Source organism: Rhodococcoides kyotonense (assembly GCF_900188125.1).
In the GTDB taxonomy this organism is placed as follows: domain Bacteria; phylum Actinomycetota; class Actinomycetes; order Mycobacteriales; family Mycobacteriaceae; genus Rhodococcoides; species Rhodococcoides kyotonense.
In genome coordinates, this window is sequence record NZ_FZOW01000010.1 from 57,672 (window position 1) to 115,342 (window position 57,671).

Here is a 57,671-nt window from a genome sequence, read left to right on the forward strand (position 1 = left end):
CCGCCCTGGCAGATCTCAAAGAGGTCGATGCAGACTTCGTACTCATCGACTGCCCCCCTTCTCTCGGGCTGCTGACGGTCAACGCATTGGTAGCGGCCAGCGAAGTGCTGATCCCGATCCAGTGCGAGTACTACGCGCTCGAGGGTGTCGGTCAATTGCTGCGCAATATCGAACTCGTCCAAGCACACCTCAATCCGGTGCTGCACGTCTCGACGGTCATTCTGACGATGTACGACGGCCGCACCAAGCTCGCAGATCAGGTCGCAGAGGAAGTACGCAAACACTTCGGTGACGCGGTTCTGCGGGCTGTCATACCGCGGAGCGTGAAGGTATCGGAGGCTCCTGGGTACGGTATGACCGTCCTGGACTACGACCCAGGTTCGCGTGGAGCAATGAGCTACCTCGACGCAGGCAGAGAATTGGCAGCCCGATCCGCGGTCGCGGCAACAGACGGAACGCAGGAGCGCTAGAAATATGAGTCAAGCACGCAAGGGTGGATTGGGCCGCGGGCTCGCGGCTCTCATCCCCACGGGCCCGGATGCGGGACCTCGGCTCGGCAATGCCGCTGCGGATGTCGTCATCGGCAAGGAACGGTCGGTCATCGCTGCAGAGAAGGCTGCTGCAGCACCGGTGAAGAAAGCCGATCCGGAAGAAACTGCGTCGGCGCCCACCCCCACTCCCCCGGTCCGCAGCACAGACGAGGATCTGGAACCGGCCGGTGCCGTCTACCGCGAGATCGCGCCGTCACTGATTCGGCCGAACCCCAAGCAGCCTCGGTCGGTCTTCGACGACGAAGCTCTCGCGGAACTCGTGCATTCGATCCGTGAATTCGGACTGATGCAGCCGATCGTCGTACGTGCGCTCGGCGACGACAAGTACGAACTCGTGATGGGTGAGCGGCGCTGGCGCGCCAGCCAGGAAGCCGGCCTCGAGTCGATCCCGGCGATCGTGCGGGAAACCACCGACGACGCGATGCTTCGCGATGCGCTCCTCGAGAACATTCATCGTGTTCAGCTGAACCCCCTCGAGGAAGCCGCCGCCTACCAACAGCTCCTCGAGGAGTTCGAGGTGACTCACGAGGAATTGGCGGCGAAGATCGGTCGCTCACGTCCGGTCGTCACCAACATGATTCGTCTTCTGAAGCTGCCCATTCCGGTGCAGCGTCGCGTCGCTGCGGGTGTTCTGTCCGCTGGGCACGCTCGAGCGTTGCTGTCGCTGGACGCGGGATCGGACGCTCAGGAAGCGTTGGCTGCGCGCATCGTCGCCGAGGGACTGTCGGTCCGTGCGACCGAAGAAGCCGTCACTTTGGCCAACCGGAACGACGACGGTACCCCGTCGCCGGCACCGAAACGTAAGCCGATTCAGATGCCGGGTCTTCAGGATGTTGCCGATCGGCTCTCCGACTCCTTCGATACCCGCGTGACGGTCAGCCTCGGTAAGAGAAAAGGCAAGATCGTCGTCGAATTCGGTTCGGTCGACGACCTTCAGCGCATCGTCGACATGATGGAAAGTCAGAAGGGAAAGTAGCTCGGGATTTTCAGGACCTGGCGTACGCGGTAGATACGTCACTGTGACGAAGGTGTGTTTGCGAGTACGGCCGATCGACGGAGGGGACCCGAAATATGTTGGCTTGTAATAGCTTTCGCTTCGCACCGATTCGACACGTCCGAAACGGAACCGATCGCCTATCCTTGGCGAGGGTAGCCGGCACTCGACGCACACGATTGCCTGGATTCGGTGCTTGGAGGCTGAGGTAAGTAGTGTCGTCGTTCGTCACCGGAGTCACCCTGGACTCGTTCGATCAATTGCCGGCTCACACGAGACGGTGTCGCTTCTGGGTGCTCGATCCGAAGTCCGTCGCTCCCGGTTCCGAGTCCCTCGATCTCGAATTCGAGAACGAGGCATGGCTGTCGATGATCATGCTCGAGTGGGGTTCGTGCGGTCAGATGCTCTCGAGCGGTGGAGAGACCGTCGGCTGCGCTCTGTACTCACCACCCGGAGCCGTTCCCCGCGCATCGACGTTCCCGACGTCACCCGTCAGTGCAGACGCAGTCCTGTTGACGACGCTGCGAGTCGAATCGGAAGTCGATCGCGAAGACCACTCTGCGTCGCTGATTCAGGCCGTCGTCGCCGATCTGGTCAATCGTGGTGTGCGGGCCCTCGAGGCCTTCGGTATTCGGAGGACCGCCGACGACGCGAAGACCGGACCCAACGCGACGGCGCAGCTCGTCTGTTCGGATACCGCGTGCATGATCGATGCCGACTTCCTCGAGAAGATGGGGTTCGACGTCGTTGCTCCCCATCACCGCTACCCGCGGCTGCGACTCGAGTTGGATCGTGATCACGGATGGAAGCAGGACGTCGAGTCGGCGCTCGAGCGGCTACTGATCGCGGCCAGTCTGACGATGGTCGATATCGAGCACAAGGACCCCGTCGGCGTCGGATAACCGACGGGGGAGCTAGCTACGTTCCGAAGCAGCCAGTTCTTCGGCCAACAGTTCGGCGAAAGTGAATGTGCCAGTGGGCTGATCGTCCTGGCCGAGGAGGTACAGGCGCTTCACCGCGATCAGAATTGCCTCGGCGATGATGTCGCGTGAGCGAGGGTCGCTGAGTACTTCGATGTCGGAAGCATTGGTGAGGTAGCCGATGTCCAGTTGGACGGTCGGCATGTTGGTGAGCCGCAACAGATCCCAAGTGCGACCGTGACTACGGCAATCGAGAAGCGGTGTGCGAGCCACGATTTCGCGTTGGATGTAGCCGGTCAGCACCTGACCGATGAGCGATGTCGATCCGTGTGAATTGCCGAAATGGAAACTTGCGACGCCATTGGCGGCGGGACTGGAACTCGAGGCGCACCGCAACGAGATCATCAGATCGGCATTGAAGGCGTTGGACGTTTCCGCGCGTTCGGCGACACTCGGATTGGTGCCGCGGGCACGAGAGAGGAACGTTTCCATCCCCGTCGCGGCCATTCTGCCTTCGAGGCGGCTGGCGACGTCCCACAGAATCTCGGCTTCGCTGATGCGGCCGAAGATGCCGTCGACGATGAGTCCGGTGTCGGCACCGCCGAGATCCGGGTCGATCACGATGCGTTTGCCGGTCAGTTGCGGACCGGACTGACGAACCAGTTCTTCCTCGCTGATGGCGTGCGGCGACCCACCGGTGACGCGGGCGCCGAGCAGGTCCAGTGAGCGCAGTGTCGCGGGACCGCAGATGCCGTCGGGTGACAGGCCGATCTCACGCTGGAAGGACGACAAGCCGTCGTGCGTCTTGGGTCCGAAGTAGCCGTCGACACGTTCGCTGTAGAAGCCGAGGTCCTGAAGACGCGTCTGCAAGGTGGCGACGTCGTCACCGTAGAGAGGGGCCGACAGTTGGTAGATCAGCGTACGAGCACCGAGGCGGTACGACGCCTCCTTGAGGAATCGATAGGTGGCTTGGCCGACGACACCGTCGACGAGCAGGCCACGATGCTGCTGGAATGCGCGGACTGCGCTGTCGAGCGCACTGTCGAACTCCGACACCGGTGCTGTCCAGTGCAGTGGGTCCGCCGAGTGCGCCGCAGCGTCTTCCTGCAGAAAACCCAGGGAGACGAGAGTGCTCCGTACCTCCGCAACGGCGGGTCCTGAATCGCCGCGACTGAGTCGGTGCATACCTGATTACCTCTCGTCGAAAATAGGTCGACTTCCCTGTGGACAGTATCCACTTCCGGACTGATTCTCGAGGACGTCCGGAAGTGCACGTTGCCCACGCCTTGGGAGCCGATGTGCCGACGAGCGCGTCGGCACATCAGATGATTGTCGCAGAAAGTGTTCGCCGGACTGCAATCCACGCCGTCCGGCGACGGATCACAACACCGAGTCGAGGTCCTTGAGCAGGGCTGCTTTACCCTTTGCTCCGACGATCTGCTTGACGGGCTTGCCACCCTGGAACAGGATCAACGTCGGAATCGACATGACCTTGAAGTCACGCGCCGCCTGGGGGTTGGCGTCGATGTCCAACTTGGCGATGGTGAGTTTGTCGGCGTGCTCGGCTGCGATCTCTTCGAGGACCGGAGCGACCATCTTGCACGGACCGCACCACGTGGCCCAGAAGTCGACGAGTACAGGCTTCTCGCTGGTCAGGACATCATCGGCGAACGATGCGTCGGTGATGGTGACGGTCTTCTTGTCGTCGGACATCGGGGTGTATCTCCTTCGGTGATCGAGCGGTGAGATGGTGGGATCAGGCTGTGACTGCGTCGACCGGCTGATCGGCGTGTTCGAGAGTATTGCTCGTGATGTCGCCCTGCTCGGCGAGCCAACGCTCGGCGTCGATCGACGCGGTGCAACCGGTGCCTGCTGCGGTGATGGCCTGCTGGTACACGTGGTCCACCAGGTCGCCGGCCGCGAACACGCCCTCGATGGACGTGGCCGAGGATGGCGACGCGACCTTCACGTATCCGGCGTCGTCGAGCTCGACCTGGCCTTTGACGAGTTCGCTACGCGGATCGTGACCGATAGCGACGAACATGCCGGTGATATCCAAGGTCGAGGTCTCTCCGGCAGCGTTCTCCAAGGTGAGACCCGTCACCGACGTGTCGCCCAACACCTCGAGCACCTTGGTGTCGGTCAGGAAACGGATCTTGTCGTTGTTCTTCGCGCGTTCGAGCATGATGCGCGATGCTCGGAATTCGCTGCGACGGTGAACGATCGTGACGCTGCGAGCGAAACGGGTCAGGAACGTGGCCTCTTCCATCGCGGAATCGCCACCGCCGATGACGGCGATGTCCTGGTCGCGGAAGAAGAATCCGTCACACGTCGCACAAGCGCTGACGCCGCGACCGAGCAGCTTCTCCTCACCGGGAATGTTCAGGTATCGCGCAGCTGCGCCCATCGCGAGGATGACGGCGCGCGCCTGATACGTTTCGCCACCGGCAGAGACGGTCTTGATCTCGCCACTGAGGTTCAACTCTTCGACGTCTTCGGTGCGGATGTCGGCTCCGAAGCGCTTCGCCTGCTCACGCATCTGTTCCATCAGATCCGGACCCATGATGCCGTCGCGGAATCCGGGGAAGTTCTCGACGTCGGTCGTGGTCATGAGAGCACCACCGAACTGTGTTCCTTCGAACAGAATCGGCTCCAGCTCAGCCCTGGCTGCGTACACACCTGCGGTGTATCCGGCCGGTCCCGAGCCGACGATGATGAGATCGTGAACCTTGGGCGTAGTCATGCGGGCCTTCCGATAGATGTTCTGTGCCGACGAGGGTGCTGCCGACGGATATGACAACACCAGGGTAGAGGGTGTTGTTCCCAGCGGGCTCGAGGCGCAAACGACAGCGGTGACTTCAGCCCACGACGGTGCTGCCGAAGGGACGACGAGGTTCAGCTCAGGTCACGGCGAAACAGCGGATTCGGGTCGCCCGTCCCGCAGCCGGAGCCGACGGCCAGAACAGTGAGGCCGGCCTCGGGGCTGCGAGACAGGACCAACATGGTGCCCGCATGGCCGTCGATGTCGACGGGCGCCGCGCCGAGAACCGTGCTGGATCGGTCGATTCCGTTGGCCTGCAGACAATCCGGGAGATCCCCGGAATCGATGAGCTGCACCGGATCTCGCTGTGCCATCACCGAATTGACGACCGAATCGTCGATGTCGGACGATTCGAGGGTCAGAACGGGCTTCTCGGCGACGACGTCGGGCTCGGATGTGTCGGAGCTGTGAACGAAAATGCTTGTGGCAGTGGCGATCACAACGAGCACTGCGGCAGCGATCCCGAGCAACCGAACGGAACGACGGCGGGAACGCGCACGTCCGATCGTGGGAATACCGGCGCCGGCAAGGGTGCGATCGATACGTTCGGCGATGTCCGGAGGCATCGGCTCCCCGGCGTCGAGGTCCGCTCCGAGATCTCCGAGACGGGCGGACACCGCGTCGAGCGCAGCGAGGACCCGCCTGGCGTCTGCGTCCGCTTCGACGATCGGCCACAGTTGGTCGCTGACGGATCGCGGCAGAACGCCTGCATGCAAGTCGGCCAACAACTCGAGTGAGTACGGCGCGACGGGTAGTGGCTCGGTACCGCGTGACGTCACTGCGGTCTCCTCTCCCCTGCGCACATATGCCTACACAGGGTAAGACGTGATGAAACGGCTATCGGTTCCCGTCGTCGCGCAAGTCCTGCAGCTGCACCGCCAACTTCTGTCTGGCTCTGGCGCAGCGACTCTTGATCGTCCCGGTCGGGACGCCGAGCAGCGCGGCCGCGTCGGCGACCGAGTAACCCTCCATGTCGACGGCGACGACAGCGGCGCGTTGTTCCGGAGGAAGCGCCATGAGCGCGGTGCGCACCTCGATGGACGTCTCGACGTCGGACATACGGTCTCTGGCATCTGCCGGTTCCTGCACGTCGGCGTCGGTGAGCGGCGTCGTCGGCCTCGACCGATTGCGTCGGATTCGGTCCAGGCATGCGTTGACGACGATCTTGTGCAACCAACTTCGTACCGCCGCGTCGGCTCGAAAGGACCCGGCCGTGCGGTGGGCCGACAACAGCGCCTCCTGCAGGGCGTCGGCGGCGTCCTCCGAGGTGTAGCTGGTCCGACGAGCCGTCATCCACAAGTGTTCGTGATGACGATGCACCAGTGCTGAGAACGCGTCGGGGTCCCCCCGAACGTGAGCGGTCAGCAGTTCGACATCGGACCGCCCGCTGAGAAGCCCCCCGGCCTCTCTGTTGATCCCGAAAATCCCCATACGAAAACGGCTCCCCCCGTGTTACCGCATTGGGGAGAGCCTAGGCCATCGAGACCGAAGAGTACGAAACGTTCGGATTCACCTACGTCGCGCAGGTGAATCCGAGCGTTTTTCGGTACTTCGTCAGGATCGAGCAGTGAAACCGAAGTCCGCGATCGCCGACTGGTTGCGTCCGCCATCGGTGCTCAAACCGGTGATCCACAGCAGCACGTGGTCCGTGGGTTCGGTGGCGTTCAGTGGAATGTCGGTGACACCTTCGCCGAGTGTCGCCTGTCCGATCACCGTTGTGTCGGCCAAGCTGGGCGAGTCACTCGGCGCCGACCGAATCTCGACGACGGTTCCGGGCGACGGCGAGTTCACGAACGCACTCGTCAGCACTTGTGACGACGGCAGTGTGGCGAGCAGGCCGACACCGTTCTTCAGCGCCGGGAACGGCTGGAAGTAGGCATCCGTCTGCCAGACCGTCGACGGGTCACCGTCGATGGCGTTGCCCGACGTCGCGGCGCTGTCCGCACTGCCCTGTGGTGAGAACACCTCGACCGAGTCGATGGTGACGGGAGCGGCGGCGGGTGCAGGTGCGCCCTCGGGCGCCCCGGGTACTGCAGGAGCGGTGGCACTCGTCGTCAGTCCGAAGTCCTGTTCGGTCAACGGCTCGTCGGAGCTGCCGCCTGCGAGGAACGTGAACAGCCAGTATCCGGCGAAGCCGAGCACCACGACCGTGAGGACACCGAGAACGACCAAGGCGATGTTGGTGCGCTTGGACCGGAGCTGTTGTGCTGCAGCCTCTTCCGGGTCGGCAAGTGAATGTCCCGACGCACCGGCCGGGCGCTGTCCGAGCCGGAGCGCGGGCATCAGGTCGGTCTTGTCGTTGACGACGGCGGCCTGGTCGAGAACGTGCTGAACCGTTGCGGCAGTGCGGATTCCGCTGTTCTGCTCGAGCGCGCGAACCGCGACGGCCGAGATCTCGAACGGCACGTCCGACCGAATGCGACGCGGCTCGACCGCACTTCCGTTCGCATCGCGATCGGCGGGCTTCATTCCACCCACGGCGCGCGGGGGCGCTCCGGGACGGTCGGAGGCGTCGGCGATGGGCCATCGAGCGGTGATCAGCGCGTAGAGCATCGCGCCGAGCCCACGCACGTCGGACGACGGATCTGCGTCGGCCAGGGTCGCCGGGAAGGCAAGGACGGCGTTGCCGCTCGTGCTGATGCGGACACGATCGGGGTGGTCGATCGACAGCGCGCCACCGCTGCGGTGTGCTGCCTCGGCTGCCGCGGCAAGTGCCTTGATGGCACGAGCTGCACCCGTCGGCGACGGGACGGTGTCGGCCATCTCGCGGAGCGAGCGTCCTGGCGTCCATTCGGCGACGACGATGCCGCCCGAGCTGCCGCGGACGACGTCGAGCACGCGGGCGAGGCCGGGTGAGTTGATGCGTCCGAGACGCAGGGTCCTGGACAGGATCGCCTGCGGTCCTTCGGGACGATCAGGCGACACCGAGGTCGCTTGCTGATCGGCATCGACGAACGTCAGGGCGACTTCCCGGTCCAGCTTGACGTCGTGGGCCTGCCAGAACTTGAGTCCGCGTGCACCTCCGTGCGGAGCGAGCAGGCGGTAGCGTCCACCGGCCACCGATGCGCCGGGGATGAGCTTCGGCCCGCGCAGCGAGCGCGCCGGTTCGGACGGCGCTGCGACGGACGGCGTCTGTGCCGTGCGTGCGTCGGCACCCGCAGCAGGGGCGTCGGGCTTCTCGGCCGGTTCGGCTTCGGGCTTCTCGGGGGCCTTGTCCGCGGCAGCCTTCTCGACTACAGGCTTCTCGGCCGCCGACTTCTCGGCCGCAGCCTTCGTCGGGGCAGTCTCCTCGGTCGGTGCCTGTGCGACGTCCTCGTCCTTCGGCGGCGTCACGGCATCGCTCTTCTTCTCGGACGTCGACGACGGCTCGACCTGGGCGGATGTGGCCTTTGATCGCTCGTCGACCTCGACCCCTCCGGTCGCTCGGTCGGTGCCACCGGCAGTGGAATCGGCCGTCCCCCCAGCCACATCGTCGTCCGTCACTCTCTCTCCTTCGCGCGCGTGTTCCCCGAGTTGTACCGCATGCCTGCTCTCGCGGGGCTGACCTGCAGAAGATGACGTCCCGGTCCGCCGGGGTCCAGGGTACGGGAGTCGTTGCTCCGCAGTCTCCCATGCAGTGGCTGAGCCGACGACCGGTATCGAATCGGTAATTTCGGGCGTAGCGGTCACGGATTCGGGTGTCCGTCCGCGAACCTTCCGCACCAGACGGCTGATCGCGACCGTCACGGCAAGTACCTCGGGAATCCGGCCGAACCACAGGATGCCGAACGTGATGCCGAGCATCAGTACCGCGCAGATTCCGACGCGCAACATCGCCCCGATCATGCCCAGGGGTTCGGTGAGTCCGCCCAGGTCGACGATGCGGTCGATGGCGAGCATGGCCGTTCCGCCTGCAGCGGACGCGAGAAGAACCATCCAGATGGTCTTGCCTACGTTGATCATGCGCAGGTCTCCGAGGCTGCGATGCAGCAGGAATCCGCCGATGCAGGCCCCGACCACGAATCCGAGACCGTTCGCGACACCCAGCCACAACACGACCTGCTGGTCGTCGGACGCGACGACCGGTGCGAGAGCGGAGAGTGCGATCTTCACGCCGGTGATGCCGAGAATGATCCACGTCGGTGTCCATGCCTGTTCCCTGGCGTAGAACACGCGCAAATGGATGAGGACGAGCGCGTACGGGATCAGCGTGAATGCCGACCAGCTGACTGCTTCACCGAGGCGAGGTGCGTCGTCGGCGAAGTTGCCGAAGCCGAAGAGCGCCTCGCCGACCCACGGCCCGGCGAACGTCAGGAACACGACGATCGGCACGAGGGCGACGAGCGTGAGCCTGGTCGCAACGGACAGGTCGTCGACGACGGCAGGGGTGTCACCGTTCGCGGCGTTGCGGCTCAGTCTCGGCATGATCGCGGTCAACACGGTGACGCCGAGGATGCCGTACGGCAACTGCAGCAGGATCCATGCCTGCGAGTAGATGGCCGGGCCTGCGGCGTCGGCACCCGCGGAGATGCGCGTCGCGAAGACGAGGCCCGCCTGGCTGATGACGACGTAGAGAATGATCGCGGCGGCCATCCCGCCGAATGCTTTGAGGCGGGCGTCGAATCCCCACAGTGGCCTCAGGTCGATCTTCTCGCGGCGCAGGGCCGGAATCAGTGCGGTTACCTGCGTGATCACACCGGCCGTGACGCCGAGGCCCAGGATGAGGATGTGCGGATCGCTCATCTTCACCGGATCGAGCGTGATCTCACCGGGGACGAAGAAGTAGAGCGAGAAAATACCGAGAACGACGAGGTTGTTCCACACCGGCGCCCAGGCACCGGGCCGGAAGTTCTGGCGCGTGTTCAGTATGGCCGTCAGCAGGCCGGACAACCCGTAGAACAGAATCGCGGGCAGCAGCAGATAGGACAGAGCCGTGGTCAGATCACTGCTCACCTTTGCCGTGTCGTCGATCAGCATCCTGCTCAGGAGCGGCGCGCTGATCGTGGCGATGACCGCGACCACGAACAGCATCGTGAACGCGACGGTGAACAGTCTTCGGACGAAGGACGTGCCGCCGTCGGCATCCTCCATCTCGGCGCGCACGAGCACGGGAACGACGATGGCCGTCAGAACCGCTCCGAGGACGAGCTCGGAGATCATGTTCGGCAGGATCGTCGCCGACGTGAACGAACTGGCGATCGCACCGCCGAGGATCGCCAGCATGACGACCTGTTTGAAGAACCCGGTGATCCGGCTGACGAGCGTCGCGACAGCGATGGACCCGGTCGACGCCAGCAGACTCTTCTGCGGCTTCGGCGCGGGCTTCTCCGGTTCGGGCGTTGCTACCGGCGGATAGTCCTCGTCGCGGAAGCGAGGAATGAGCTGCGTGACGGAGTTGTCCGGGGCCGGGCCGCCGTCAGGCGACGGCGGGGCCGGGTAGCTGCGCATCTCGCGGACCGGTTCGCGCTCCCACGGCGCCTGCCGGGGAGGCGTCGTGCGGCGAAAGACCTGTGCAGCGGGCAGCCGACCACGTGGGACGTCCCCTTCGTACGGGATGTTCCCGGTCATGGTCGTTCGTACCCTTCGTCGGCCGGGTCGGGTTGCCCCCTGAACCTGTGCCACAGTCGGCGCCCTGCGAGCAACAGCAGAAGGACTCCAGCGCAGGCGGTGATGATCGCCAGAGCCTGTCCGTACGCATTCGACCGTACGGACACTGTTGTCGCTTCGCCCAATTGTTGCCCGTCGAGGGTCGTCAACGCGAAATCGACAGAGAGATTACGGGTGTCGTCGACCTGCGCGGGAACGGTGATCGTCCGGCTTCCGCGGGCGGGAAGAGCCGTCGTACCGACGTCGGAGATGGTCATTTCCGCTGGTGCGTCGACCTCGAGCCGCACGTTGACCGGAACCGGAAGGTCGTTTCGCGCGACGAGCAGCAACGGACTCTGCTCCGACGCCAGCGTGTAGACGCCGCCGGGAGCGACGACCGTCACTGCGTCGAACATCGAATCCACCGAGGATTCCGACGCGTCGAGCCGCGCGCGTGCCATGTCCGACGCGTATGCCGGATTCGTGTCGCGTCCTGCGGTCGTGAGTGCGCGCAGCAGGTCCTCACGCAGCGGCGCGGTGTAGAGCCGCGGCGTCAGCGCCGATTGAGGATCCTCGACGAGCGACGCACGAAGGGACTCGATTCGCGCAGACTGCGCGCGGACGCGGTCTTCGAGGTAGACGTCGCGATCCGCCTGAGACACCGTCCGTGCCTCGACGGGCATTCCCGTCGGCGCTTCGGCGATCAGAGTCGTCAGTGGCCGCGGTGTCGCGAGACCGGACCTAAGCATCGACGAGATCGACGACAGAATGGTCGTCGGTTCGTCGCCCCCTGCGGTCCAGTACTGCGGCGGCGCGATCGTCACGGCACGCGGCGACCCGGTCGGAGCCTCGAGTGCGTGATAGAACATGGCGCCGACGGCATCCTGCAGTCGTGCGGTCCGGGAGTCCTGCGTCAGATCGAATCGTTGATCCTCGGGCGTGAACTCGGGCGTCGACGGCACCTCGCCGACGCCTGCCAACGCCGTTGCCGACGCCGAGTCGAACACCGTCGTGTTCAGCGGCGCGTCGACCGTGCTGCCACCCGCTACAGCGGCGACGCCACCCGCAGCCGCCGGGGCGACGCTGTTGTCGGCGAGCAGCGCAGTGCTCGAGCCTGTCGACCGCACGGCCGCAGCCGCAGGCGCACCCAGTTGTCCCGACGCGCTCCACACGATGTCGCGAACCGACGTCACGCCGAGCAGTGAATCCACGATGTCCGACGGCGAATCCAGCGCGCTCGCCGCGAGCGTGGCGTCACCGACGTGGCCGATCGCATCGAGATCGACCTGCGCGAACGGTACGGCGGTGACACACATCGACCCGGCCACTGCCTGCAGCCGCGACAGCCACGCTGCGGCCGCGTCGCTGCCCGTGCCCTCTCGCGTCGGTCCGTCCGGGTCCGCTGGATCTTCGACGACGAGATAGCCGCGCTGCATGTTGGCGACGGTGACGAGCAGATCGGGGTCGATCGCCAGACACATGCTGTCGGCCAGTCGATTCTCCGGATCGAGTTGATCCGTCGTCGTGAATTCGACGGCTTGAAGCAGTTCGTCGAGTCGGCCGCCCGTGGCGAGTTCACCGGCGAGTTCGTCGTCGACGAGCTTGACCTTGTCCTCGAGCGTTCCTGGATTGCCTGCCGCGAGTCGAGGCTTGTCGGCGAGCGGCCACAGAACCGTCGTCGCGACGGGTTCGGCGGTGCTCGGCGGGAGGGGTACCGACGTCGGGTCGGTCGGGTCGCGCGGCACGCCGGTGACGGGGAGCAGGAATCGGGCGTCGTCGAGTCGCGCGGTTCCACCGTATTCGGGAGTGCCGTTGACGTTGAGAAGCAGTGGATAGACACCGGGTGTGTCGATGTTCAACGACGGGGCTGTGGTGCTGCGGAGGGGCATCGAGACGACGAATTGTGTGCTTGCTCCGCGCTCGAGGCTGTCGGCGACGTTCTGGAACTCGCCCGTGTAGGGGTATTCCTGCTGGTCCAGGGACAGAGTCGTGCGTAGCTCGGACGGCTGGGCGACGGCGTCGGCCCCTTGCATGCGAACGCTGATGTCGTCGACGCGTCGGTCGCCGGTATTGGTGACGGTCGCGCGAACGGTCACGAACGGTTCGCTGCTGGTGGTCACCGTTCCGGGTGCCACGGTGTCGATCGACAGTTCGAGGAACTGATTTCCTCGGGTGGTCTCGGGGAGATCGCTGTCACTCGATTGATAGGTGACCTCGGTGCTCGACGACGGGTCGGAGGCGTCGGGCTCCTGCGCGAGTGCCACCGATGGCGTCAGCGCAAGAAGAACTGCGGTCAATGCGGCCGCAGTGACCCGTGGGAGCTGCACTTCTCACTCCCTGCCGACGGGCGTCTCGGGGTCCGGCTTGCTCATGCCCTCGATCAGTTGGCTGGCGATCGCAGCGAGCTTCCGTTCGTCTGCATAGGCGAGTTTGGAGTTCAGCTCACTCAGCGGCACCCATGCCACCTCGGTGACCTCGACGTCCTCGTCGGACAGTTCTCCGCCGAGGAAACGAAGAAGATAGTGGTGAACGGTCTTGTGCACACGTCGACCCTCGGTGACGAACCAGTAGTCGATGCTGCCCAACGACGCGAGAACGGAACCGCGGATGCCGGTCTCCTCGGCAACCTCACGCATCGCCGTCTGTTCTGCGGTCTCACCTTGCTCGATATGGCCCTTGGGCAGCGACCAGAGCAGCCGTCCGCGGCGGTCCGTGCGGCCGATGAGAGCGGCGCAACGCTGGGAAGGGGGGCCGTCCAGACCGTCGACCACCAGACCACCGGCCGACGTTTCGCGCACCGTCCTGAGCCTCGGCTTCTCGGTATCGGCACGTGCGTTTCGCCGCCGCGGGTTGCGGCGGCTCCTGTTCGCACGCTCGCCAGAAGACACCCAATCAATACTAGAGGGAAAGACCGACCGATCAGACGATGCCGCACCGGGGTCGTTCCGCGGGCTCCACTCCTATCCGTATCGACACGGCCGTATCCAGCACACAGGCTCTCGCCTAGGCTCTATCCACGTGGCCGAACAGTCTCCATCCCCCCGAGTGTCCGACGCGTCCGACGACCGCCGGGAGAGACTGCTGGCGTCCGCGACCGAGACGCTGTCCGAGCTGTCCGGCCTGCTGACACCCCTGGCCGAGCGGTTCTCCGCGCACGGTCACGAACTGTTCCTCGTCGGCGGCAGTGTTCGTGACGCGGTTCTCGGTCGACTGTCCGGTGACCTCGACTTCACGACCGACGCGAGGCCCGAGGTCGTGCAGAAGTTGCTGCACGGGTGGGTCGACAATCAATGGGACACCGGCATCGCGTTCGGCACGATCAGCGCGGCCAAGAACGACCAGCTGATCGAGATCACCACGTTCCGCACCGACTCGTACGACCAGGTGTCGCGGAACCCGGAGGTCCAGTACGGCACCAGTCTCGAAGAAGATCTCGTTCGACGCGATTTCACCGTCAACGCCATGGCAGTTCGCCTCGGGGCCGACGGCTCGCAGGAGTTCGTCGACCCGCTCGGCGGGATGGACGCGCTGCTCGAAGGTTTGTTGGATACGCCGTCGTCGCCCGAGAAGTCGTTCGGGGACGATCCACTACGCATGCTCCGCGGCGCGCGGTTCGTCTCGCAGCTCGGTTTCTCGCTGATGCCTCGGGTTCATACCGCGATCGCCGGGATGGCAGGACAGATCGAGCGAATCACGGCCGAGCGCGTTCAGGTGGAGCTCGACAAACTGATCCTGGGTGAATACCCCGTCGAGGGAATCGATGTCATGTGCGAGACCGGGCTCGCGGGTTACGTTCTGCCGGAGGTGCCCGCGATGAAGCTCGAGATCGACGAGCATCACCAACACAAGGACGTGTACTGGCACTCGCTGACGGTGCTCAAGCAGGCGATCGACCTCGAGGACGGTGACCCCGACCTCGTATTGCGTTGGGCTGCACTGCTTCACGACATCGGAAAGCCCGACACACGGAGGCACGAGGACGGTGGCGGCGTGAGCTTCCATCATCACGAGGTCGTCGGCGCGAAGATGGTCAAGAAGCGCATGCGTGCGCTCAAGTACTCGAAGAAGATGGTCGACGACGTCTCGCAGCTCGTGTTCCTGCATCTGCGGTTCCACGGCTACGGCAAGGGGCAGTGGACGGACTCTGCGGTGCGGCGCTACGTCACCGACGCCGGCGAGCTACTTCCCAAGTTGCACAAGCTCGTTCGCGCCGACAGCACGACCCGGAACAAGCGTCGGGCAGCGGCTCTTCAAGCTACGTACGACGACCTCGAAGTGCGGATCGCGAAGATCGCCGAGCAGGAGGATCTCGCTCGTGTGCGCCCGGATCTCGACGGCAACGCGATCATGGAGTTGCTCGGCATTCCGGCGGGTCCCGAGGTAGGCAAGGCGTGGAAGTTCCTCAAGGAGTTGCGACTCGACCGCGGTCCGCTCCCCCGGGACGAAGCGGAGAAGGCGTTGTTGGAGTGGTGGCAGAGCGCTCCGAGGTGAGCTGGGCCTTCACCAGATACACGTTGTAACTGTCCCATTCGGAGACCGTGAAGTAGAGCTCGCCGTCCTTCGACCACGGGTGCATGAAGCCGCCGTAGATCTTCGGATACTCGTCGGTGCCGATCAGCGTCGACGGCGCGGTCCACTGTCCCTGCGGTGAATTCGATTCGCGTAGAACGATATTGCCCGACACGGGATCGAAGTAGGTCATCTGCCACCGACCGTCGTGGAACCGGATCGACAGTTCGCTGGCGATGCCGTCGGCGATCGGGGTCGCATCGTTGGCGTCCGTAGGTGCCCAGGTCCCGTCGACCCAGTACTGGTAGGCCGTCTTGTTCAGAAGGTCGTCCTTGGGTACGCGCGCCAGACCGACCGAACCGATCCGTCCGTTGACCGTGCCGAACATGTAGACGTAGTCACCCTGTGGCACCATCGTCGACACCTGGAACTTCGACGCCCCGAACACGTTGTCCCACCGCGCATGTGGATCTTTCGTCCAGGTGGATCCGTTGTCGTCGGAGTAGGCGATGCCGCCGTAGTTGGTCCACCACATGCCGGGCACCGTGCTCCAGCGTCGCACCGACATGTACGACATGTACTGGCGATCGCCGAGCGCGAACCCAGATGTGGGAATGACCGTGGTCTCCCAGTTCTTCACCTTGCGGCTGCTCAGCAATTCTGCTGCGTGACAACGGGAATCCTGAACCATGCTGTCGATGGTCATACCGTCGGACAGGTCGGTGTCGGTGCTGTAGCCGATCGCGTTGCTGCGCCAATCGGGTCCACCGACGACGCCGTACTCCCAGCCCTTTCCGAAGGAGTCACCGAACGCGACGGCGATCTCACCGGGCTTGCTCTCCCACATGATGCCGAGGTCGGTTCCGTCGAGCTGCCACCGCTTGTCCGTGCGGTTCTCCGAACCGGGGCCGGTGACCTGCGAGACGACGGAGACATCGCCGACGACGGGTTGTGCCGGCGCCGCGGTCACCGGTCCTGGCTCGGCAGGGTTGACGACGAAAGGGGGCACAGGGGCGACGTCTTCACCGGGCGGGCCGGGGATCGGGATCGGGATGGTCTCGGGCTGCGGGTCGATCTCGATGCGCGGGAACGGAAGTCGCGCCGAGCCGGTGGCTTCGGCCAGTTCTTCCTCGGTGTCGTCGGTCAGATCGGGGCAGGGGTCCATGCATGGGTCGACAAGAGGTTCGGCATCGACGCGGGTGGTATCGGGCTGTGGATCCGGCAGCGGCACGAGTTCGACGGACGGATACGGCACCGGCACGACGACTCGGTCCGGGAGCGGAGGCAGGACCGGAACGGAGTGTGGCCCCAGCGGCTCGGGTGGATAGTCCTTGGGATCGAATCCGCTTTCACCGCAATGGTTCACCGGCGCGGGTGGTGCCGCTGACGCAGGCGCGGCGAGGACGGTGCTCCCGGCGATCAGGGCCACCGTGCAGCCCAGTACGGCCGATCGTCCGCGCATCGTGTCCTCCTGTGCCGAGTTTCGTACCGTACGGTCCGCGGAGATACTACGTGCGGCGAGCGTTCACCACCACCGCGACCAGCCCGAGCAGATAGATGACACCGCCGCCGAGCACGACGGCATGCGCCGACGCCTCACCCGCCAGATCCGTCGTCATCGGGCCGACAGCGAATGCTGCGACGGCGAGCGCCGCTACGAAGAAGATGTTGAAAACGGTGTCCTGCAACGCGAATACGCGGCCACGATGGTCGTCGTCGATCTTGGTCTGCATCGACGCGTCCCCGGTCAGTTTGATGGTCTGGCCGGCGATGCCGAGTAGGAATGCCCCGACGAGCAGGCTCGTCTGCGTCAGTCCGTTGATGAACGTGACCTGCACGACGGCGGCCAATGCGAGGGCGCCGATGATCGACCGGACACGACCGAATGTCGGTAGGAGGAACGGAGTCAGCACCGCGGCGATCAGCATGCCCGCAGCGGTTGCGCCGACGGCGATGCCGAAGCCGGCCAGACCGCCGGGCAGGGAACTCGACGGAGTCTGACGCAGGATCAGCACCATGACGAGAGTGTCGATGCCGAACACGATGCGGTGCGCACCGATTCCCGTCATCGCGGCGGTCACCGTCGGCGATCTCCATACCGCGACGGCGCCGGACTTCAACCCGGCTGCGATGTCGGCGAATGCACGGGATGCACCGTCGTCGGGCAGGGTCGCTGGACCCAATGATTGTCGCGGGAACCGCGCTGCAGCAACGGTTCCGACGACGGATCCGACGGCGGACACCGCGACGGCGATTCCCGACCCTGTGTCCCCGGCGCCGACGTATCCGATGATCCCGACGGCGGCTCCTGCTCCCGCGGCAGCGAACCCGGAGCCGACGGTGGCGAGGAGGGAGTTCATCGGCACCAGCCAGGATGTCCGGACGACGTGAGGCAGGGACGCCGAGACCCCGGCGAGAACGAATCGGCTGAGGCCGACTGTGGTCAGTGCGAGAAGGAGGAGTGGTGTCTCGCCGCCCCCGGTGCACAGCACGGTCGCCGTGACGGCGATGAGCACCATGCGAAGGACGTTCGCCCACAGTACGACTGCGCGCCGATCCCATCGATCGAGCATCGCCCCGGCGAACGGTCCGATCACCGAGTACGGCACCAGCAGGACTGCGAACCCTGCAGCGATGGCCGCTGGATTGGATTCACGTTCGGGGTTGAACAGGATCGCACCGCTGAGCGCTGCCTGGAACAGTCCGTCGCCGAATTGACCTGCGAAGCGGATTGCGGTGAGCTTGCCCGCGCCGGGCGAGTTGCGCAGTCGCGCCAGGAAGGTCTCGTCGCTCACTTACAGGACTGTAGCCCCAGTTACCTACGACGCCCGAGCCAGCTCCTTCGCCTTCCACCATGCGACGGTGGCTGCGGCGCCGTCGGACAGTGGCGTCGGATGCAGGCCGAGGAGTGTCTCGCTCGCCGAGCTGTCGAGGACGTACGGGTGCGTGAACTGATACAGCGTGTCGCCGAGTTCCTTGATCGGACCGGGTACGACGGCGAGTGCTTTCATCATCCACGCCGGAATGGTGCCGATCTTCGGCGTCGGGGCGTGGGCTGCGCGGCTGAACATTTCGATCATCTCGCGCTGGGTGACGGCGGGTGCAGTCGGTGCGTGCAGGACGGTGTTCCACGAAGACGGTGTCGCAGCGGCCTCGATCATCGCTGCGGCGAAGTCGGGTACGTACGTGAACGAATGTGGCAGATCGGCATTCGCGATCACACGGATGGTGTTGTGCGACAATATCTTCGGGACCACTCGATCCCCCATGTGGGCTGTCAGGACGTTCGGCCCGTAGAAATCGGATGCCGCGACGCTGACGGTCGGGGTCGCGTGTGCGTCGCGGGCGGCCAGCAGTTCTGTCCTGACGCCGAGCTTGCGATGGGTCGCGGTCCGAGGCGAGTCCTCACGGATCGGGCCGTCGATGTACCCGTAGGAGTAGAGACTCTCCGGGAAGACGACGACGGTTCCGGCGGCCGCGTCGAGTACGCGTCGTTCCATCTTCGGGAGCTTCTCGCGCCACACCTTGTCCTCGTATGCGACGTGGGTGCAGTGGTAGATCGCCGTTGCTCCCGCGAAATGCTCACGGAGATCGTCGGTTTCGACGTCGACGCGGCGCCTGTCGATAGACGGGTGGTCCGGTCCCGAACCCGAGCGGGTGAGGATGCGTACGTCGTGGCCCTTGGCAGCCAGTTGTTCGGCGACGGTCCATCCGACGGGTCCTGCTCCGGTGACGACGTGTAGCTGGTTCATGTCCACTCCTTCGAATGTGAGCACTGCTCTCTGTTTCTTCGAGTGTGCGCGCCCGTGGACGAAAACGCAAGAGCACTGCTCTCTCAAATTCTTTGGACAAAGGCATTGCTCGTACAAAATGTAGTAGTTATGCTACGAACCATCGAAAATCGACACACCCTGCACACGCATATGCGTGTGCGCACGCGATGACCATGCAGCGACGGGAGAAACCGTGAGACCCGATAGCGACGTCGTAGTCGACGTTTCCGATCTACGAATGCGGTACGACACCACGGATGTCCTGAAGGGCGTGTCCTTCCAGGCGCGCCGGGGCGAGGTGCTGGTCATGTTGGGTCCCAACGGAGCAGGCAAGTCCACGACGCTCGAGATTCTCGAGGGCTTTCGGCTGAGGTCGGCGGGGCGCGTGAATGTTCTCGGACACGATCCAGCCGACGGTGACGAGGCCTGGCGTGCGCGGGTCGGCGTCGTGCTCCAATCGTGGCGTGACCACGGTCGGTGGCGGGTGCGCGAATTTCTGGACTACCTCGGGTCCTTCTACGTGCCGTTCGGAACGCCGTGGAACGTGAGCGAGTTGCTGGAACTCGTCGGCCTCACCGGGCATGCGCAGTCGAAGATCGCATCACTGTCCGGTGGGCAACGCAGGCGTCTCGACGTGGCGATCGGCATCGTCGGAAAACCCGAACTCCTGTTTCTGGACGAACCGACAGCCGGGTTCGATCCGGATGCTCGTCGCGAATTCCATGAATTGGTACACAGATTGGCCGATCTCGACGGGACGACCATCCTTGCCACGACGCACGATCTCGACGAAGCAGAGAAGCTTGCCGATCGCATCGTCATCCTTGCCGGAGGAAGGATCATCGCCGACGGTTCGCCGGACGAACTGTCCCGCAACGTCCCGGCGGATTCGGAGGTTCGGTGGTCCGTCGACGGTAGGCGATCGGTCCACAGCACAACGGAAGCAACGAAATTCGTGCACGAGCTCTACGTGCAACACGGTGATCGCGTCGTCGATCTGGAAGTGCGGCGCGCGACGCTCGAGGACACGTACATGGCGTTGGTGCATCGACAGGAATCCCCAGCTCGCGCAGAGACAGTGGAGGTAGTGACGACATGAGTGCCAAAGGGACTGCGGCGAGAGCCGGATTCAGGCGCAGCGCAATCGAACTCCGTCAGATGTTCACGGATCCTCAGGGTCTGGCTGCCGTGTTCTTGTTCCCAGCGCTCATCATGGTCGCGCTGGTGTTCATGCGGAACGGGTCGTTCCAGGAGACCGGATTCAGTTTGGCGATGCTCGCGTTGCCTGGCGTCATGGGCACCATCATCTTCTTCAACGGTGTCTACACGATCGGCGAGGCGATCGTGCTCGACCGCGAAGACGGAACACTGTTGCGGGCCAAAGCAACTCCGAACGGAATGATCGGTTACTTCATCGGACGGATCGGTAGCAACGCATCGGTGGTGACCGTGCAGGTGATCGTTGTACTGCTCGCCGGCTGGATCATCGTCGGCGGTGTGGCCCTCGACAGTGCCGGATCCTGGTTCACACTTCTCTGGGTCGTGGTGCTCGGTCTGCTGGCGACGTTGCCACTCGGCGCTGTTCTGGGTGCCGTCGTCGGCACCGCCCGTGGATTGTTCTTCGTGACCATGCCGCTGATGGGCGTCGTCGGAATCTCGGGGATCTTCTACCCGATCACGGCGCTACCCGGGTGGTTGCAGGATGTGGCACAGATCCTGCCGTGCTACTGGCTCGGGCTCGGGCTGCGTTCGGCCGTCCTGCCGTCCGATGCTGTTGTCGTCGAACTCGATCAGTCGTGGCGTCATCTGGAAACCGCTGCTGCACTCGGAGCCTGGTCGATCGTAGGTGTGGTGGCCGCCCCGATAGTGTTGAGCCGCATGGCACGAAACGAATCCGGGAGCAAGGTGGACGAGCGACGAGACAAGGCATTGGCACGTGCCTACTGAAGTCATCTACAACCGCATCGCGATGTTGCGCGCGGAACGCCAGATCTCGAGACGGGATCTGGCGGACGCGCTGGGTGTCCATTACCAAACCGTCGGATATCTCGAGCGCGGTGAGTACAGTCCCAGCCTCCACCTGGCGTTGCGCATCGCGTCGTACTTCGAGGTTTCGGTCGAGGTCATCTTCTCGATCGATCCGTTCGCGCGGCTCGGGTCAACCGATTCCACGGCATGACCGTCGATAGTGTGTCTTCCATGCCGACCACCCCACGGGAACGCGCCCGGGCGCAGACGCTCACCGATATCACCCGTATCGGCCGTCAGCATCTCGCCGCCGACGGCGCTGCCGCCCTGTCGCTGCGCGCGGTGGCCCGGGATCTGGGCGTCGTGTCGTCGGCGGTCTATCGGTACGTCAAGAGCCGCGATGAGCTTTTGACACTTCTCGTCGTCGACGCGTACGACGAGCTCGGCGACGAGGTCGACAAGGCTGTGGATCCCATCGACGATCCTCGCGAGAAGTTCCTGGCACTGGGCCGGGCCGTCAGACTGTGGGCACGGCGGGAGCCGTCGAGCTATGCACTGCTGTTCGGCAGCCCGGTGCCCGGCTATCACGCACCGGCCGAGCAGACCACGGAGCCGGGTACACGCGTCATCGTCGAACTCGTACGAATTTTCGATCAGGCCGATCGCGTGGGTCGCCTGGCGACGCCCCCGTCCCCGCTGCCGCTGGACTCTCTTCGGGGCGACTTCGCCGAAGTTCGTAACGAAATGGGAACAGAGATGTCCGACGCGGCCCTCGCGGCCGGGGTTCTGGTGTGGGCGTCGCTGTTCGGCGCGGTGAGCTTCGACGTCTTCGACCAGTACGGATCGTCCAACTTCCAGGACCGCGAGCTGTTGTTCGAGCACCAACTCGCGCTTCTGGCGAGTCTCGTCGGGCTGACCTGACTCGAAGAAACTTTCTCCGATTCCTTGCGGTACATCGGGTGGTTCGCGGTGCCACAATGTCTCCATGGCTACGCATGCGGAGGAACCCGAGGACCGGACGGCAGAGGAACACGCTGCGTCGGTCGACGAGGCGGTGCGTCCGGGTAGCTTGCTCGTGAGTTCGGTCGAGCTCGTCGAGCCGACGTTCCGGCGCACCGTTGTCTACGTCATCGAGCACAACGACGCGGGCAGTCTCGGTGTCGTCGTGAACCGTCCGAGTGAGACGGCCGTGCAGAACGTGCTCCCGCAGTGGGCGGACCTGGCTGCTCGTCCGCAGGCGCTCTATGTCGGCGGCCCTGTCAAGCGGGATTCCGCGTTGTGCCTGGCCGTCGTGCGTACCGGGGTCGACGTCGAGGGTGTCGCCGGGCTCAGGCGGGTGGACGGGCGCGTCGTGATGGTCGATCTGGATTCCGACCCGTCGGACATCGCCCCGCTCGTCGAAGGTGTTCGCGTCTTCGCCGGATACTCGGGGTGGACGCTCGGCCAGCTCGACGGCGAACTGGCGCGTGACGACTGGATGGTGGTGTCGGCGTTGGCGTCCGACGTCATCGGGCCGCCGAAGATCGACCTGTGGGCGCACGTTCTGCGACGCCAGCCGATGCCGCTGGCCATGCTGGCGTCGCACCCGATCGATGTAGAACGGAACTAGTGCGCCTTCGGCGCCCGTGCGCGGAGAGTTGGCCCTGAGACCAACTATGCACGCACGGGCGGCGCAGCCGCATCAGTGAGCGAAGTGCGTTTCCGTGGAGTGCCCGCCGCCCGCAGCGACGGCCTCGAGCTGGTCGATCACTTCGCTGATCGCGATGCACAGCAGACGGCCCAGATCGGCGCTGAAGCCTTCGCGCACCACGATGCGGAGCACGGCGACGTCGGTTGCGTTGTCCGGCATGGTGTATGCGGGAACCTGCCAGTCTCGTGCGCGTAATTCGTGGGACACGTCGAAGACCGTGAACGGGCGGTCTCCGGCGAGCGTGAAGGAGATCACCGGTATCGCACTGCCGTCGGTGATTACCTCGAACGCCGGGTGCGAGGCGAGGTGCTGGCTGACACGAACTGCTGTGTCGCGCAACGCTTCCATGATGTCGGTGTATCCGGAGCGCCCGAGTCGTAGGAAGTTGTAGTACTGTCCGACGACCTGATTGCCCGGCCGCGAGAAGTTCAGTGTGAACGTAGGCATGTCGCCGCCGAGGTAGTTGACTCGGAACACGAGGTCCTCGGGCAGGTCCTCCTTCGTGCGCCATACGGCGAAACCGATTCCGGGATAGGTCAATCCGTACTTGTGACCACTTGCGTTGATGGACTTGACCCGCGGGAGACGGAAGTCCCACTCGAGGTGTGGGTGCAGGAACGGGACGACGAATCCTCCACTGGCGGCATCGACGTGGACCGGAACGTCGGGCCCGCCGCTTGCCGCCAGTGCATCCAAGGTGTCGCAGATCTCCGACACCGGTTCGAGCTCTCCGGTGAACGTGGTCCCGAGGATGGCGACGACGCCGATCGTGTTCTCGTCGACGGCTTCTCGCACCTGCTCGGGCGTGATGACGTACCGGCCGGGTTCCATCGGAAGATATCTCGGTTCGACGTCGAAGTATCGGCAGAACTTCTCCCAGACGACCTGAACATTGCTTCCCAGAACGAGATTGGGTCTGGTGCTGTCGGATACTCGTGCACGCCAACGCCATTTCAATGCGAGTCCTGCGAGCATGACGGCTTCGCTGGACCCGATGGTCGACACCCCTGTCGCCGACGACGGATCCTCGGGATCCAGTCCCGGCGCATGGAACAGATCGGCGACCATGTTGACGCAGCGTTCCTCGATGGACGCCGTCGCCGGGTATTCATCCTTGTCGATCATGTTCTTGTCGAACGTTTCCGCCATCAGTTTCTCGGCCTGCGGATCCATCCAGGTGGTGACGAACGTGGCCAGATTGAGTCGGGAGGAGCCGTCGAGCATCAGTTCGTCGTGGATGAACCGGTATGCCGCTTCCGGATCGAGTTGGTCGTCGGGAAGTCGGAGTGCGGGTACCGGATTCGTCGCGATCCTGCCGGTGTACGCCGCGGAGATCACGCCGTTCGGATGCTTCTTTCGGGCCACGTCGTCCTCCAAGTCATAGGGATAGCCCGACGCTAGTGCCGCAGTGCGGGTTCTGCATCACCCTCGGCAGGCGAAACGCGGGCATACCGCTGTGCGAGGACAGCGCACACCATCAGCTGAATCTGGTGGAACAGCAGCAACGGCAACACGATCAGGCCGACGGGTCCGCCCGCGAACAGTACCGAGGCCATCGGTAGGCCACTGGCCAGGCTCTTCTTCGATCCGCAGAACACGAGGACGATCCGATCGGCGAGAGGAAAGCCCAGCGCGCGGCCGATGTAGTGCGTCAGCAGGAGGACGGCCGCGAGAACGAAGATGCAGGTGGCGACGACCGCGAGAATGCGCCAGACGGACACCGACGACCAGACGTGCTGATTCATGCTCTCGCTGAACGCCGCATAGACGACGAGAAGAATGGAACCGCGGTCGACGATCTTCGTCGGTTTCGAATGCCGCGACAGCCATCCCGTCACGAGGGGCCGGATCATCTGCCCGACGACGAACGGGACCAGCAGCTGAGCGACGATGTCCAGGATCGCCGACGCGTCGATGTGGGCGTTGCCCGAGGTGTTCATCAGCAGAATCACCAGCAGCGGGGTGACGAAGACGCCGATGATGTTCGAGAACGAGGCGCTGACGACGGCGCCCGCCACGTTGCCTTTCGCGATCGACGTGAAGGCGATCGACGACTGGACGGTCGACGGCACGAGGCACAGGAACAGGATTCCGGTGTAGAGATCCTGGGTCAGTACGTTCGGCGCGAGGATCCGCAGCGCCAGCCCGATCAGCGGGAACAGCAGGTACGTCGTCGCGAGTACGACGGAATGCAGACGCCAGTGTTTGACGCCTTCCCATGCCTCCTGTGGGGACAGCCGCGCGCCGTAGATCAGGAACAGCAGTCCGATCGCGATCTTCGTCGCCCAACCCAGAACGGTCTCCGCAGTGCCTGCGGCGGGAAAGATGCTGGCCAGGCCCGCGATGGCGATGATGCCGAGCACGAAGCCGTCGGGCCGCGCCTGTCGAAGAACGTTCACTCGGCTCACGATATCTGCCCCGGAACCATCATGAAAGTCGATGAACACGTTTACTGTGAACGCAATCAGTGATAAATATCGACGATGCTCCTCGACCCCGTCCTGCTACGCACTTTTCTGGTCGTCGAGCGCGAGGGCGGTTTCACCGCGGGCGGTGACGTGCTCGGGCTGCGCCAGTCGACGGTCAGTGGGCACATTGCCCGACTCGAGAAAGCCGTCGGACGCGAGCTCTTCCACCGCGACACCCGCAGCATGGAACTCACTGCCGACGGCACAGCCATGCTCGGTTTCGCTCGCACGATTCTCGACGCGACCGCCGAAGCCGAGCTCTACTTCGCCGAGGCGCCGTTGTCCGGACGCCTGCGACTCGGCGTCTCCGACGATCTCGTCAGTACCCGGTTGCCGCATGTTCTGTACGAGTTCCGACGGGCGCATCCGAGGGTGGATCTGGAATTGAACGTCGGGCTCAGCGAGACGCTGCGCGCGAAGCTCGACAACGACGAACTGGATCTCGTCTTCGGAAAGCGAAGGCCGGGAGAGACTCACGGAGAGTTGGTCTGGTCGGATCGCCTCGTCTGGGCGGGGCCGCCCGGTACGAAGGTGGAGCCGGGAGTCGTTCCCCTCGTGACGTATCCGCAGCCGAGTATCACGCGATCCTCGGCGCTGGCAGCGCTCGATCGTGTGGGCCGTGGGTGGCGCGTCACCTGCGTGAGCGACAGTGAGCTGGGTCTGCGGGCGGCGGCCCAAGCGGGTCTCGGATATCTGGTCCATGCATTCTCGACGCTTCCCGACGGGTTGGTCGCGCTCGACGGGCAGGGACTCCCCGACCCCGGTGGTATCGAATTCGTGCTCGTCTCACGGGCGCCTGCGCGGTCTCCACAGGTCGCCCTGCGCGACGCGATCATGGCGCGACTCGCCAAGTGATGTGTGACCGATCCCAACGGCGGACAGGCGCCCGGGGTCGGATATCCAGAAGAGCCGCAATGAGGTTCGCGACTCACACCGCGCCCCTACTGTGTGTCCAGGCTCAGCGCAGAGCATCGACGCTGTGCCACATGAAGGTCGGGGTCGGGGGACCGATGGCGCCAGAGGATCCAGTCCGGCAAGACCTCGTGCCGTATTCGGTGCAGCCACGGCATCTCCCGCAGCGAAGGTGCCGCCAGAAGAAGGCGGACGGCCTATGTCGATCAACCATGTCCGATTCAGGTGCAGAACTCGAAGCACCGCGACCATCGCCGCACTGTCGGCGGCGATCATGTTCGCCGGTGTCGCGGTGGCGTCGGCGCAACCTGCCGACGATCCGGCGCCTCCCGCGACGATCAGCGAGGACGGGACCGAGGTCATCCCTCCCGAGGGAACCGAGGAGGAACGGCCCAAGGCCGAGGACCAAGGGATCGAGAAACCGAACATCGCCGACGCGGCCCCCACGACGGTCACCGACGACCCGGAGAAGGAAACCGTCGGATACGGGCCCGTGCAGAAGAACTTCCTCGCTGGATTCCTCTACAGCATCGTGCATCCCGACGTCGCTCCCCAGGGTGCCAACGACTGGGCGTGCAAGCCTAGTGCGCAACATCCGAATCCTGTTGTGCTGCTTCATGGTACGTGGGAGAACGCCTACAACAACTTCGCGAGGCTGTCACCCGCGTTGAAGGATGCCGGGTACTGCGTGTTCGCGCTGAACTACGGAGACAAGGACTCGAGCGCGATCGGGCACGTGAAGTCGCTGCGCGGCACCGGTCCCGTCGCGGACAGTGCCAAGGAGATCGCGACCTATGTCGACGCGGTCCTCGCGCGGACGGGCGCGTCGCAGGTCGATCTCGTCGGACATTCGCAGGGCGGCTTGGTCACTCGGCAATATCTTCGGTTCGAGGGCGGCGCCGACCCGTCGAATCCGTCGAAGAACAAGGTGCGCAAGGTCGTCAGCATCGCCGGTTCCAATCACGGCACCACACTCGTCGGAATCGGAACGCTCGGCCGCACGATCAACAACCTCGGTCTGAACGTGCTCGGCGTCGTCGGCGCTGTCGCGGGCCCTGCTGCGTCCGATCAGGTGCTGGATTCACCGTTGGTCAAGGCGCTCGACGCGGGCGGTGACACCGAACCGGGAATCGACTACACGGTGCTCGGCACACGATTCGACGAGGTCGTCACGCCGTACAAGACGACGTTCCTGACGGCAGGGCCCGGTGCGACGGTGAAGAACGTGCTACTGCAGGACGGGTGCGGTGTCGACTTCTCGGATCACCTGTCGATCACGGTGTCGCCCAGGACGATCGGCATCGTCAAGAACGCCCTCGATCCGGTCGGCACGCCGGCGAGCGCCATTCCGTGCGTCTGGAACGCGCCGGTCACCGGCGGATAGTGGCAAGACCGCACTGCGTCGTCATAGAAAGGTCGATGCGGTGCGGTTTCCGCCGTCGTACTTCGCGCGGTACATCATCGAGTCCGCGGCACGGGTAGCTCGCGTGACGACGGACAAGTCCCCTCCCCACATGTCGGTGGGCTGCGGAATGATGGCGGCCCCGACGCTGACCGTGACGGGTATCTGATCTTCCCGTCGATACAGGGCGTGGCCGACCTGGCCGATGCGATCGTGCGCGTTGTCGAACGGTGTCGAGAAAACGACCACGAATTCTTCCCCGCCCGTGCGTGCCACGACGCCGTCCACTCTGAACAGTTCAGCCAGCCGATCGGACATCCTGACGATCACGCGGTCGCCGGTGTCGTGGCCGAAGTAGTCGTTGACCTGTTTGAAGCGGTCGATGTCGATCACGAGGACCACGAGGCAGTGCCCGCGGTGCTGCCCGGCGGTGACGAGCTCCTCGGCCGCGTCGTCGAGGCCTCGTCGGTTGAGAAGCCCGGTGAGTGGATCGACGAGAGAACGGCGGGCGTCGCGCCCGATCGCAGTCCACGCGATGTGTGCGAGCAACGGGATGCCGGTGTTGATGCCGAGAATGACGATTCCGACCGCAAGGACCGTCACCACGTCTTCCGTGCCGGCGAATGCCGCTCGCACGATCATGATCGCAATGAACGCCGTACACCAGAGCAGGTGTGCGAGTAGAAGTTTCTGGCTGAGGAAGTACGTACACAATGCGCCTGTGACGACGAACAATCCGCAGCCGATCAGGCCTCCCAGCGGTTCGTACAGCACGAGGACCGAGGTGAGTCCGACGTCGCCGAACACGGCGAAACCGATGAAGTCTCGACGCACGGGAAGCGGGCCGAAGAACCACCGCAGTGCGACGGCGAGCTGAATGAGCAACATGATGCCGACCCAGGCTTCGGGCAGGAAGCCCTGCGGCCCGCGTCCGCCGAACAGCATCAGTACCGACGCGGCCGCGAACAGCAGCGTCGCGGCGCCGAAGACGATCCGCAGCGGCCGGTGTAGCCCACGCGTCGAGTGATGCGTGACGATCCACTGGTAGTCGAAAGGCTGGCTGTACCACTCCGTCAGGACGGCACGAACGGAATCCTTGTTCGGCCGGCGGTGAGTGGCGCGTCGGCTACGGGTGGGAGCACCGGGTGCCGACGATTGGTTCTCGTTCGTGCGAGCCTCCAGTCGTCACCGTGTGATTGAAAACGAGCCTAAACGAGAAAAGCGGCAACCGGTTTGTTTTGCGGTAATCACCGGGAAGACGCGAGCGTGTTCAACGCTCCCGCGATGCGCTCCGCGTGTTCGGTGGTGATCGTCAGGCGTTGCCCGTTGGCGAACGTCACGAAGACTGCAGGCCCCTTGGCTGTGGCGACGGCATAGTTGCCTCGACCCTTGACGCGCAGACCCCAGCCGCCGAAGTCCTCGAAGGGGCTGACCTCACGAACCGACGCGCCGGTGATCTCGTCGATCGAGTAGTCGAACGCCGCCATCCCGAGGCTGCGTACGTGCAGGCCTTTCCGGTCGACGACGAGTTCGTATCTCATCAGCGACACCGGCAGGACTGCGAGCGGCACGAAGATCGCGAGTGGCCACCACGACTCCGCGAGCCAGCAGGTCAGGATCGCCGCCGCCGCCATGATCGTGAAAAGAACGGCGGTCCCGACGCGTCCCGCGCCCAGCGGCTCGACGATCGGCAGGTCGGCGTCACCGCGAGGCAATGACGCCGGCGGCGGTGCGTCGGCGACGACCCGGTCGCGGTAATCCCGGAGGAGCGAGGCGCCGAGCAGACCGACCAGGAATCCGACGGCGGTTCCGAAGGCGAGGGCCCAGCCGGGAATCTCGATGGCGGTGACGTCGGAGACATCGAGCTGTCGGGACAGGATGGCCACCTGCAGCACGACGATCAGCCCGACGACGGTCGAGCCGATCATCAACATGGTCCGCCGCATGATCAGCAGCGCGTGGGCCAGAGACGCGATGGCGCTGCACCCGCCGCCGACGAGGATCACGATGATCGCGAGAGTGATGGAACTGGTCGTCGGGCTGGTGAAGCCGTCGGGAGCGGTGCCGGACCAGTGCGTCGCGATCTGGTCGGGTAGGCGCGGGCGCCAGACCCTCGTCAGAACGATGCCGAAGACAGCTGCGGCGATCGGCAGCACGACGCCGAATACGACGCCTGCCGGGTCGAACGTCCGCTGCTTCATGTCCGGTGCGATCAGCTCGGAGCGCACGCATCCTTGAGGCTGCACGAGATGCAGGAATGCCCGCATCCGCCGGCTTCCTCCACCGGCTTGGCCGCTGCTGCGCGGGCGCCGATCGATCCGCCGATTCCGGCGGTGACGAATGCAGCGATGACGCAGGCGGCGACGGCGACGACCGCGAACACGCCGCTCAGCATCAGTCCGGCAGCGCCACCGATGAGAAGGAGAAGGGCCGACGCAGCGTTGGTCGGGCCTGCCACTTTGTTGGCCATCGTGAACGTGTCGTCGTCGCGCATCGACTCTGCGGTACGCACGCCTGCCCACCGGTTGCGGGGGAGTTTGCCCGTCAGACTCGCAGCGGCAACGGAGCCGACGACGAGAGCGAGTACGAACATCAGTATCGACACGACGATCACGCGGGTAAGGATACGGCTACCACAGGTGCGCGTACCAGGCGGCCCAGCTCAGGCTCTACCCTTGGCTATGTGACTGATCCAGTGGACGCAACGCCCGAGCACCGCTATACCGCGGATGTTGCCGGGCGCATCGAGCAGCAGTGGCAAGACCTGTGGGACGAGCAGGGCACCTTCGACGCCCCGAACCCGGTCGGCCCGCTTGCCGGTGAGGTGCCCGCGGACAAGCTCTTCGTGCAAGACATGTTCCCGTACCCGTCGGGCAGCGGTCTGCACGTCGGACACCCACTCGGCTACATCGCGACCGACGTCTTCGCGCGTTTCCACCGCATGCACGGGCGCAACGTTCTGCACGCCCTCGGGTACGACGCGTTCGGTCTGCCGGCCGAGCAGTACGCCGTCCAGACCGGAACACACCCACGTTCGACGACCGAGGCAAACATCGCGAACATGCGACGCCAGCTGCGTCGCCTCGGCCTCGGGCACGACCGTCGGCGATCCCTGGCGACGACGGACGTCGACTTCTACCACTGGACGCAGTGGATCTTCCTGCAGATCTTCAATTCCTGGTACGACGCCTCGGCCGGCAAAGCACGCCCCATTTCCGAATTGGAGAAGGAGTTCTCCGATGGGGCGCGTTCCTTGGAGGACGGTCGGTCCTGGGACTCGCTGAGTTCGGCCGATCGAGCGTCGGTTCTGGATTCCTTCCGTCTGGTCTACGAGTCCAATTCGCTGGTCAACTGGTGCCCCGGGCTCGGCACGGTACTCGCCAACGAAGAGGTCACCGCCGACGGACGCAGCGATCGCGGCAACTTCCCGGTGTTCCGAAAGAACCTGCGGCAGTGGATGATGCGCATCACCGCGTACTCGGACCGCCTGATCGACGACCTGGAGTACCTGGATTGGCCGGACAAGGTCAAGACCATGCAGCGCAACTGGATCGGGCGATCCCGCGGTGCTCAGGTGTCGTTCTCCGGCATCGAGGTGTTCACGACGCGGCCCGACACGCTGTTCGGCGCCAGTTACGTCGTGCTCGCTCCCGAACACGACTTGGTCGACGGCTTGATCGCGTCCGAGTGGCCTGCCGATGTCCCGTCCGTGTGGACCGGCGGCGCAGCGAGCCCCGCGGAAGCTGTTGCGGCATACCGTGCTTCGATCGCGGCCAAGTCCGATCTCGAGCGTCAGGAGAACAAGGAGAAGACGGGCGTCTTCACCGGTTCGTATGCCGAAAATCCGGTGAACGGCGAGCAGGTACCGGTGTTCATCGCCGACTACGTGCTCACCGGATACGGAACCGGCGCGATCATGGCCGTTCCGGGTCACGATCAGCGTGACTGGGAGTTCGCCACCAAGTTCGAACTGCCTGTGCGCGAAGTGATTTCCGGCGGCGACGTGACCGAGGCTGCGTACTCGGGTGACGGCCCGCTCGTGAATTCCGGCTTCCTGGAAGGCCTTTCGGTGGACGAGGCCAAGGCTGCCGTGGTGGAGAGGCTCGAGTCCGAAGGCAAGGGCCGTGGGACCATCCAGTACAAGCTGCGCGACTGGCTGTTCGCGCGCCAGCGGTACTGGGGCGAGCCCTTCCCGATCGTCTACGACGCCGACGGCAACGCACACGCTCTGCCGGAATCGGTTCTGCCGGTGGAACTTCCCGAGGTCGAGGACTATGCGCCGGTGTCCTTCGATCCCGACGACGCGAGCTCCGAGCCGTCGCCGCCGCTGGCCAAGGCGTCGGACTGGGTGAATGTCGAGCTCGATCTCGGTGACGGGCTGCAGACCTACCGCCGCGACACCAACGTCATGCCGCAGTGGGCGGGCAGCTCGTGGTACCAGCTGCGCTACATCGACCCGACCAACTCCGAGACGTTCGCCGACCCGGAGAACGAGAAGTACTGGGTGGGACCGCGTCCCGAGATCCACGGACCCAACGATCCAGGCGGCGTCGATCTCTACGTCGGTGGCGTCGAACATGCGGTGCTGCACCTGTTGTACTCGCGGTTCTGGCACAAGGTGCTGTTCGATCTCGGGCACGTGAGTTCGAGCGAGCCGTACCGCCGTTTGTACAACCAGGGCTACATCCAGGCGTACGCCTTCACCGACGCTCGTGGCGTCTACGTTCCGGCCGAGGAGGTCGAAGAGCGTGACGGCGGGTACTTCTATCAGGGCGAGCCGGTCAATCGTGAGTACGGCAAGATGGGCAAGAGCCTGAAGAACTCGGTCTCCCCCGACGAGATCTTCGCCGAATACGGCGCCGACACCCTGCGTGTCTACGAGATGTCGATGGGACCGCTCGACACGTCGCGACCGTGGGCGACGAAGGATGTCGTCGGCGCGCAGCGATTCCTGCAGCGCGTGTGGCGCCTCGTGCTCGACGAGGAGACCGGCGCAGTCCGCGTCACCGACGAGAAGCCGACGGAGGACACGCTGCGCATTCTCAACCGCGTCATCGATGGCGTGGAAGCGGATTACACTGCGCTGCGCGACAATACGGCCGGTGCCAAGCTCATCGAGCTGACCAACCACCTGACGAAGGCGTACCCCGAGGGTGCTCCCCGCGGTGTCGTCGAGCCACTGATCCTGATGCTCGCCCCGATGGCGCCACATCTGTCCGAGGAGCTGTGGAAGCAGCTGGGTCACTCGTCTTCGCTTGCCCACGGACCGTTCCCGCGGGTGGAGAAGAAGTGGCTCGTCGCCGACACCGTCGACTACCCCATCCAGGTCAACGGCAAGGTGCGTAGTCGCATCACGGTGCCCGCGGATGCGTCGGGTGCGGACGTCGAGAAGACCGCGTTGGCCGACGAGAAGATCGTCGCCCTGCTCGACGGCAAGGCGCCGACGAAGGTCATCGTCATCCCGGGGCGCATGGTCAACATCGTCGTGCGCTGACGCACCCGTGCGTGGAAAGTTGGGCTCCGCTGCAACTTTCCACGCACGGGCGGCACCGCCGCCCTCATCCTTTTCGTGTGAGAAACGACAGGCGAGACCTCTACATGAGCTTTAATTCATCTCATGTCACGGGTCGGTAAAGGTCTTGTCCTCGCTTTGATCTCGTTCATGGTCTGTACCAGCGCTTATGTCGCGCAGGCAGATCCCGGGCCAGGTTCGCCGATCCCGGCCGACGACCCGTTCTACAGTTACGACGGTTCGCTCGACGTCGCTCCGGGCACTGTGTTGCGGACGCGGCCGATGACGTTCCAGACGCCGACGCACGCCACCCCCATCAAGGGTGACCAGGTTCTGTATCGGACCACCGACCAGCAGGGCGACGCCGTCGTGACCGTTGCGACGGTGCTCCGACCACTGATTCCGGGGCCGACAAAGATCGTCTCGTACCACATGGCCTACGACGCCCTCGGTTCCCAGTGCGACCCGTCGTACACGCTCAGCGGTGGTGCGACGAGCCCGATCGCGAGTGCCGAACAGACCGTCATCGCCGGCTATCTCGCGGCCGGATATACCGTCGTCGCACCGGATTACGAGGGTGAAGAGCTGGAGTGGACGGTTGGGCGGCAGTCGGGGTACGCCGCTTTGGACGGCGTGCGGGCGGCTCAACAGTTTCTGCAGATTCCGACGTCCACGCCCGTCGGGCTGATCGGCTACTCGGGTGGATCCGTGCCGACGCAGTGGGGTGCCGAGGTCGCGCCGCGCTACGCACCGGAGTTGAACATCGTCGGCGTCGCGGCGGGCGGCGTTCCCGTCGACTTCGCGCACAATCTTCCGTACGTCAGCGGTAGCCCCAAGTGGGCAGGGGTGATACCGGCATTGGTCGTCGCGTACCAGCGTGCCTACCGACTGGACACGTCCCTGTTTCTGTCGGAGTACGGCGCTCAGGTCGTCGACCAAGTGGATCAAGAATGCATCGCTCAGTTCGCCGACGACTACCCGGATCTCACCGACGCCGACATGGTGAAACCTCCGTACACGTCGCTGCTCGACGTCCCGGTGGTGGTCGAGATCGTCAACGACAACATCATGGGCATTTCCGGAACGCCGAGTGCTCCGTTGTTTCTGGCGGTCGGGCACTCCGATCCCATCGGCGACACCGTCATGATCACCGCCGACGTCGAGGCGTTGGCGCACGAATACTGCAGCCGCGGTGCCGATGTCCAGTACGCGCAGTACGACGGCCTCAATCACGAACAAGCGTTCCCGCCCTTCGAAGCTCAGGGCTTTCAGTTCCTGAGTGACCGCTTCGCGAACCTGCCGACGCACAGCAATTGCGCTGTCATCGGGCCAGGCAACAGTCTCGCGCCGACGCCGGTGCCGTGATCACAGCAACGTCGTCAAGATGCCCCCGTCGACGCGCACCGCCGACCCGTTCGTCGCCGACGCCGCGGGGCTCGCGAGGAACGTGACCATGTTCGCGATTTCGCTCGGCTCGATGAATCTCTCCAGCAAGGACGTGGGATTCGCGCCGATGATCGCTGCCTTCATATCGCCCGTCGAGATCGATTGTGCGTCGGCGATGGACTCGACGGTCTGCGCGACGCCATCCGAGTAGGTCGGTCCGCCGAGGATCGAATTGACGTTCACCCCAGTACCTTTCGTAAGCTTGGCGAGTCCGTTGGCCAGAGCCAGCATCGCGGCCTTCGTCGTGCCGTAGTGGATCATGTCCCCAGGGACGTTCACTCCCGATTCGCTGCTGACGAAAACGATTCGCCCCCAATCCTTGTGCAGCATCGAAGGCATGATTCGACGGGCCAGCCGGACCCCGCTCATGACATTGACTTCGAAGTATCGCAGCCACTCGTCGTCGGAAATCTGTTCGAACTCCGCCAGGTCGAACAGCCCGACATTGTTGACGAGGATGTCGACGTCGGCAAGCGTGTCGCACAACCGAGAGACCTGGTCGACGTCGGAGAAATCAGCCGCGATCCCGTCGACCGTTGCGCCCTCGCCGCGCAACGACGCCACGGCCTTGTCGAGCTTCACAGGGTCCCGACCGTTGATGGTGACGGCGACGCCTTCTGCAGCCAAGCTTCGGGCAATGGCATAGCCGATGCCCTGGGTGGAACCGCTGACGAAGGCGGTCTTGCCGGTAAGTTTCAGATCCATTCCATGATCGTCGGCCGCACCGATCAGCGCTCGATCAGCGCGAACTAGACTTCGGCCGGTGAGCGAGTTACGAGTCCGCGTTCTCGGCCAGGTGGAAGCGGAGATCGACGGGGTGGCGTTGCCACTGACGAAGCCGCGTCATCGCGAACTTCTCTGCTTGCTGGTGCTCGGCCGCGGCCGGACTGTCTCGACCGCGAGTCTGGTCGACGACCTGTGGGATGACGCTCCCGCCGGCGCCGTCGGATCGGTCCGGACGTTCATCGGTGAGCTCCGCAAGATCCTGGAGCCGACGCGTCCACCGCGGAGTCCGTCGAACGTGATCGTGACGCGAGGTGCAGGCTACGCGCTCGAGCAGTGCAGTGTGGACCTGTGGCGCGTCGAGACGGGGCTCGAGACCGGGTTGGATGTTTGGCGCGGAACAGCTTTCGAAGAATTCACGACGCGGCCCTGGGCGGCTGGAGAGCGCGCGAGAATTGCGGACCTGCGGGCGGGAATGATCGAAGAGCATGCGGAAGCGATGCTCGCACAGGGTCGTTCGGGGGACGTGATCCTGTTGCTGGACGCATTCGTCGACGAGCACCCGTGGCGGGACGAGGGGTGGCGGCTTTATGCGTTGGCGTTGTATCGCGTTGGGCGACAGGCGGATGCGCTCGCGGTCTTGCGCCGTGCTCGCGTGATGTTCACCGAAGGTCTCGGCCTCGATCCGAGTGATCGATTGGGCGACCTCGAGCAGCGGATTCTGACGCGGGACCCCGGGCTCGACAACGATTCGATACTGATGCAGACCGCAGCTCAGGTGGGTTCCCGTTCGCAACTCGAAAGTGCCACTGCCCTGGTACCTTTGCTGGCGCTGTCGGGTTCGGTCGGTGCAGCCACAACGCAACGACGTGCAACCATCGCCGCCGCGGAACAGTTGGGTGATCCTGAGCTGACCGCACGGGTGATCGTCGGCTACGACGTGCCCGGCAGCTGGACGCGGTCGGATGATCCCCAGCTGTCGGCGGCGATCGTCGATGCGGCAGACCGTACGCTGAAAGTGCTTCCTGCTGACGCGTCGAAACGTGTTCGTGCGCGGCTTCTTTCCGTCATCGCGATGGAATCGCGCGGCGTCGGGAGCCGTATGGCCGAGGCTGTCGAAGCGGAAAGCATTGCCCGACGCCTCGGCGACCCGGCACTCTTGTGTTCAGCCCTGAGCGCGCGGTACCTACAGACTTTCGCGACGACTGGATTGGCACCTGACCGTCTCGACATCGCTGAGGAAATAGTGTCGTTGGCAGCCGAATCGGAACTGTCGACGTTCGAAATCGCTGGCCGGATCTATCGGATGCAGTCGCTGTGTGCGCTCGACGCCATCGAAGCGGCCTCGGTGGAAGCCCGGAAGATCGACGATCTTGCCCGACGCTTCGGCCGTCCTCTCGCGTCCGTGTTCAGCGCGTGGTTTCGGTACACGTTCGAGGACGGACCCGAGCCTCCGGATGGCGCCGAGATGGCTGGTTTCCGACACGGTTTGAGGCCGCTGGCGGATCTGACGGCCGCTGTCCGGAGCGGAAAGCCGGTGCCGGACGGCGATGTCGGTCCCTACGAACCGTGGGCGCGCCCGGGTGCGCTTGACGACATTCCGGATCCTCCGCGTGACCTGATGTCCGAGGTGTGCTGGTACCTCGTCGGGCTCGCGGGTCTTGCTGCGGGACATGAGAATTCGATGCGTCGGGCGTACGACGCCTTGTTGCCTGCGGCCGGTGAACGGGCGGCAGGCAGTGGCTGCATCGATCTCGGTCCGATCGCGCCGCTGTTGGAGCAGTTGGCGGCTTCGGCGCGCTGAGCGTGAAATAGATCGTGGTCTCGACTGTGCGAGAGGATAGTGGCGTTATGCCGACTCTGCAGATCGATGACTTGCCCGAGGACGTATACACAACGTTGCTGCGACGTACCGACGAAGTGCATCAGTCGCTGGAAACCTATGTCAGGAACATACTCGTCGACGCGGCCCGACGGCCGACCGCCAATGAGGTCTTCAACCGCGCAGCTTCCCGCACTGGTGGTTCGGTGTCGCCAGAGGACGCTGCGGATTCCGTGCGGCATGATCGCGGTCCCCTCTGATGTCAGAAGAAACGATTGACCAACGGCCCGACCAGGCCGAAGGCCGAGGCGTCGGGAACCAGGTATTTCGTGACGGCCCCGCTTACGAACGCGTGCCATGCCGGTCCGCCGTCGGACTCGATTCCGGACACCACGAAGGCGTTGCCGACGAAGACACCAGGGAAGTGACGGCTTGCCAGCTCCTCGTTGTGAGCGGCGACGGCCAGTAGTTCTTCGGCGCGGCTGCGGTCGATGACGTCACCCATGCGGGCCAGCAGGTTGTCCTGAGGGCGGCGTTCGAGCGGATTGCTGTCCACGAGGACCAGGCTGTCGACCTTCACCCCGCGTCCTTGCAGTTCGATGGCCACTGCATGCGCGAGCAGTCCCCCGAACGAGGCGCCGAGCAGGTGCACAGGGCCATCGGTGTGGACCCCGAGGATGTCGTCGGCATAGCGGGCCGCGAGCGCGGTCAACGAATCCAACCGCTCCCCGATCGCCTGGACTCCGAAGACGGGGCGATCCTCGTCGATGTGCTCGACGAGTTCGGCGTAGCAGCTGGTCAGACCTTCGATCGGGTGGATGCAGAAAACGGGTGCCTGGGTTCCTGTGGTGCGAATGGGCACGATGGCGGGGGTGGCGTAGGCGGTGACGGTCTCGTTGTAGGCCAGCTGGGTGTAATCGTTGACAACGGTCATGCTGAGCCTCCGAGGGGGTCGAGTCGTCGTTCTGCACTGACGAATATGTCGGGTGGGAAGCCCGATGTGTTACCCAGCTCTCATTGCGGTCTGGTCACGGCCGCCCCACGAGATCGAAGTTATGTCCTCAGATGGTGCGAATCGCGTGCACAACCTCGATCTGGACGGCGAATCTACGATCACCCAGTAATCGATACCCTGCGCAGGCAGGTCTACGCGTCGCCGTCAGTCCGCTGCCAGCTCATCGGCCAGGGACAGGAGTCGAACGTTGAGAGGGTCGAGCCGATTGCTGATCACGTCCCACATGATGATCGGATCGATGTCGCTGTACGCATGAGAGATTATGTTGCGCAATGCAATCAGCTTGTGCCAGCTGTCGTCCTGATGTTCGGAGTAGTACTCGGGAAAGTTGTCTCGCACTTTCGAGAGATACTCGCCGGCTACCTGAACACGCATCAGCGTCGCGTCCCATAGCAAGTGGTTAGTCTCGAGCTCGACGGCGGATGACGGACGGGCGGATCGAATCTTCGTCAGGGCCTCGATTGCCGCAGCCAAGTAGGGTGCGGGTGTCTTCGGCATGGCCTGGTCCTAACGTCGTCATGCGAGTGTGTGGGTTCTCGGCTAGACGATCCGCACGAGGTCGGGCTCGACGTATTGGGCGAAGTGCTTGTTGAGTCTTGTGACTACGTCAGCTCCCCCGCTGAGAATCGAGTTCAACTCTTCCTGCAATGCAAGAAACTCCCACGGATCAGCTTCGGGACTGAATTCGACCAGCAGATCGAGGTCGCTGCCCGGCCCAGCCGACCCGCGTGCGTAGCTTCCGAAAACAGACGCCTCGGCAACGCTGTGCCGTTCGAGGATCTCGCGGAGTCGAGCGAGCTCAACGGGTAGGTTCAGTTCATTGGCTGACAGTGCCATAGCGCGATTCTAGCGAAGCAGTAAGGCGCGGGGTTGGACGCGATCGCACCATTTTTGACCTCGAGAATGAAGTTGCATCGCGATTCCGGCCGAAATGCGTGCACAACCTCGATCTCGGCGGTACTCACCCGTCCGGATGAATACCACCAAATCCTCCGTGTCGATGGCGGGGGCGAATCTACGATCAGCCGGTGATCGATATCGTCCCGCGAAGGCGAGTGCTGCGACTGGTCGTCGTTGTCGCGGTTGCTGTTGCGTCGATTCTGTTCGGGCAAACCACCGTCGCCGCCCCTGCGCCCCTGAGGGTCTCGATCGTCGGCGACTCGTTCAGCGCGGGTGTCGGGGCAGGCGCGAACCTCGGCTTTGCGCAGGTCCTGGCTGCGCGGGGATGCTGGGTCCCGAACCTCGTCGCGGTTTCGGGCAGCGGGTATGCCGCCAGCTCCGACCCGTTCGTCAGCCTGCCCCGAGTGGCGAAAGCCGCGTCGACGATCCCCGACGTCATCATCATCCAGGGCAGCGGAAACGATCGCGGCGACGGCCGATTGTTCGCCGCCGCGACCGGCCTGTATCTCACGTTCCGAGCGATCGCGCCGCAAGCGAGGATCGTCGTCGTCGGACCGACAGGCGCTCCGAATGCCAAGCACGACAACATAAACGGTGTACGACGCACCCTCCGCGACGCGGCTGCCCTTACCGGTGTCACGTTCCTCGACCCACAGGCCGAGGGGTGGCTGAACGCCGCAACCGACTACGCACCCGACGGCATTCATCCGAACAACCGTGGTCACGCGCGGATGGCGAACCGCATGTTCGACGACCTGTCACGCCTGGGAATCCCGCGGATCAACAGCTGCTGAAATCGAAGTTATGCCGTGAAATCGCGCACAATCCGTACACAACCTCGATCTCGGCGGAATGGCTAAAGGACCCAGTTCTGCAGCACGACGCAGACGACGGTCCCGCCAACGATGCTCAACGCCGCGTTACGACGCCATAGGTGTACGACGACTGTCACGAGAACACCGGCGATCTGCGGCACCCCGTGGTTTTCCGTCGACACATCGATCGACGACAGCGCATACAGCGCCAGGATGACGACGGCGCCGAGAGTCATCCACTTCCCGATCGAGTCGAGCAGTGCGGATTCGCGGAGTCGAGATCGGACGGCGAACGGTATCGCTCGCAGCGCAAAGGTGATCGCCACCGCAACGCCGAGCGCTCCGGCGATGTACGTCGTCATGACCGGAAGTGCCGAACGATCAGGACCGCGGTGAACACGCCCATCGAGACGGCCAGCATGGATCCCGGCGCCACCAGCAAACCGACGGCTCCCGACGCCCCGGCCAGCACGAGCGTCACCTTGTTCGGGTCCGCGCGGTACGCGTCGAGAGCGAGCACGACGAACAGGGCGGTGAGAACGAAGTCCAAGCCCTGCACATCGCCGAGCACCGAATGTCCGACCAGCGCACCGACGAAGGAACCCACGACCCACGACGCGTGCAGACCGAACTGCGTCCACAGGATCTGGCCGCTGCGCATACGGCTGGACGCAAGAGCGAAGGCCTCGTCGCAGAGGGCAAAGATGCTGTAGCCCTTGGCGAATCGGCCGTCGACGCGGTGAAGCGGGAAGGACAGTCCGTAGAAGAGGTGGCGCGAATTGACCAGCAGGGTCGTCACGGCGATCGCTGCTATCGGTGCGGCGGCTGCCAACATTCCGATGATGATGAACTCCACCGATCCGGCGAACAGGACGCCGGAGATGATGGGCGCGAGCCACCACGGAAAGCCGTGCGACGTCACCAGCACGCCGAATCCTATTCCGAGCGTGAACAACCCCACCCAGACGACACCGGCGGACCGGGATGCGTCGACGAACGACGTCCTCACCTCTTGTTGCACGACCATGACGCAATGATAGAAAAATCAAGCTGTGAAATTATTGCCCGATCTTGCTGAGTTGGCACCCGAACGGCAATATGAATGCATGGATTCGGTAGATGAGCACATATTGTTGCTCCTCCAAGAAAACGGTCGTCTGTCCAACCAGGATCTGGCCGCACGCGTCGGACTCACGCCTGCCCCGTGCCTGCGTCGGGTGCGCAAGCTCGAGGAAGACGGCGTGATCCGGGGGTACTCGGCGATCGTCGACAGAACACGCATGGGCAAGGGATTCGAGGTCACCATTCATGCCGACCTGATCTCCAAGAATCTGAAGACGACCCAGGCGTTCGAAGATCGGATCGCGGCGATGCCCGAGGTGGCCGAACTCCGCCGGATGTTCGGCATTCCCGATTACTTCATCCGTGTCCGCGTCGCAGACCTCGCTGCCTACGAGCAATGGTTGACGACGCAGCTCATGGGCGATCCGGCGATCTCACGAGTGGACTCCCGCATCACGATGAAGATCATCAAGACCGACGCTCCCTAGACTGCGACCAGTTCACCGGCTCGGCTCAGGTGCAGGTCCCGGAGCCACGTGAGAAGAGACAACACTGCGAAGGCGGCACCCGTCAGGCAGACGCCCGTCCAGCCGAAGTGCGTCCACGCGAAGGTCCCGGCAGCCGAACCGACGGATGCGCCGACGAAGTACGTCGTCATGTAGATCGAGTTGATGCGCGCTCGAGCAGCAGGTTCCAGCGCGTACACGACGTTCTGGTTGCTGACGTGCACGCCTTGCAGCGCCAGGTCGACGAGTACGAATGCCAGCACGAACACGATCCAGTACCGACCGCCGACCGCGAACAACGACCACACGGCAACCAGCAGAACGACGCATGTACCGGTCGCCCATTGAACATATCCGCGGTCGGCCAACCGTCCGGCCACCGACGCCATCAGCGCACCGGCGACGCCCGCCAGGCCGATGAGTCCGATCTGCGCCGCGGAGAAGCCGTATTCGGTGGTCAGCAGCAGCGTCATCGTCGCGAACACCGCACTGACCGATGCGAACGACAGCGCCCCGAGCAGCGACCGAACGCGTAGCCGAGGGTAACGACGCACGAGCGTGCCCATCGATGCCAACGCCGGTAGATAGGAAACACCTGCCGTCGTCGAACCGCGTGGCAGGACGCGCCACAGTCCGAGGGCCGACAGCAACATCAGAACCGCGGCAAGTCGATACACGCCCTGCCAGCCGGTGATCCCGGACAGCACGCCGGAGATGCTGCGCGCCAACAGGATACCCGTCAGGAGCCCGCCCATGACGATGCCGACGATGCGTCCCGACTGCGACGGGTGCGCCATGGATGCAGCGAACGGAACGATGACTTGTGCTGCGACGGAGAACAATCCGGCCATTGCGGTCCCGACCAGCAACCACGACAGCCCCGGCGAGAAGCCTGCGATCGCCTGTCCCGTCGCGGCGAGCACCATGAGCCCGACGCTGAGTCTGCGTCGATCCACGACGTCACCCAGTGGCACGAGTAGAAGCAGTCCCAGCGCGTAGGAGACCTGTGCGACGGTCACCGATACCGCAGCCGCGGACTGCGAGACGCCGAACTCGGTTGCGATGAGATCGAGCAGCGGCTGATTGAGGTAATTGCCGCCTGCGCTCAAGCCCGTCGCAACGGCCATCAATGCGACGACAGGGGTGCTGATGCCAGTGGTGGTGTTCACGACCAACAGCATTCCCCGCTGCGAACGAGCTGTCCAATAGATCGATCAGCATGATTCATCTCTCTTGAAGATAGTATGACGCCGTGGAGCTTCGTCATATCCAGTACGCGGTCGCGGTAGCGGAGGAACAGCACTTCAGCCGAGCGGCAGCGCGGCTACATGTCGCACAATCCGCACTCAGCAGCCAAATCCGTGATCTGGAACGGGAATTGGGCGTCGACCTGTTCAATCGGACGAGCCGAAGCGTCACCATCACGAAGGCCGGACACATCTTCCTGGAACGGGCATACGGGGTCCTTGGCGCGGTGTCGCGCCTGGTCTCCGACGTGTCGCCGTCGAACACCGAGGTACGACGCCTCCGCGTCGGCATGATCGTTCCTCTCACCCGCGTGGACGTCGTGGCGGCCGTCGGCGCGCTTGCGGAATCGCACCCGGGTACGACGGTGTCGCTGCTGCCGAGGGGTAGCGCCGACTCACTGGAGGGTGTGTCCGCAGGGGCACTGGATCTCGCGATCGTCGGCCTGGCGCCCGGTCGTACGCACACCGGGCTGACGGCGACAGCGTTGTGGACCGAACCGCTGTCACTGTTCGTGTCGGCCGAGCACGAGTGGGCAGGTCGCCGCACCGTTCAGCTGTCCGAACTCGACGGCATGACGACGATCGACCGGCCTGCAGGCAGCGAAGCCAGGATGCAGACCGACCACGCGTTCATGCAGTCGTCGGTACGCCGAGGGGCCGTGGTGGAAGCCGATTCGGCTGACCTCGTCGCCGGGCTCACGGCGGCCGGGTTGGGTGTCACCTTGTTGCCGTCGTCGTTGGCGTCACTGTTCCCGACGTTGCACGCGATCGACGTGGTCGACGCACCGACCCGCACGGTGTCCGTCGTCACCCACCCTGGCAACACCACGTCGGTGACGACGGCGTTCACCGACTACCTGTTGAGCCATCGCCTGTAGTTCCGGTCAGCGGACCTGCGGATACCGTCCGTCGCCGAGGTCGGGATCGGGTAGCACTCCGTCGGGATCGACCAGCGCGACATTCCTGCCGTCGAGGGCGACGCGTCGCATACCCTCGAGCACCATCCGGCGGCCGACGTCGGAGAACCGGTCCACGCGGGAGACGTCGAAAACGGCTGTGCCGACACCCGAGTCGCGGGCCAACGCGTCGAGCACGCGCTCTGCGCCACTGAACTGCACGACACCCTGCAGTTCGACGACCAACTCTCCCGAGACCTCCGACATGCTGCGCAGCACCGAGGAGCCGTACGGTTCGGATTCCATCAGATGCATGCCCATGTCGTCGGACAGTCTCTGGAAAGCCTTGACACCGCGAACACTGTTGCCGTGCGCATCGAGTCGCGGCGACATGACGCCGATGCCGACCTGTCCTGGGAGCGAACCCAGAAGCCCGCCCGCCACACCGCTTTTCGCGGGAATACCGACCGAGGTCAACCAGTGGCCTGCCGCGTCGTACATGCCTGCGCCTGCCATGACCGAGAGAGTCTGTCGTGCAACAGCTCTCGTGACGACGCGTTCGCCGGTGACCGGATGGACGCCCGCGTTGGCGAGTGTCGCACCCATCATGGCCAGGTCGCGCACCGTCACGTTGATGGAACATTGTGTCGTGTATCCCTCGACGACGGCATGTGCGTCGTCGGCGAGAATTCCGTAGTTGCGCAACATGTGTGCGATGGCGAGGTTGCGATCGGCGGTGTCCAGCTCGGAGCGGCAGACGGATTCGTCGACCGACAACTGCCGTCCGGCGAGCGTCGAGAAGAAACTCAGTGCGCGAGAAACTCTTTCGTCGACCGAGCCGCCCAGTAGCGAGTGCGTCGCGATGGCGCCTGCGTTGATCATCGGGTTCTTCGGTCGTCGCGACTCGCCCTCGAGTGACAGCTCGTTGAAGGCCTCGCCCGACGGTTCGACACCGACGGTCCTCGCGACCGCGCCGAGCCCGCGATCGGTGAGGGCAGCCGCGTAGGCGAAGGGCTTCGAGATGGATTGAATGGAGAACTCGACGTCGTCGTCGCCTGCCGAATGAGTGCGACCGTCGACCGTGGTCGCCGCGATGCCGAAGACGTCGGGGTTCGCGTGTGCGAGGTCGGGGATGTAGTCGGCGACGTGGCCGTCGGTGTTCTCCGAGAGGCTGTCGAGTACTTCCTGCAGGTAATCGGGAACCGGTGACTTCACGACAGGAATTTATCATCCGTCGAGATCGAGGTTGTGTACGAAAATTCACCGAAAGTGCGACGTAACTTCGATGTCGGCGGGAAAGGTGCGGCTCACTTCAACAGTCGCTCCAAATAGTCGAGATCCTGGCGCAGCATCGCGATGGCGCGTTCCGGGCCCTCGGGCGTCGCGGGCGCCGCATCGTCCTTGACGACGGTACGTATGGCCATGTCGGCGAGCTGGGTTGCGACGGCTCGGTCCGCGTCGCCGTCGCCACTCGGGTGCCACCAGGCAACCCAGTTCACCATTCCGATGATGCCGAGGGCGGCCGTGCGCGGATCTACGGGGCGCATCTCCCCTGCCTTGATTCCTGCCTCGATCGTCACCACGAATTCCTTCAGGACATGACGGCGACTCCGCTGGAACGTCCGCGAGATCTCCTCGGGCAGATCGGCTTCCGACCTGATGACGAGCTTGAATCGATCGGCGTTCTGTGCCTGATTGAGTGCGATCGCGGCTGCCATCTTGCGTAGCTTCTCCGTCGGCCCTAGATCGGATTGCTCGTTGATCTCGTGCAGCACGGCAGCCGGTGTCTCGGTGCTCTCACTGACGAGTCGTGACAACAGTTCGTCCTTGTTCGCCACGTAGTGATACAGCGCGGGCCGGGTCAGCCCGGTGGCGTCGGCGATGTCCTGCAGTGTCGTGCTGGCGAAGCCCTTCTCCGCAAACAACCGCGTCGCCTGGTCGAGGATCTGATTCTCGACCAATTCTCGACGCGGATTGCGCGCGGATCCCTCGCGTGTCATGAACGAAGGATAACTGTCGCGGTATTCACGACTCCACCGACACGAGGTGTGTACGCGCGCTGACCAGCCCCGCAACGGCATCCGGTCTGCACGCTTCCGGAACTTCGACGACGACGAGTGCGCCCGAAGTCATCATCATCCTTTCTGCGACGTCGAGCCGGGTCAGTACGGCAGCTCGGTCGTCCAGGCCGGTCAGCCAGACGGTGGCGCAGGCACTGGCCTCGTCGACCAGAGCAGTTGCCTTCTCGTTCCACGCGGATTCCACGTCGACGGACAGAACAGTGGTCGACGGTTCGTCCCGCAGCTCCGCAGGTGCGATCCGGCTGGTGAACGTGGCACTGGCATGGTTCAACGGCTGCTCGAGGACCCATGCAGTGATATCGGACGGAGTCGAACCCGCGTCCACCTGTGCATACGCCGCGATTCCACGCCACGCGACGGCCGGCGCCGATTCGAGGAACCGCTCCAGCCCGACCTTGCCCGCGCGTGTCATGTACGCGACCATCAGCTGTTCGACGGGCAAGTGCATTCTCAGTGGGAACGACTCCCACCAATGCTCGCTCCGACGCGCGATCTGCTGCAAGTGTTCGACGGCCGGGCGACGCACCCTCTCGTACTCGACAAGTGCGTCGGTGACGGTGTCTGCGTGGGCCAAAGCGTCGTCGAGCGCGATGGCATCTTCCATCGCCAGCTTGGTGCCGGAACCGATCGAATAGTGCGCCGTGTGGGCGGCGTCGCCGAGAAGAACGACGTTTCCGACGGCCCAGTTGCGGCAGGAGACCGTGCGAAAGCGCATCCAGCGGGTTCGATTACCGATCAGTTCGTGTCCCTGCAACGTCTCGGCGAACGCCTTCTCGAGATAGCGTAGCGACGCCTCGTCGCTGTCTCCGGTGGGATCATCGATCGTGTCGAAACCTGCCCGACGCCAGGTCTCTTCGTTCGTCTCGATGAGAAACGTGCTGCGGTCCGGTGCATACGGGTATGCGTGAGCGACGAAGGTTCCGTGCTCTGTGGTGACGGGAACGAAGATCGCACTGGAAAGCGCGAAATCCGTTCCGCACCAGAGATAAAGACCGGAACCGGTGGTGGTGTCCGCACCGAACGCCGGCTCGGCCTGCCGTGTCGCGCTGTTGATTCCGTCGGCCGCGATGACCACATCCGCATCCAGATCCGCAGGATCGCAACGTGTTCCGAACTCCAGCCGAACACCTGCCGCTAGGGCCTGCTCCTGCAAAATAGACAGCAAGCTCGTGCGTGCAATCGCAAGTAGGTCGCCGTGCGCCAGTCGTGCGGTTCGATCGCCCACTTGCATCGACATCTCGTGGGAATATGACTCGGCAACAATGGCGTCCAGTGAGACAGCGTCGGCCGCGCGGAGATTTCGCTGTGTCCGTGACGCGAGGCCGACACCGAATCCGAACGTCGTATCCGGCGAACTCTGCTCGTACACGGTGATGTCCGCGGCCGGGTTGGACAGTTTGAGCAGTCGCGCGGCGTAGAGGCCACCGGGGCCACCGCCGACAACTGCGACGCGGTCGAGTTTCATGAGTACTACTCCAGTCTGTGACAGCGTGTTACGAGGCAGACCCGACGGTGTTCTCGGAGTGCACTTTGTCCGCGATCTCCACACGTAGGCGCTTCTTGTCGATCTTGTTGACATTCGTTCGAGGTAGCTCGTCGAGCCATTCGAGCCGTTCGGGCCATTTGAACTTGGCTACGCCCAGACGCGTCAGATGGTCTTGAATCTCGCTCAACGTCAACGGGTCACCCAACGAGACCAGGTACGCGCACGTTCTCTCGCCGAGCCGCGGATCAGGCATGGCGACGACGGCAGCACTCACGATCGCCGGATGTTCGACAAGCAGAACCTCGAGTTCCTCTGCGTTGATCTTCTCGCCGCCTCGGTTGATGAGGTCCTTGATCCGCCCTTCGATCGTGACGTACCGATCTCCGTCGATGACGGACACCGATGCCAGGTCACCGGTGCGGTAGAAGCCGTCGGAGGTGAATGCCGTCCGATTGTGTTCCGGTGCAGCAAAATAGCCACTGATCGTGTAGGGACCACGGCAGCACAGCTCGCCGACTTCCCCGTCGGGTAGCTCGATCTCGGTACCTGGATCGAGGATGCGCACCTCGTCGTCCTTGGAGACCGGAGTGCCGACCGTCGAGAGCCGCGCGTGGCGAGGCGACGACACGGGGGTGACGGTGAACAGTCCTTCCGACATGCCGAACAGCTGACCGGCCCAGTGAGTCTCGCCGTCGTCGACCCGATTCATCAGTTCCGGGGACACCTTGGCGCCGGACAGTACGACGCGACGCAGATGGCCGCGTAGTCGGTCGAAGTCCGGATCGAGCACGGCTTGGTAGTGGCCGTGTCCGATCAAGACGTCGGTCGCGTGCGCCGACTCCATCAGATCGAAGGCGGATCGGGGATCCGCCGTCGCGAGAACCAGGCACGCACCGACGGCGTGCGACGCGTGCAGACCGCACGAGATGCCGGCGTTGTGAATGATCGGGATCAAGTGCGCGACGCGGCTGTCGCACGTCCATTCCAGCCGCTGCGCGTACAGCAGTGCATTGTTCCAGTACTCGGCGTGGATGCGGGGAATCACCTTCGGAACACCGGTCGTGCCTCCGGACAGCTGAAACGCCACGACGTCCTGCGGATCGGTCTGTGCCTCGACGGATTCGACGGCCTCCCTGGCTCTGGCCGGATCGATCCCGAGTCCGATGTCTTCCAGGCGACGTGCATCACCGCCGCCTACCGAGATCACTTGGCGCACAGTGGTACTGCCGGCCGCATGATTATGTGCGAACTCGACCAGGTCGAACGACGGCAACCCTGCTTCGACGATGTGCAGGACAGCGCCGACGGCCGTGCTGACGTGCCCGATCTCGTGCATTCTGTGTGCTGCCAGCGTCGCAACCGGGACGAGTCCGGCTTTGATGCATCCGTACCAGGCGAGCACCGTCTCCAGCCTGTTGGTCAGCTGGAACAACACGGGCTCGAGGCGGGCGAACCCCATGTCGATCAGGCCGGCCGCGATGGCATCGGTGCGGCGATCGAGCTCGGCGTAGGTCATCGAGCCGTCCACGGTGATCACCGCCATCCGCTCCGGATAGCGGACGGCGATGTCATGGAATCGTCGACCGGTGGGCTCCGAACTCCACGCACCACTGTCGCGGTAACGCTGCGCCCTGTCTTCCGGGTACGACACCAATCGCCCGTCCCAATTCGAGTACGTCGACATCACCGCTCCGCAACTGCCGGCAGCAGCCTGGAGATCTCCAACGAGTGATCGGGGTGATCGGCCGGAACGATGCCGGAGTAGATCGCCGTCCAGCACCCAGGGCAGCAGAGCTGACGGAAGACGATCGGGGTGTCGACGTATTCACGGGGATCCGAGGTCACCTGCGGTCCTGCCTCGGTGGTCGGCCCTTCGTATCGAGCGAGATCGAGAGTGCCCGTGCCCTTTTCGTCTCCGAGTAGTCGTCCGCACTGCGCGCAGGCGATGACCCGGACGTCGCCGACGGTGATCTCGGACAGGTTGTCGTCCAGTCGCCGTCCGAGCGTCAGATCCATGACTGGGGCGTCGCCGTGCGTCGTCGATCGGGCTTTCCTCTGTGCCAACAGTTCTCGACGACGCTGTTCCGTGGCCGACTCGTCGACGGCACCCGCGTCGACGACGACCCCGTAGACGGTCGAGGCTCCCTCCGGGGTCACCTTGCCTTCGCGGAGATCCTCGACGACGGCAGTCGGATCACGGTGTAGCGGATCGCCGTACCCGCCTCCGCCCTGCCAGTGCATGTACAGAACTTCGCCTGGCGCGACGTAACTTTCGGCGTAGCAGGGGCCGAATTCCTGGCCACCGGCGACCTCGGCGAGCGTTCCCGGGATCTTGCCGTCGGCGAACTGTTCGTTGATATCGGTTCCGCGAGCGAGGATTTCGAGACCTGTGTTGCCGGGATAGCCGCCGGCCATGCCGTTGTTCTGCGCGACGGCCTTGCCCGCCGATGCAAGCACGAGGCCCATGGGTAGCGACGTCCCGTACGGGGTGACGGCAAGTGATGCGCTGACGCCGCCGCGTTGGCGACCCGGCCCGCCGGAATCGGGCTCTTCCCGACGCCACAGCGTCAGCAAGGGATACAGGAATTCTGTCATCTCGGTGTCGGGGATGCGGCCCATCGGGATACAGAAGAGGCCGCCGGTGTCCATTCCGTCGGCGGTCGGTCTCGCACCATATCCACCGGCCATCGGTTCCATCATGATGTTGAGGAACGGCACGGGCTGTTCGGCGCGCTCGTCGAGTCCGGCGATGACAGCGGTGTCCCAGGTGCCGCAGCAGGCTGCCTGCACGCTCTTGCCGAGGTCGACGGAGCGGTCCAGCATCTGCGACAGGCATTCGGCGATGAGATTGCCGGTCAGCCAAGCGGGTCCGATCGGGCCACGGCTCACGGCCGCGGGGAAGCTGGCGTTGTTGATCGTGCCTTCCTCGGAGATCAGGTCGAAGCATCGCATGAGTCCGCCGGCCGACCAGGGGATGTCACCCGCGAGGATCGGCAGTAGGGCGAGCATGACGCCGCCGCGCATCCCGGCGTACGTGCAGTTGATGACGCCGGTCTGCTTGTCGGTGCCGGTGAAGTCGAACGTCAGGTGGTCGGCGGTTTTCGTCATCGCGACGGTGATCTTGTGGACGTCGCGATCGCCGACGCTCGACTGATCCTGGTAGCCGGTGGCCTTCCATGTCCCGTCGGGCAGCGAGGTGAGCTTGCTGCGTAGCCGCGATTCGGCGTCGGTCATCATGCGCTTCATGACGGCTTTGACGGTGTCCGCGCCGTACTGCTCGATGACGGCGAGCATTCGATTGCGGCCGACGGTGTTGGCACCGATCTTGGCCCGCAGATCCAATCCGACGAGCATCGGTACTCGGGAGCGTCGTACCCAGGCGTCGGAGACGTCGCGCTGAAGTTCGTAGCCACGCACCACCTTGATGGGCGGCGTCGGAAGGGATTCGGAGAACACGTCTTTGGCGGATGGATCGAACGAGCCGAGGCCGGAGCCGCCCAGGTCGGGTTCGTGGCAGATCGCGCTCGTCCAGGCGAAGAGCTTGCCGTCGTGGAAGATCGGCTGGTAGACGATGACGTCGCTCTGGTGAAGTCCCCCGCCGACCCATGGGTCGTTGCAGAGGAACATGTCGCCCTCTTCGATTCCGGGGTTGGTGGCCCGGTGCTGCAGAGTCCAGTAGATCGCAAGGTCGACGGCGCCGACGAGCATGGTGTTGTACAGGCCGACCTGAACCTCCTGTCCCACTTCGTCACTGATCGCGAAGTCGAAGTCGTTGGCATCGGTGACGATGGGTGAGCCCGACATACGCTTGAGGGCTTCGCCCATCTCGTCGGTCACCGACCACAACCGGTGCCGGATGACCTCGTACGTCAACGGGTCGAGGTCGTCGATCTGCTGTTGGGTGACGGTATGAATCGGCACGCTCGCTGGGAGGGAACGAGATAACGCATCCGGGTCGACGGGTCGACTCGAGAAGATCTCGGAACCGGGGATCGCTGATGTCATTTCGGTACTCCTGGAGGCTTACTTGGCGACGATGTTCAGGTTGCCGAGGCGGTCGACGGTGCCGGTGGTGCCGTGGGGGACGACGACTGTCGTCGTCGGGACTTCCACGATCGCGGGGCCGGTGATGACATGGCCTGCGGCGAGCTTGCTGTAGTCGTAGATGTCGGTGTCCACGTAGCCGATTCGGCCGTCCAGGCAGACCTGCCTCGACCCGATGAGAGCCACCGATGCGTCCGAGGATTCGGCGCGATCGAGTTCGGGCAGCGTCGGTGAGAACGGCAGAACACCCGTCGCGCGAACCCTGTACGTGATGGCCTGGATTCCCGCCTCGCGGAACCCGCTGTCCTTGCCGTAGAGATCGGCGTACCGCTGTTCGAACAGGTCCGACGCGTGCGCGATGCTGGCGGAATCGAGTGTGCCCTCGGGAATGGTGGTCGCGACTTCCGCCAGCTGCATCGTGTAGCGCATGTCGATTTCGCGTTCGACCTCGATCTCGGCGAACGACAATCCCTGGCGTGCCAATGCTTCTCGTACTCGTTTCTCCAGCCCGTCGAAGTTGCTTTCTGCGCGTGCGGGATCGAGCGGCATTGCGGCGGGATCGGACAGCTCGGCAGCAAGAACGATGTTCGACGACGCCAGGCCGTATGCCGAGAAGGCCGATGCCACCTGCCCGAGTGGGACGATGACTTCCTTGACGCCGACCTCTGCGGCATAGCCTGCACAGTGGGCAGGTCCGGCACCGCCGAATGCGTAGAGGACGAATCCGCGCGGGTCGTGGCCTGCCTCGACGACGGTCTTACGGAGTAGATCGCCGGTCTGGGCATTCTGTACTGCGTATATGGCTGCGGCTGCATCCTCGATCGACAGGCCGAGCGGTTCGGCGATACGGCGTCGAATAGCCTCGCGCGCAAGTTTTTTGTCGAGTGGTTTACGCCCGCCGAGCAGGCCGCGTTCGGGAAGAATGCCGAGAACGAGATTCGCGTCGGCGTTGGTGGGTTCGGTTCCGCCGTTGCCGTAACAGGCGGGGCCGGGCACCGCCTGAGCGCTGTGTGGTCCGATCTGCAGGTTGCCACCGCCGTCGACCCAGGCGATCGCGCCACCACCGGAGCCGATGGCGTGCACTTCGAGAGTGGGGACGTTGATCGGGTGGTGATTGATGATGGTGCTCGATGCGCGCACCGGTTCGCCGTCCACGACGAGGCCCACGAGGAAGGTGGTTCCGCCGACGTCGGTGGCGATGATGTTCTTGTGCCCGAGCTGCTTTCCGAGCGACACTGCGCCGACGACTCCACCGGTGAGGACGGAACCGACGGTACTGATGGCGTTCTTCGGGGCTTCCGCTGCAGCCACGGCACCACCGTTGCTCTGCATGACGAGCAGTGGACCGGCCAGGTCGAGCGCGCGAAGCTTCGACTCCAGCGAGCCCAGGTAGTCCCGCAGGCCTGGTCCGATCTGTGTACTCATGATCGTGGTCGCGTTGCGCGCGAACTCCCGAATGCGGGGACTGACCTCCGAAGACAGCGACACGAACATGGTCGGGTCGTATTCGTGCACGAGCTCACGAATACGGTTCTCGTGGACTGGGTTACGGAACGACCACAGCAGCGAGACAGCGATTCCGGATACTCCGTCGTCGACGAGGCTCTTGATCGAGGCGCGAGCCGAGTCCTCGTCCAGCGCGACAACGATGTTCCCGTCGCGATCGAGTCGCTCGGTGACTTCGAGTGCGTGCTTCTTGGGTACGAGACCGTGAGATTTGCTCTGGCTCAGCACATTCTGTAGTTGCTCGGGCGATCTCCCGAGGTATCGGCCCTCGACGTTCATGATGTAGATCGAGTCTCTGTGACCCTTGGTGGTCAGGAAGCCGACCGGGGGAACGTTGCCCATGACGAGCGCGTTGAGCGACGACGTGGTGCCGTGCGCGATGTGGTGTGTGTTCGCGAGCATCTCCGAGACCGGTCGTCCGAGCTGGGCGGCGAGGACTTCGAGTACGTCGATCACGCCCTGGGAATAGTCGGGTGGTGTCGACGGGGCCTTCGCCGCGACGACCGTGCCCGATCCGTCGTCGAGTACTGCATCTGTGAACGTTCCGCCGACGTCCACTCCGATCACGTAGGTCATGCCGGTGTGCTCCTTTGGTCCGAGTCGAAGACGTCGGTGGGGTGTGAGAGCGCTCGTGAGCACTGCGTCCTCGAACACCGCTTACGTCTGCGTCGAGTATTCGACGTTAACGAAGACATGTCAAGAGGTGTTTGTGAGCGCGGTCACCCCTCGTTCATGGTGCCCGAATGGCCGTCCAGGGGTTGACGAATCTTCGTCAGAGTCGAATACTCGTCATCAGCGTCAAAACTCCCGAAGTGAGGGGCACACCATGACCCACCACCGCATCGGACTCGTCGTACCGAGTTCCAATGTGACCGTCGAAACCGAGATGCCGGAACTGCTGGCGCGGCATACAGACGCGCAGTTCTCGTTTCACTCGAGCCGTATGCGCATGCAGGCGGTGTCGCCGGAGCAGCTTCGTGCGATGAATGCCCAGCGTGAGAGGTGCATTCTCGAACTGGGTGACGCCGACGTCGACGCGATTCTGTATGCATGTCTCGTCGCGCTCATGGCCGCCGGCCCCGGTGAACACCAACGCGTCGAAGGTCTCGTGGCCGAACAGTTGGCGACTGGTGGTTCCGATGCCGCGGTCAGGTCGAGTGCGGGTGCGCTCGTGGAAGGGCTGCATGCCCTGGGTGCCACGTCCGTTGCGCTCGTGACGCCGTACATGAAGCCGCTCGCAGAGAAGGTCGTCGAGTATCTGGAGGCGGAGGGCTTCCGTGTCGTCGACTGGCGCGCACTCGAGGTGTCCGACAACGCCGAGGTCGGCTGCATCCCCGGCGACCGCGTGATGGAGGCTGCACGGTCGTTGGATCTGACGGGCGTCGATGCTCTCGTCATCTCGGCATGCGTGCAGATGCCGTCGCTGCCCCTCGTTCAGGTGGCCGAAGAGGAGTTCGGTCTGCCGGTTCTGTCGGCGGCCACCGCCGGTGCGTACAGCCTGCTCCGCGCTCTCGACCTGCCTGTCGATCTACCCGATGCAGGATCTCTGCTCCGGTCCGACGCGGCAGTAGCTCTCTAGAAAGGGATCACATGTCTCTCCCCCACAAGGTCAAAGGCGTCGACCATGTCGCCTACCCGACGTTCGATCCAGCGGCGACGGTCGAGTTCTACCGAGATGTACTCGGGTTCCCCGTCGTGCACTCCATCTGCGCCGCAGGGTGGGGCCCGGAGAAGCACCCGGACTTCATCCACTTCTTCTTCGACATCGGCAACGACGACAGGCTCGCGTTCTTCTACTACTTCGGACTCGAACCGTTCGACGGTGGCCCACAGGGAGATTCGTACTCTCGGTTTGCCGACGACGTACCCATCTTCTTCATCCGATCGCGGCACCTCGCGATCCACGTCGACAGCGAGGACGATCTGATGGAGTACCGGCGACGTCTCGACGGCAGCGAATGGCCGGTCGAGATGCAAATCCAGCACGAGACCATCGAATCGATCTACACCCACGACCCGAACGGGTACATGATCGAACTGACCCGCGCGATGCGTCCGGTGACGCCTCAGGAAGATCTGGATGCGAACCTCACGATCGATGCGCTCATCGACGTCGTGCGTGGCCCTGACCCCAGCATGGCGAATCTGTTGACGCGCAAGGCTGAACTGATCGTCGAACGGGCGGCGGACTGGGCGGTGTCGCGATGACCACAGTGTTCGTGTTGGACGTTCCGGAGAACACCACGATCGCCGCCGTCGCCGATGAGGATCCTGCGGTGGTGATCGATCACGTGGGACCGTACTTTCGGATCCAGTCCGACGGTGAGATCCTGATCGACCGTCGCGCGACCGGGTGCAGGCATGCGGTCTGGTATTCGAGTGTGTCGGGACTGCATCGATCTCGAATCATCCAATGGGACAAGGATGCGATGAGGATCGAGTCGGTATGACGTCGGGAACCACCAGGCTGGGCTCCGGTCGGTACATCGACGCGGCCGAGGCGCCGTCCTCCACGGTCACGTCGGTGCACGAGTTGACCACCGCCGACGGCGCGAAGGTGAGTGGCGTTCTGCGTACTGTTCCCGGTGCGCGAGTCGTCGTCGCATTGATGCATCCGCGGCAGGATCTCACGCACCACGTCCTGGTACCCGAACTGTTGGCTCGGGGGTACGCGGTGTGGACTCAGGGGACGCGGTCCGTGAACAACGACCTGTCGCTGGTGCACGAGCAAGCCCTACTCGACGTCGCTGCGGGCCAGGTGTTCGTGCGATCTCGGTTCGATCATGTTGCGACATTGGGGCATTCGGGTGGTGGGACGTTGTTTGCGTTCTACCACCAGCAGGCAGGTCTGCCGCCTTCGGAGCGATTGACGACAACCCCGGCTGGGCGACCTGTGGATCTCGCTGCGGCCGACATGCCTCTGCCCGACGGCGCAATCTTCATGGCGCCGCACCCAGGGCAGGGAGCGTTGCTGCTGCGATTGATCGACCCGTCCGTCGTCGACGAGTCCGATCCGATGTCCGTCGACCCCGATCTGGATGCCTTCGACCCGGCGAACGGATTCGCCGAGCCACCGTCGAGCTCGTCGTACACAGAGGAATTCCTCGGTCGGTATCGCAGTGCCCAGCTCCGGCGCATCGAGCGGTTGGACGGCATCGCCCGTGCTCGTGTGGCCGAGGCGTCGGATGCGCGCCGGCGGTACAAGGCGAGCAGTGACCCGATCGACCGTCGAAATGCCTTGGCGCCGAGGGTTCTCACGGTGTACCGCACGGACGCCGACCCCAGGTTCGTGGATCTGTCGCTGAGCCCGAACGACCGGCCGTACGGGTCGTTGTTCGGTCGTCGACCGGATCTGACGAACTACGGGCTGGTTGGATTCGGACGACTGTCCACACCCGATGCGTGGTTGTCCACGTGGTCGGGGCTGTCCACCAATGCGGACTTCGTTCGCTGTGCACCCGGCGTCACGGTGCCGTCGCTGTTCGTCGAACTGACCGGTGACCAGGCCTGCTTCCCCGAGGATGCCGACACGATGTTTCGATCTCTGGGCTCTCGGGACAAGACCCGAGTCGCGGTGCAGGGCACACACTTCGGCGGACCCATCACGCCCGATGCGCCGACGGGTGCGTCTCTGGCCGCCGCCGAGATCGGCGCGTGGTTGGAGGATGCGGCTCCGCCGCCCGTGCGCGCAAAGTAACAACCGGGACCAACTACGCACGCACGGGCGCGGAGCGCACTAGATGGAGCCCATGTCAGCGGACAGCCAGTGCTTCGGGTCGAGGTAGAACGAGACCTGCGGGCCCATGGTCTTCTCGAACTCGAGGTAACCGTCGACCTTCTCGGGCGCGAGGTAGCGGCTCGCCATTTCGCGGGACTTCTCGGGTGAACCCGGCTCTTCACGCAACACGGGCCCGTCGATCGCGACGTAGCGAATCGTGGGCTCCACTCGCTCGACCATGAGGCTGAATTTACCTGCAGCCCTGATGAGTTCGGCCTTCTTGGAGTCCTTGCCGGTGAGCACCCAGGCCTCACCGCCGGGCGTGTACTGGTACCAGATCGGTACCGTCAGCGGACCTCGATCGTTGCCGGCGAACACCGACAGTGCCGCGATGTGCGGCTCGGACAGAAACTCTTCACGTTCCGATTTCGACAATGGCATGGGTGCCAGCCTAGGTCGATGTCTACAACTCGTCGAAGGGTTTCGCATATCGAAACGCACCGTTCACCGGGCCGTCGGTGAGCTGCAGTGCCTGAAAGTAGTGGCCCCACGCCGCGTCGGGTGATTCGACGCCCACCTCGGACCCGGCACGAAACCCGAAGCGCGAGTAGTACTCGGGCTCACCGAGTAGAGCCAGCACTCGTCCGTGCACGGCTTCCGCTGCACCGATCAGTGCATGCATCAACGCCTGCCCGACGCCTTGTCCCTGGAACTTCGGCAACACCGCGAGCGGCCCGATCCCGATGGCCTCGGTGTCGCCGATGTGCCCAACAGTTCCGATCACATATCCGACGATCTGCCCGTCCGTAATGGCAACCAGTGAAAGCTCGGGGATGTAACCGTCGTCGAACAGCTTTTCGGTGAGGCCCACTTCGATGGGCTCCTCGGAGCCTTTCCGGAAAGCGGCGCGAATGACGTCGAGAATCACGGGTCTTTCGGACGGCACTTCGCGTCGGACGATGATCATGCGGCCAGTATCGCCGAGCTTCTTACAACACCGCCAGTTGTTTACAACGCCCGCAGGCGTTGTAAACAAGCGCCACTGTTGTAAGAACTTCCACCTACCGCGGCCGGATCACGATCTCCGTCGGATGCGCGTCGGCGGGAGTGTCGATGGCGTTTCGGATTGCACGCGCGACGGTGTCGGGCTGCAGGAACTTCGAGCCGTCGTACTCGTCACCCTCGTGTGCGACGATCGCCCGCTGCATGTCGGTGTCGATCCGCCCCGGTTGGATGGACGTGACGCGCAGCGACGGCTCCTCCTGGCGCAGGACGTCTCCGAATGCGCGCAACGCGAATTTCGACGCGGCATAACCGCC

53 protein-coding genes (2 of these 53 cut by a window edge) are annotated in these 57,671 nt (G+C 64.2%); 21 read left to right on the forward strand and 32 right to left on the reverse strand.

All coding sequences use genetic code 11. The features are described 5' to 3' along the window. From CHB96_RS17235 to CHB96_RS17245, 3 genes are all read left to right on the forward strand, one after another. A protein-coding gene (locus CHB96_RS17235; protein WP_089248448.1) for a ParA family protein crosses the window boundary here: on the forward strand, window positions 1-470 show its final stretch. The gene continues 544 nt to the left of window position 1, outside the view; only the last 470 of its 1,014 coding nucleotides appear in the window; its start codon lies beyond the left edge, outside the window; the stop codon is at window positions 468-470. 4 nt (window positions 471-474) lie between these two features. Further along, on the forward strand, window positions 475-1,527 hold the full coding sequence (locus CHB96_RS17240; protein WP_089248450.1) for a ParB/RepB/Spo0J family partition protein: 1,053 nt from the start codon (window positions 475-477) through the stop codon (window positions 1,525-1,527). A 233-nt stretch (window positions 1,528-1,760) separates the two neighbouring features. Then, entirely contained in the window at window positions 1,761-2,447 is a 687-nt protein-coding gene (locus CHB96_RS17245) for a hypothetical protein (protein ID WP_089248452.1), read from the forward strand. A gap of 12 nt (window positions 2,448-2,459) precedes the next feature. Here CHB96_RS17245 and CHB96_RS17250 read toward each other — a convergent pair whose 3' ends face one another. The 8 genes from CHB96_RS17250 to CHB96_RS17285 all read right to left on the reverse strand — a co-directional run bounded on the left by CHB96_RS17250 (window position 2,460) and on the right by CHB96_RS17285 (window position 13,739). Beyond that, window positions 2,460-3,650: an N-acetylmuramoyl-L-alanine amidase gene (locus CHB96_RS17250; RefSeq protein ID WP_089248454.1), complete on the reverse strand. Its 1,191-nt coding sequence runs from the start codon at window positions 3,648-3,650 to the stop codon at window positions 2,460-2,462. Between the two features lie 195 nt (window positions 3,651-3,845). After that, entirely contained in the window at window positions 3,846-4,178 is a 333-nt protein-coding gene (gene trxA / locus CHB96_RS17255) for a thioredoxin (RefSeq protein WP_089248456.1), read from the reverse strand. Between the two features lie 43 nt (window positions 4,179-4,221). Next, a complete protein-coding gene (gene trxB, locus CHB96_RS17260; protein ID WP_089248731.1) occupies window positions 4,222-5,208 on the reverse strand; it encodes a thioredoxin-disulfide reductase in 987 nt (328 codons plus the stop codon). A gap of 152 nt (window positions 5,209-5,360) precedes the next feature. Further along, complete coding sequence (locus tag CHB96_RS17265; protein WP_089248733.1) at window positions 5,361-6,065, reverse strand: RsmA family anti-sigma factor; 705 nt, start codon at window positions 6,063-6,065, stop codon at window positions 5,361-5,363. Window positions 6,066-6,123: 58 nt separating this feature from the next. Then, window positions 6,124-6,717 (reverse strand): RNA polymerase sigma factor SigM, encoded by a 594-nt coding sequence (gene sigM, locus CHB96_RS17270; protein ID WP_089248458.1) that lies wholly within the window; start codon window positions 6,715-6,717, stop codon window positions 6,124-6,126. 123 nt (window positions 6,718-6,840) lie between these two features. Next, entirely contained in the window at window positions 6,841-10,833 is a 3,993-nt protein-coding gene (locus CHB96_RS17275) for a murein biosynthesis integral membrane protein MurJ (protein ID WP_245865809.1), read from the reverse strand. Continuing rightward, window positions 10,830-13,178 (reverse strand): DUF6049 family protein, encoded by a 2,349-nt coding sequence (locus CHB96_RS17280; protein WP_089248460.1) that lies wholly within the window; start codon window positions 13,176-13,178, stop codon window positions 10,830-10,832. Before CHB96_RS17280 ends, CHB96_RS17275 begins: the two co-directional genes overlap by 4 nt. 3 nt (window positions 13,179-13,181) lie before the next feature. Then, window positions 13,182-13,739, reverse strand: coding sequence for an NUDIX hydrolase (locus tag CHB96_RS17285; RefSeq protein ID WP_089248462.1), 558 nt, complete (start codon window positions 13,737-13,739; stop codon window positions 13,182-13,184). Window positions 13,740-13,869: 130 nt separating this feature from the next. Between CHB96_RS17285 and CHB96_RS17290 the strand changes: the two genes are divergently transcribed. Next, entirely contained in the window at window positions 13,870-15,342 is a 1,473-nt protein-coding gene (locus CHB96_RS17290) for a CCA tRNA nucleotidyltransferase (RefSeq protein WP_089248464.1), read from the forward strand. Here the strand turns inward: CHB96_RS17290 and CHB96_RS17295 are convergent. Genes CHB96_RS17295 through CHB96_RS17305 form a run of 3 tightly spaced genes read right to left on the reverse strand, consistent with a single transcriptional unit; the run spans window position 15,254 to window position 19,112 of the window. After that, window positions 15,254-16,822: a glycoside hydrolase family 183 protein gene (locus tag CHB96_RS17295; RefSeq protein WP_089248466.1), complete on the reverse strand. Its 1,569-nt coding sequence runs from the start codon at window positions 16,820-16,822 to the stop codon at window positions 15,254-15,256. The two genes, CHB96_RS17290 and CHB96_RS17295, sit on opposite strands and share 89 nt — an antisense overlap. A gap of 46 nt (window positions 16,823-16,868) precedes the next feature. Beyond that, the gene (locus CHB96_RS17300; RefSeq protein WP_089248468.1) at window positions 16,869-18,155 is read right to left on the reverse strand and encodes an MFS transporter; all 1,287 of its coding nucleotides are present in this window, start codon (window positions 18,153-18,155) and stop codon (window positions 16,869-16,871) included. Between the two features lie 24 nt (window positions 18,156-18,179). Then, a complete protein-coding gene (locus CHB96_RS17305; RefSeq protein WP_089248737.1) occupies window positions 18,180-19,112 on the reverse strand; it encodes an NAD-dependent epimerase/dehydratase family protein in 933 nt (310 codons plus the stop codon). A gap of 214 nt (window positions 19,113-19,326) precedes the next feature. Between CHB96_RS17305 and CHB96_RS17310 the strand changes: the two genes are divergently transcribed. From CHB96_RS17310 to CHB96_RS17330, 5 genes are all read left to right on the forward strand, one after another. Further along, on the forward strand, window positions 19,327-20,232 hold the full coding sequence (locus CHB96_RS17310; protein ID WP_442978079.1) for an ABC transporter ATP-binding protein: 906 nt from the start codon (window positions 19,327-19,329) through the stop codon (window positions 20,230-20,232). Next, window positions 20,229-21,080: an ABC transporter permease gene (locus CHB96_RS17315; RefSeq protein WP_089248470.1), complete on the forward strand. Its 852-nt coding sequence runs from the start codon at window positions 20,229-20,231 to the stop codon at window positions 21,078-21,080. The genes CHB96_RS17310 and CHB96_RS17315 overlap by 4 nt, the downstream gene beginning before the upstream one ends. Beyond that, on the forward strand, window positions 21,070-21,312 hold the full coding sequence (locus CHB96_RS17320; protein ID WP_245865811.1) for a helix-turn-helix transcriptional regulator: 243 nt from the start codon (window positions 21,070-21,072) through the stop codon (window positions 21,310-21,312). The genes CHB96_RS17315 and CHB96_RS17320 overlap by 11 nt, the downstream gene beginning before the upstream one ends. A 20-nt stretch (window positions 21,313-21,332) precedes the next feature. Then, entirely contained in the window at window positions 21,333-22,022 is a 690-nt protein-coding gene (locus tag CHB96_RS17325; RefSeq protein WP_089248472.1) for a TetR/AcrR family transcriptional regulator, read from the forward strand. 64 nt (window positions 22,023-22,086) lie between these two features. Then, on the forward strand, window positions 22,087-22,710 hold the full coding sequence (locus CHB96_RS17330; RefSeq protein ID WP_089248474.1) for a YqgE/AlgH family protein: 624 nt from the start codon (window positions 22,087-22,089) through the stop codon (window positions 22,708-22,710). A 72-nt stretch (window positions 22,711-22,782) separates the two neighbouring features. Here the strand turns inward: CHB96_RS17330 and gad are convergent, their stop codons facing one another. Together gad and CHB96_RS17340 are read right to left on the reverse strand one after the other, a co-directional pair. Beyond that, window positions 22,783-24,156: a glutamate decarboxylase gene (gene gad / locus CHB96_RS17335; protein ID WP_089248743.1), complete on the reverse strand. Its 1,374-nt coding sequence runs from the start codon at window positions 24,154-24,156 to the stop codon at window positions 22,783-22,785. A gap of 32 nt (window positions 24,157-24,188) precedes the next feature. Continuing rightward, the gene (locus CHB96_RS17340) at window positions 24,189-25,190 is read right to left on the reverse strand and encodes a bile acid:sodium symporter family protein (RefSeq protein WP_089248745.1); all 1,002 of its coding nucleotides are present in this window, start codon (window positions 25,188-25,190) and stop codon (window positions 24,189-24,191) included. Window positions 25,191-25,274: 84 nt separating this feature from the next. Between CHB96_RS17340 and CHB96_RS17345 the strand changes: the two genes are divergently transcribed. Then, window positions 25,275-26,114, forward strand: a complete 840-nt coding sequence (locus tag CHB96_RS17345; protein ID WP_089248476.1) for a LysR family transcriptional regulator — start codon at window positions 25,275-25,277, stop codon at window positions 26,112-26,114. 256 nt (window positions 26,115-26,370) lie between these two features. Next, the gene (locus tag CHB96_RS17350; protein ID WP_089248478.1) at window positions 26,371-27,555 is read left to right on the forward strand and encodes an esterase/lipase family protein; all 1,185 of its coding nucleotides are present in this window, start codon (window positions 26,371-26,373) and stop codon (window positions 27,553-27,555) included. 21 nt (window positions 27,556-27,576) lie between these two features. Here the strand turns inward: CHB96_RS17350 and CHB96_RS17355 are convergent, their stop codons facing one another. The 3 genes from CHB96_RS17355 to CHB96_RS17365 form a co-directional block, all read right to left on the reverse strand. Then, window positions 27,577-28,518, reverse strand: coding sequence for a GGDEF domain-containing protein (locus CHB96_RS17355; RefSeq protein ID WP_245865814.1), 942 nt, complete (start codon window positions 28,516-28,518; stop codon window positions 27,577-27,579). Between the two features lie 302 nt (window positions 28,519-28,820). After that, complete coding sequence (locus tag CHB96_RS17360; protein ID WP_089248747.1) at window positions 28,821-29,774, reverse strand: DUF1648 domain-containing protein; 954 nt, start codon at window positions 29,772-29,774, stop codon at window positions 28,821-28,823. An 11-nt stretch (window positions 29,775-29,785) separates the two neighbouring features. Further along, on the reverse strand, window positions 29,786-30,187 hold the full coding sequence (locus CHB96_RS17365) for an SdpI family protein (protein ID WP_089248482.1): 402 nt from the start codon (window positions 30,185-30,187) through the stop codon (window positions 29,786-29,788). A gap of 69 nt (window positions 30,188-30,256) precedes the next feature. On the opposite strand from CHB96_RS17365, the gene leuS reads away from it, so the two are divergent. Continuing rightward, on the forward strand, window positions 30,257-33,067 hold the full coding sequence (gene leuS, locus CHB96_RS17370) for a leucine--tRNA ligase (RefSeq protein ID WP_245865815.1): 2,811 nt from the start codon (window positions 30,257-30,259) through the stop codon (window positions 33,065-33,067). A gap of 123 nt (window positions 33,068-33,190) precedes the next feature. Next, window positions 33,191-34,450 (forward strand): lipase family protein, encoded by a 1,260-nt coding sequence (locus tag CHB96_RS17375; protein WP_089248486.1) that lies wholly within the window; start codon window positions 33,191-33,193, stop codon window positions 34,448-34,450. Here CHB96_RS17375 and CHB96_RS17380 read toward each other — a convergent pair whose 3' ends face one another. After that, window positions 34,451-35,236 (reverse strand): SDR family NAD(P)-dependent oxidoreductase, encoded by a 786-nt coding sequence (locus tag CHB96_RS17380; RefSeq protein ID WP_089248488.1) that lies wholly within the window; start codon window positions 35,234-35,236, stop codon window positions 34,451-34,453. A 58-nt stretch (window positions 35,237-35,294) separates the two neighbouring features. Here CHB96_RS17380 and CHB96_RS17385 point away from each other — a divergent pair, with 58 nt between their 5' ends. Further along, on the forward strand, window positions 35,295-37,058 hold the full coding sequence (locus tag CHB96_RS17385) for an AfsR/SARP family transcriptional regulator (RefSeq protein WP_089248490.1): 1,764 nt from the start codon (window positions 35,295-35,297) through the stop codon (window positions 37,056-37,058). Between the two features lie 280 nt (window positions 37,059-37,338). Here CHB96_RS17385 and CHB96_RS17395 read toward each other — a convergent pair whose 3' ends face one another. The 3 genes from CHB96_RS17395 to CHB96_RS17405 all read right to left on the reverse strand — a co-directional run bounded on the left by CHB96_RS17395 (window position 37,339) and on the right by CHB96_RS17405 (window position 38,928). Then, a complete protein-coding gene (locus tag CHB96_RS17395) occupies window positions 37,339-38,010 on the reverse strand; it encodes a thioesterase domain-containing protein (RefSeq protein ID WP_089248494.1) in 672 nt (223 codons plus the stop codon). A gap of 225 nt (window positions 38,011-38,235) precedes the next feature. Then, window positions 38,236-38,589 (reverse strand): HepT-like ribonuclease domain-containing protein, encoded by a 354-nt coding sequence (locus CHB96_RS17400; RefSeq protein ID WP_089248496.1) that lies wholly within the window; start codon window positions 38,587-38,589, stop codon window positions 38,236-38,238. Window positions 38,590-38,631: 42 nt separating this feature from the next. Beyond that, on the reverse strand, window positions 38,632-38,928 hold the full coding sequence (locus CHB96_RS17405) for a nucleotidyltransferase family protein (RefSeq protein WP_089248498.1): 297 nt from the start codon (window positions 38,926-38,928) through the stop codon (window positions 38,632-38,634). A 191-nt stretch (window positions 38,929-39,119) separates the two neighbouring features. Here CHB96_RS17405 and CHB96_RS17410 point away from each other — a divergent pair, with 191 nt between their 5' ends. Continuing rightward, complete coding sequence (locus CHB96_RS17410) at window positions 39,120-39,785, forward strand: SGNH/GDSL hydrolase family protein (RefSeq protein WP_245865817.1); 666 nt, start codon at window positions 39,120-39,122, stop codon at window positions 39,783-39,785. A 62-nt stretch (window positions 39,786-39,847) separates the two neighbouring features. Here the strand turns inward: CHB96_RS17410 and CHB96_RS17415 are convergent, their stop codons facing one another. After that, a complete protein-coding gene (locus CHB96_RS17415; protein ID WP_089248502.1) occupies window positions 39,848-40,168 on the reverse strand; it encodes a branched-chain amino acid transporter permease in 321 nt (106 codons plus the stop codon). Beyond that, complete coding sequence (locus tag CHB96_RS17420; RefSeq protein WP_089248504.1) at window positions 40,165-40,833, reverse strand: AzlC family ABC transporter permease; 669 nt, start codon at window positions 40,831-40,833, stop codon at window positions 40,165-40,167. The genes CHB96_RS17415 and CHB96_RS17420 overlap by 4 nt, the downstream gene beginning before the upstream one ends. A 79-nt stretch (window positions 40,834-40,912) precedes the next feature. Here CHB96_RS17420 and CHB96_RS17425 point away from each other — a divergent pair, with 79 nt between their 5' ends. Then, complete coding sequence (locus CHB96_RS17425) at window positions 40,913-41,356, forward strand: Lrp/AsnC family transcriptional regulator (protein ID WP_089248506.1); 444 nt, start codon at window positions 40,913-40,915, stop codon at window positions 41,354-41,356. On the opposite strand, the gene CHB96_RS17430 is transcribed toward CHB96_RS17425, so the two are convergent. Continuing rightward, window positions 41,353-42,555 carry an MFS transporter gene (locus CHB96_RS17430; protein WP_089248508.1) on the reverse strand — a complete coding sequence of 401 codons (1,203 nt, stop codon included), beginning with the start codon at window positions 42,553-42,555 and terminating at the stop codon, window positions 41,353-41,355. The two genes, CHB96_RS17425 and CHB96_RS17430, sit on opposite strands and share 4 nt — an antisense overlap. A 71-nt stretch (window positions 42,556-42,626) precedes the next feature. On the opposite strand from CHB96_RS17430, the gene CHB96_RS17435 reads away from it, so the two are divergent. Then, on the forward strand, window positions 42,627-43,499 hold the full coding sequence (locus CHB96_RS17435) for a LysR family transcriptional regulator (RefSeq protein WP_089248510.1): 873 nt from the start codon (window positions 42,627-42,629) through the stop codon (window positions 43,497-43,499). Between the two features lie 6 nt (window positions 43,500-43,505). Here the strand turns inward: CHB96_RS17435 and CHB96_RS17440 are convergent, their stop codons facing one another. From CHB96_RS17440 to CHB96_RS17465, 6 genes are all read right to left on the reverse strand, one after another. Continuing rightward, window positions 43,506-44,732 carry a glutaminase gene (locus tag CHB96_RS17440; RefSeq protein WP_089248512.1) on the reverse strand — a complete coding sequence of 409 codons (1,227 nt, stop codon included), beginning with the start codon at window positions 44,730-44,732 and terminating at the stop codon, window positions 43,506-43,508. 92 nt (window positions 44,733-44,824) lie between these two features. Further along, the gene (locus tag CHB96_RS17445) at window positions 44,825-45,517 is read right to left on the reverse strand and encodes a TetR/AcrR family transcriptional regulator (protein ID WP_245865819.1); all 693 of its coding nucleotides are present in this window, start codon (window positions 45,515-45,517) and stop codon (window positions 44,825-44,827) included. Between the two features lie 25 nt (window positions 45,518-45,542). Next, window positions 45,543-47,063: an FAD-dependent monooxygenase gene (locus CHB96_RS17450; RefSeq protein WP_089248516.1), complete on the reverse strand. Its 1,521-nt coding sequence runs from the start codon at window positions 47,061-47,063 to the stop codon at window positions 45,543-45,545. Window positions 47,064-47,091: 28 nt separating this feature from the next. Further along, window positions 47,092-48,768 carry a (2,3-dihydroxybenzoyl)adenylate synthase gene (locus CHB96_RS17455; protein WP_089248749.1) on the reverse strand — a complete coding sequence of 559 codons (1,677 nt, stop codon included), beginning with the start codon at window positions 48,766-48,768 and terminating at the stop codon, window positions 47,092-47,094. Then, a complete protein-coding gene (locus CHB96_RS17460; protein WP_089248518.1) occupies window positions 48,768-51,089 on the reverse strand; it encodes a hydantoinase B/oxoprolinase family protein in 2,322 nt (773 codons plus the stop codon). The genes CHB96_RS17455 and CHB96_RS17460 overlap by 1 nt, the downstream gene beginning before the upstream one ends. An 18-nt stretch (window positions 51,090-51,107) precedes the next feature. After that, complete coding sequence (locus tag CHB96_RS17465; RefSeq protein ID WP_089248751.1) at window positions 51,108-53,210, reverse strand: hydantoinase/oxoprolinase family protein; 2,103 nt, start codon at window positions 53,208-53,210, stop codon at window positions 51,108-51,110. A 250-nt stretch (window positions 53,211-53,460) separates the two neighbouring features. On the opposite strand from CHB96_RS17465, the gene CHB96_RS17470 reads away from it, so the two are divergent. The 4 genes from CHB96_RS17470 to CHB96_RS17485 are packed head-to-tail and all read left to right on the forward strand — an operon-like array spanning window position 53,461 to window position 56,331. Continuing rightward, complete coding sequence (locus CHB96_RS17470) at window positions 53,461-54,213, forward strand: maleate cis-trans isomerase family protein (protein WP_089248520.1); 753 nt, start codon at window positions 53,461-53,463, stop codon at window positions 54,211-54,213. Window positions 54,214-54,224: 11 nt separating this feature from the next. Further along, window positions 54,225-54,842 carry a VOC family protein gene (locus CHB96_RS17475; protein ID WP_089248522.1) on the forward strand — a complete coding sequence of 206 codons (618 nt, stop codon included), beginning with the start codon at window positions 54,225-54,227 and terminating at the stop codon, window positions 54,840-54,842. Beyond that, the gene (locus CHB96_RS17480) at window positions 54,839-55,084 is read left to right on the forward strand and encodes a hypothetical protein (protein WP_089248524.1); all 246 of its coding nucleotides are present in this window, start codon (window positions 54,839-54,841) and stop codon (window positions 55,082-55,084) included. The genes CHB96_RS17475 and CHB96_RS17480 overlap by 4 nt, the downstream gene beginning before the upstream one ends. Further along, on the forward strand, window positions 55,081-56,331 hold the full coding sequence (locus CHB96_RS17485) for an alpha/beta hydrolase (protein ID WP_089248526.1): 1,251 nt from the start codon (window positions 55,081-55,083) through the stop codon (window positions 56,329-56,331). The genes CHB96_RS17480 and CHB96_RS17485 overlap by 4 nt, the downstream gene beginning before the upstream one ends. Window positions 56,332-56,370: 39 nt before the next feature. Here CHB96_RS17485 and CHB96_RS17490 read toward each other — a convergent pair whose 3' ends face one another. From CHB96_RS17490 to CHB96_RS17500, 3 genes are all read right to left on the reverse strand, one after another. Then, window positions 56,371-56,793, reverse strand: a complete 423-nt coding sequence (locus CHB96_RS17490) for a pyridoxamine 5'-phosphate oxidase family protein (protein WP_089248528.1) — start codon at window positions 56,791-56,793, stop codon at window positions 56,371-56,373. Window positions 56,794-56,815: 22 nt separating this feature from the next. Beyond that, window positions 56,816-57,319, reverse strand: a complete 504-nt coding sequence (locus CHB96_RS17495; RefSeq protein WP_245865820.1) for a GNAT family N-acetyltransferase — start codon at window positions 57,317-57,319, stop codon at window positions 56,816-56,818. A gap of 94 nt (window positions 57,320-57,413) precedes the next feature. Then, a protein-coding gene (locus CHB96_RS17500) for an SDR family oxidoreductase (protein ID WP_089248755.1) crosses the window boundary here: on the reverse strand, window positions 57,414-57,671 show its final stretch. It continues 414 nt past the right edge of the window; the window shows 258 of its 672 coding nt (coding positions 415-672); its start codon lies off the right edge, out of view; the stop codon is at window positions 57,414-57,416.

Coding starts and splice junctions, on each gene's coding strand:
- CHB96_RS17380 (WP_089248488.1), bottom strand. CDS start 35,236: ATGGATCTGAAACTTACCGGCAAGACCGCCTTCGTCAGCGGTTCCACC.
- CHB96_RS17425 (WP_089248506.1), top strand. CDS start 40,913: ATGGATTCGGTAGATGAGCACATATTGTTGCTCCTCCAAGAAAACGGT.
- CHB96_RS17305 (WP_089248737.1), bottom strand. CDS start 19,112: ATGAACCAGCTACACGTCGTCACCGGAGCAGGACCCGTCGGATGGACC.
- CHB96_RS17420 (WP_089248504.1), bottom strand. CDS start 40,833: ATGGTCGTGCAACAAGAGGTGAGGACGTCGTTCGTCGACGCATCCCGG.
- CHB96_RS17455 (WP_089248749.1), bottom strand. CDS start 48,768: ATGTCGACGTACTCGAATTGGGACGGGCGATTGGTGTCGTACCCGGAA.
- CHB96_RS17350 (WP_089248478.1), top strand. CDS start 26,371: ATGTCGATCAACCATGTCCGATTCAGGTGCAGAACTCGAAGCACCGCG.
- trxB (WP_089248731.1), bottom strand. CDS start 5,208: ATGACTACGCCCAAGGTTCACGATCTCATCATCGTCGGCTCGGGACCG.
- CHB96_RS17395 (WP_089248494.1), bottom strand. CDS start 38,010: ATGACCGTTGTCAACGATTACACCCAGCTGGCCTACAACGAGACCGTC.
- CHB96_RS17475 (WP_089248522.1), top strand. CDS start 54,225: ATGTCTCTCCCCCACAAGGTCAAAGGCGTCGACCATGTCGCCTACCCG.
- CHB96_RS17345 (WP_089248476.1), top strand. CDS start 25,275: ATGCTCCTCGACCCCGTCCTGCTACGCACTTTTCTGGTCGTCGAGCGC.
- sigM (WP_089248458.1), bottom strand. CDS start 6,717: ATGGGGATTTTCGGGATCAACAGAGAGGCCGGGGGGCTTCTCAGCGGG.
- CHB96_RS17375 (WP_089248486.1), top strand. CDS start 33,191: ATGTCACGGGTCGGTAAAGGTCTTGTCCTCGCTTTGATCTCGTTCATG.
- CHB96_RS17415 (WP_089248502.1), bottom strand. CDS start 40,168: ATGACGACGTACATCGCCGGAGCGCTCGGCGTTGCGGTGGCGATCACC.
- CHB96_RS17355 (WP_245865814.1), bottom strand. CDS start 28,518: ATGCTGTTCGGCGGACGCGGGCCGCAGGGCTTCCTGCCCGAAGCCTGG.
- CHB96_RS17470 (WP_089248520.1), top strand. CDS start 53,461: ATGACCCACCACCGCATCGGACTCGTCGTACCGAGTTCCAATGTGACC.
- CHB96_RS17485 (WP_089248526.1), top strand. CDS start 55,081: ATGACGTCGGGAACCACCAGGCTGGGCTCCGGTCGGTACATCGACGCG.
- CHB96_RS17250 (WP_089248454.1), bottom strand. CDS start 3,650: ATGCACCGACTCAGTCGCGGCGATTCAGGACCCGCCGTTGCGGAGGTA.
- CHB96_RS17315 (WP_089248470.1), top strand. CDS start 20,229: ATGAGTGCCAAAGGGACTGCGGCGAGAGCCGGATTCAGGCGCAGCGCA.
- trxA (WP_089248456.1), bottom strand. CDS start 4,178: ATGTCCGACGACAAGAAGACCGTCACCATCACCGACGCATCGTTCGCC.
- CHB96_RS17480 (WP_089248524.1), top strand. CDS start 54,839: ATGACCACAGTGTTCGTGTTGGACGTTCCGGAGAACACCACGATCGCC.
- CHB96_RS17400 (WP_089248496.1), bottom strand. CDS start 38,589: ATGCCGAAGACACCCGCACCCTACTTGGCTGCGGCAATCGAGGCCCTG.
- CHB96_RS17490 (WP_089248528.1), bottom strand. CDS start 56,793: ATGCCATTGTCGAAATCGGAACGTGAAGAGTTTCTGTCCGAGCCGCAC.
- CHB96_RS17360 (WP_089248747.1), bottom strand. CDS start 29,774: ATGAAGCAGCGGACGTTCGACCCGGCAGGCGTCGTATTCGGCGTCGTG.
- CHB96_RS17450 (WP_089248516.1), bottom strand. CDS start 47,063: ATGAAACTCGACCGCGTCGCAGTTGTCGGCGGTGGCCCCGGTGGCCTC.
- CHB96_RS17445 (WP_245865819.1), bottom strand. CDS start 45,517: ATGACACGCGAGGGATCCGCGCGCAATCCGCGTCGAGAATTGGTCGAG.
- CHB96_RS17240 (WP_089248450.1), top strand. CDS start 475: ATGAGTCAAGCACGCAAGGGTGGATTGGGCCGCGGGCTCGCGGCTCTC.
- CHB96_RS17495 (WP_245865820.1), bottom strand. CDS start 57,319: ATGATCATCGTCCGACGCGAAGTGCCGTCCGAAAGACCCGTGATTCTC.
- CHB96_RS17325 (WP_089248472.1), top strand. CDS start 21,333: ATGCCGACCACCCCACGGGAACGCGCCCGGGCGCAGACGCTCACCGAT.
- CHB96_RS17460 (WP_089248518.1), bottom strand. CDS start 51,089: ATGACATCAGCGATCCCCGGTTCCGAGATCTTCTCGAGTCGACCCGTC.
- CHB96_RS17405 (WP_089248498.1), bottom strand. CDS start 38,928: ATGGCACTGTCAGCCAATGAACTGAACCTACCCGTTGAGCTCGCTCGA.
- CHB96_RS17465 (WP_089248751.1), bottom strand. CDS start 53,210: ATGACCTACGTGATCGGAGTGGACGTCGGCGGAACGTTCACAGATGCA.
- CHB96_RS17330 (WP_089248474.1), top strand. CDS start 22,087: ATGGCTACGCATGCGGAGGAACCCGAGGACCGGACGGCAGAGGAACAC.
- CHB96_RS17295 (WP_089248466.1), bottom strand. CDS start 16,822: ATGCGCGGACGATCGGCCGTACTGGGCTGCACGGTGGCCCTGATCGCC.
- CHB96_RS17430 (WP_089248508.1), bottom strand. CDS start 42,555: ATGCTGTTGGTCGTGAACACCACCACTGGCATCAGCACCCCTGTCGTC.
- CHB96_RS17275 (WP_245865809.1), bottom strand. CDS start 10,833: ATGACCGGGAACATCCCGTACGAAGGGGACGTCCCACGTGGTCGGCTG.